We start from the raw sequence: 57,671 nt of genomic DNA on the forward strand, positions 1-57,671 counted from the left end.
AGGGCGCGGCAGTCAAAGTTGATACTGTAAGTTGCAGCAATTCGTTGCAGTTCCAGTTTCTGAATAACATCAACAAGAGAAATTGCTATTCCCGATGATCCTGCTCTTCCTGTGCGTCCTGCTCTGTGGATGTAAGATTCTTTATCTTCAGGCGGTTCATATAAAATAACATGCGATAGATCCGGAACGTCAATTCCGCGTGCCGCAATGTCAGTCGCCACCAGAAATTTAATTTTACCGGATCTTAAATCTCCAAGAATACTTTCTCTTTTGTTTTGCGAAAGGTCTGAAGTTAATTCTCCGGCGTTGAATCCAAAGTTGTTCAGTACGGCAGTTACGAAGTTTACATCAGCTTTGGTATTGCAGAAAATGATGGCTGAGGTGGGATTTTCCATTTCAAGGACTCGCATAAGCTGTCTTTCGCGGCCCATGGCTGGAACTTCGTAATATGCGTGTTCTATTTCTGCGACATGAACATGTTTACTGCTGAGGCTTAGAAGCTGGGGGTTGTACATAAACTCTTTAGAGAGCCGCAGTACGTGTTCGGGGAAGGTTGCTGAAAACATGTAGGTGCTGATCGGACGGTCCGGCAGATAGGATTTTACCTGTTGCATATCGGGGTAAAAACCGATTGAAAGCATCCGGTCAGCTTCGTCGAAAATCAGTGTTCTTATATCTCGCAGGGAGAAAGTCCTTTTCATCAGATGGTCTAGAATTCGGCCGGGAGTTCCCACAACCATGTGAGCCCCTTTTTCCAGCTGTTCTTTCTGCCTGCCGTATCCTACTCCGCCGTATACGGAGAGAACTCTGATTCCTGTATCTTTGAAAATTATTTCAGCTTCACGTTCAACCTGTCTCGCGAGTTCTCTTGTAGGAACTAGGATTAAGGCTTGTGTGCGGTTAAGTGAAGGGTCTATTTTTTCGAGCAGCGGCAGTACAAATGCACCTGTTTTTCCGCTGCCTGTTCTTGCCTGAACCATCAGATCAATTCTCTTTAATTGATATGGAAGAGATTTTGATTGAACCGGAGTCAGGTTTTCCCATCCGGTTTTTTCCAACGCATGTTTGATTGAGTTCGGCAGGTCTTCGATGGAAAGTTCTAGCAGAGCTTCTTCCGGTTCGACCACTTTGTCAGGTTCTTGATGGGCGTAGTTGTTTTTTAATTCTTCGCCTATTTGGTGGTCATCTTTCGAATTTTTCATATTCTTTTATCCTGTAATATTATGATGTAACTTTTAGTACTTAAGCCAGAATAACTCCTTTAGGCAAAGAGTATTTTGCGCAGTAAAAAATGTTATAAGCGTAAGCTATCAGATACTTGTTTTAGTATAGGTTATAACGATTTGATTTGAAACACAAAATGAGGGTAATTGTATACAGCTGTATTTTTATTCAATGGCGTTGGACTGTTAAACGGGGAAGGCGCATATGCTTGAAAAACTTATGTCTGAGCAGGTTTATTTTATTATAAGATGCCTTCTTGCTGCAGTGTTTTTTTATGCAGGTGTGACAAAACTGCTGGACACTCATGGTTTTGCTTCGGTTATAAGTGGATATGGGCTTTTGCCTGATTCTCTCGTTTATTTGACCGCTGTTTTTCTTCCGGTTGCGGAATTTTTGATTGCGATCGGTCTTGTCTGGGATCTCAAAGGTTCGCTGTCTCTTTACTTAATTTTTCTGCTTATATTTATGGGTGTTCTTGCCCACGGAATAAGTATGGGGCTTGATGTTGACTGTGGTTGCTTTGCGCCCGGGGATGCAGAAGGCAGCGCGTATCATTCTCTTTGGCAAGCTTTTTTCAGGGATCTGTTTTTGTTGTTTGGGTGTGTTTATCTTTATTGGCTTAGAGTGGTGAAGGAGTACAGACCCCGGTCTGTTTTTGCCTTTGTTTTAAAAAAATGAATTTGTTTTTTTGGAGGTTTTAATGAAATTAGTCAGAAATGTTTTATCAATTGCCGCGGTGTGCACATTGATGTTTTCACTGGTCGGTTGCCTCGGCAGTGATAAATTTGAACAGGAAGTTGTAAAAGAAACCGGCGCAATCAAACTTGTGCGCGAAGTTCAGCGCGGTAATTATGATGTAATTTCTACTGCGGAGCTTAAAGCTCTTCTGGATAGTAAAGCTGATGTGCTTGTTATTGATACCATGCCGTATGAAGCAAGCTATAAAAAAGAGCATATTCCAGGTGCAAAGCAGTTTCTCTTCCCTATCCCTGATATGAATGAATGGGATGTTAAAGAAACTGACGGTAAAACACAGGAACAGTTTGTTGAGCTGTTAGGGCCTGATAAAAATAAAGAAATCATTATTTATTGTGGATTCGTTAAATGCACTCGCAGTCACAACGGAGCCGTGTGGGCTAAAAAGCTTGGGTACACAAATGTGAAAAGATACCCCGGTGGTATTTTCGCATGGAAGGGAGCAAAAAATCCTATTGAATCAGCTAAATAGTCAATTTTAAGCAACACTTTATTTTTAGCCTCGACATTTTCAATGTCGGGGCTTTTTTATGGCATGTTGTAAACTTTTAAAAAGGATTGTTTTTCTATAAAAAATATGTATATTCGAAGTAAGACTGTGTTTTATATGTTTATATAAACAGAATTAATTGAGCTGAGTATGCTCCAGATACGGGGGGAATTATGCAAATATTAAGTCGTATAAAGATTGTTTCAAAATTAGGGCTTATTTTGATCACCAATCTTATACTTGTTGTTACGATGGGTGCGGCTGCTTATTGGAGTTCTCAATATTTGCATGATGAACTGGTCAGCGTGTTCAGCACTGAGTATGCCGGTATCAGTGTTTTGCTTGAAGCAGATAGGGATTTGCATCAAGCTTTGATCGCTGAGCGGAGCATATGCTTTATAACACCTGAATCAGATCTATTTAAAGGTCAGATGAAAGATTATACTGACAATATCGGTCAGGCTGACACAAGAGTTAAAAAGTTTTTAAAAGTTTTCAATACTCCTGAAACAAAGAAGTATGTTGATGCTTATTTTTCTGATCGCGAGAAATGGGAACCTGTATCACAACAGGTCATCAAATATGTACAGGATGGAAAGAATGCAGAAGCTCAGGTTGTTTCGCTTGGTGAAGCTAAAACTTTGTTTGATGCTATGCGGGAGAATTTAAATAAACTTACTGAGATAGTTGAAATGCAGTCACAAGCAAAACTAACAAGATCTAATGAGTCATTTCAAAATCTGATTTATGTTATTTTGGGGATAACCTTTTTCGGTTTGGTCTTAGGCTCACTAATCACGATAGTTGTTTCTCGTAATATTACTGTGCCGATTCATAAGATGGTTGCGTTTGCGCAGCAGATCAGGTCTGGAGATCTCAATGCCAGTCTGTCAGTGCAGCAAAAAGATGAAAACGGAGTCCTTGCTCAGGCATTTCAAGATATGCTGGTTCAGTTAAATCGTACCTTGGCAGAAGTTAAGGAACAAAATGCTGTGGTGGAAGAGAAGGCTAAGCAGACATCAGAAGCCCTTGAGCTGGCTAAAGAAGCTACCGGAAAAGCTGAATCTGCTAAAGCTGAAGGATTATATCAAGCAGCTGAACGGATTGATGGAATCGTCGGGAAACTATCTGAGGCTGCAGAAAGAATTTCCCTTCAGGCTGAAGAAATAAGGCATGGAACAGCAGTGCAGTCTGAAAGAATTACAGGCGCTGCAACTGCAATGGAAGAAATGAATGCATCTGTCTTTGAGGTTGCAAAAAATTCCGGCGAAGCGGCTACTGCCGGTGAAACTGCGATGTCTCAAGCTAACGAGGGCGCGAAAGTTGTCCAGAATTCAATTGATGCCATCAATGCGACGCAAAAGCAGGCGGGAGAATTAAAGGTCAATATGGACGAGCTTAGCCATCAGGCTCAGTCTATCGGACAAATTTTAGGGGTCATTACAGATATTGCAGATCAGACAAACCTGTTGGCATTAAATGCTGCAATCGAAGCCGCAAGAGCCGGAGAAGCCGGAAGAGGCTTTGCGGTTGTTGCGGATGAAGTCCGTAAGCTTGCTGAAAAAACAATGAATGCCACTAAAGAAGTCGGCGAAGCCATTTCGTCCATACAAAGTGTTGCAAACATCAATGTTAAATCTATGGAGAGAGCTACTGTTGATCTCAGCCGGGCTGTTGAGCTTTCAGGACAGTCTCGTAAAGTTTTGTCTGAAATAGTTGTAATGGTGAGCAATTCTTCTGAAAGAATTCAAGGTATTGCCGCTGCGACGGAAGAACAATCGGCCGCGTCAGAAGAAATTACCAGATCGGTTGATGAAGTCAGTCAGATTTCACAACAGACAACAGAAGGTCTTTTGGAAACAACTAATGCGCTGCAGAGTCTCTCTGCCGAAGTCGTAGAACTTTCGGAGTTGGTGCGTAGCCTAAAGGCAGAAGGCAGCAGGCGATAGTAATAGTTGTCTTTGTATAAGATTGCTCAAAAAAAGATCAGTTAAGAAGTTTTTTAACTGATCTTTTTAATTTTAATAAAGAATAGTTTAACAGGTTTAATCTTGCCCTGCTCAAATTTAAGCTTCAATGGCAATAAGTATTCCGTCCGGTTTGTTGTTGCCTTTTATCAGCATCTCCCCTGCGGCCTGGCAGGCTGTTTCAATGTCGATTCTTGATGACAGTTCGCATGCTTCTTTCAGTTCTTTTACTCCCTCTCCGGCGGATTTGAATGCAGATAGCATTTGGGTGCTATAAATGAACAGTCTGCTGCTTTTTTTCATTTCGAAAGTGGCGCAAGGGAGCATACCTTTTCCCAGGTCGCCAAGCGGTCCGCTTTGGGGTTCAATAAAAACAGTTGATCCGTTCTTTTGCAGTAATATGGGCGGGAGTGCTCCAGCATCTACTACCGTGAGTGTTTCAGTCCCCCGGTCAACTTCAGCATATATTCCCGTCACCTCTATGGCTTTGTTCATGTCACTGACAAAATATTCTTGCAGAGCAATACCGATATTTCTGAAAGTTTCAGCAGGCGTGTAAAGCGGACCTGTGTTAAGGATCAGAGCTTTTTTGAGCAAAGTTGCGATTTGTTCATTTAATCGCGGCGGAGTAAAGTTCAGTAGTAAATGGCTTTCAGAATTATTGGCCAGAATCACTGACTCGTGAAAGTATGCTTTTGATGTTTCATATTTTGCAGGAAATATTGAGATACTTGTGCGCAAAAATTGATCATCATTGTCGGCTGACAGTTGTAAGTCCGGTTTTAAAGTTTTTTCTGTTTTGCTTAGTATAAACTTATCATTTTCAGCTATTTTCAGGTGCAGCCTGATCCGGTGTAAAACTTCTCTGTATTCGAAAGGCTTTGTAATAAAATCTACGGCTCCGGCATCGAATCCTTTTCTGGTGTTTTTTGCATCATCCAGCGCGGTTAAAAAAATAATCGGTATTTCTGAAGTTTCAGGAGACATGCGCAAAATAGTTGCACATTCAAATCCGTTTTCTCCTGGCATCATTATATCCAGCAGAATAAGGTCAGGCTGTTTTTTTACCGCAAGTTCAATACCCGTTCTGCCGTTGTTTGCTGTAATAACTCTGTATCCTCGCTGGCGAAGAACTAACTCAAGAAATTCCAGGTTAAACGGTTCATCATCAATAATCAGAATTTTAGGTATATAATTTGGCTTTACGGGCATTAATGTGAATCCTTCGCGGGGGTTACTTTAGACACTCAATTTTGAGTTTTCTTCTTTGCATAGCCGGCGAATCAGTTTACACAGAAACAGTACATCAATAAAGCTTATGTCGTTAGCGATTTCAGCATTTAAACAAGTGTGCAACAAAGCTTATAATTGTGTTGCTTCGCCTATTTTTAGTTGCGTGGTTTACAGGTGCATAATGACTTATGGAGTCAGGCTGCATAAGGTTTTATCAAAACTTTTATCTTTTTCGGAGTTGATGAAATGCTTATTGGTATTCCTAAAGAAATTAAGACTATGGAAAACAGGGTCTCTATGACTCCTGGCGCAGTTGAAAGTCTTGTCCGCCGCGGACACAGCGTTGTTGTTGAAAAAGGGGCAGGTACAGGAAGCGGTCTGACCGATGACGAGTATGTTTCTGCCGGAGCGAAAATGGTAACGGTTGATGAAGCATGGTCCGCTGAAATGGTCATTAAAGTTAAAGAGCCTATCAGTTCTGAGTACAAATACCTCCGCAAGGGGCTTTTGCTTTTTACATATCTTCACCTTGCCGCAGACAAAGAGTTGACGGATGCCCTTCTTGAGAGCGGCACCACAGGCATTGCATATGAAACGGTTCAGCTGCCGGATCGATCGCTGCCTTTGCTCACTCCCATGAGTGAAGTTGCCGGACGTATGTCTGTTCAGGAAGGCGCACTTCATTTAAAAAAAACTAAGGGCGGCAGAGGAGTCCTGTTGAGCGGAGTTCCCGGTGTATCTCCTGCGAATGTAATGATTCTTGGCGGAGGCGTTGTCGGTACCAACGCTGCTAAAATTGCTGTAGGCATGGGGGCTAAGGTTACCATTTTTGACGTAAACCATTCAAGGCTTCAGTACCTTGATGATATTTTTAACGGTAGAGTTGTTACCATGACTTCTACTGAGCCTAATATCCGCGCCGCAGTTACTCAGGCTGATCTTATAATAGGTGCGGTTTTAATTCCCGGGGCCAAGGCTCCTAATCTTATCACCCGTGATATGCTTTCAACCATGAAAGAAGGAACTGTTATTGTTGACGTAGCTGTTGATCAGGGTGGATGTGTTGAAACCAGTAAGCCTACAACACACACTGACCCTACTTTTGTGGTTGACGGTATTGTGCATTACGGGGTTGCAAATATGCCAGGCGATGTCCCGAGAACTTCTACCTTCGCGTTGGTTAATCAGACTCTGCCTTATGCAATGCAGCTTGCGGACAAAGGGCTTGATGCTTTGCGGGCCAATGAATCTTTGAAACTCGGTCTTAATACTATAGACGGCAAGCTTACTTTTGCGGCTGTCGGAGAAGCTTTCGGAATGGATACAATTACTCCTGATGAAGCTCTTGCTTAAAATTTTAAAATAATTTGTTTTTAAATCGAGCCTGATTATATATGAAAAGAGGTAAAAGTTAGTACTTTTACCTCTTTTTTGAATTAATATTGAAAATGATACTGTAAATGAATAAACAAATTTTATTTGAAGTCTTTTGTTTTATTTGCATGGATGGTAACTTTAAAAACTGAGAGTTATCACTTTGGAATCGAGACGGAGGAAGGCATGGTCGCAGTCAAGAGATTTTCAGGAAGAAGTTTGATGTATGCCTTTACAGTGCTCACGGTTATATTTTGGATTGGTGAAAGTGTTCTTGAGTTTTTCTGGTTTAACCCTGAAGGCGAAACCTTTTTAACGAATTTAATGCCTATTCATGATCCTCATGAAATGTTTATGCGGATCACGAGTGGATCGGTGCTGTTAGCGTGCGGTTATGTCGTTTCACGAATGTATAGCATCCTTGCCGAGTCCGAAAATCAAGCCCGCGAAAGTGAGAATAATTTACGAATAACTTTTAATTCCATCGGTGACGCTGTTGTTGCGACAGATGCTGATGGAAATGTAACCTTTATGAATCCGGTTTCGGAAATGCTGACCGGATGGTCTTTTGTCGAAGCGAAAGGTCTTGCTTTTAAAAATGTTGTGAATGTTCTCAGCTCTAATTCCAAAGGTATTTCTGATAATCCCATAGACGAGGTCTTGCGCAGCGGAGAAGGAAAAGGGCTTTCAAATCATACAATTCTAATTTCCAAACAGGGAAATAAATATCATATAGCGGATTCCATCGCTCCTATAAGGGATGAGAATGGTAAGATTTCCGGTGCTGTTTTTGTTTTTAAAGATATAAGTGAGAAGTACAGACAGGATGCTGAATTCAGCAGCTTGCGCAACTATCTTTCCAATATCATAGATTCAATGCCGTCAATACTTCTCGGGGTTAACGGGGATGGGCAGGTAACTTTGTGGAATAGAGCTGCTGAGCAGGCAACAGGTATTTCGCCTAAGTCGGCATCTGGCAGAAATCTGTTTGAAATTTTTCCCCGGATGGAAACTGAAATTGATAGAATATTTGAAAGTATCAGATCAAAAGAGATAAGCCGGAATCAAAGAAAAATCAGATATTCTGAATCCGGAGTTTATTATGAGGATGTGACAATATTTCCGTTGATCTCTGACGGTGCAGAGGGAGCAGTGGTCCGCGTTGATGATGTGACTGAGCTTATCAAGATGGAACAGGCCATGATTCAAAATGAAAAGATGATGTCTGTCGGTGCACTCGCGTCCGGGATGGCTCACGAAGTTAATAATCCGCTGGCGGCAATTTCGGGACATGCTCAAAATATCAGTAATCGAGTTTTCGGTGATCTTAAAAAAAATGAAGATGTTGCGGTTGAATGTGATGTCTCACTTAGTAAGGTTCGAGAGTATTTAGAGAAAAGAGGGATTCCGAGAATGCTGGACGGGATTTATTCCTCATGCAGCCATGCTGCAAAAGTAGTCAGTGATATGATAATGTTCAGCCGTAAAGCTGAGAGTAATCAGGGAAGACACAGCCTTGTAAAATTACTTGATGATACACTGGGACTGGCGGCAATCGATTATGATTTGAGCCACCATTATGATTTTCGTAAGATTGAAATTGTCCGTGAATATGACAGCAGCGTTCCTGACGTTTATTGTGAAGGAAGTGAAATTCAGCAGGTTTTTTTGAATATTCTTAAGAACGGAGCACAGTCCATGATGGGAAAAGAATATCATGGCGCACATCCGCGTTTTACTCTCAGGGTCCACGCAGAAGAAGAAATGGCTGTTGTTGAAATTGAAGATAATGGACAAGGAATGGACGAAGGAGTTCTTAAGCGTATTTTTGAACCTTTTTATTCTACTAAAAAAGTTGAGCGACGCTCCGGCCTTGGGTTGTCTGTGTCATATTTTGTTATAACAGATCAACACAATGGAAGTATGGAAGCATATTCTGTGCTCGGAAGCTGGGCGCGTTTTATTATCAAACTGCCGTCAGCAGTTGATATGTAGGATTTCTATTTCTTCATCCCGTCTTGCAGGCCGGTGGTTATTAGCATATTTAAGAAATTCATTTATATTGAGATAATCGGAGAAATGTTGTGGCCAAGAAAAAAGGCGAAGATATCATATACATTATGGGGAAAGCAGAAACCGGACCTCCTCCTGAGGAGGGGCTGCCCCCTTGGATGGCGACTTTTGCGGACATGGTTACTTTGCTGCTTTGCTTTTTTGTTCTGCTTTTGTCTTTTGCTAATCAGGATATTGCGAACTTTGAAAAGATGAAAGGATCAATACAGGACGCTTTCGGTGTGCAGTTTAAGGATAAATCAGGACGGCATGTTGCATATTCTGATAGTAAATTTTCTGAAAGTTCCGTTAAAGAAACAGCTAAGAAAGATATGGCGGCACTTGAACTTGATATAAGAGCATTTATTAATGCCGGTGATATCTCAAAGCTTATGTCGGTGACTACTGATCAGAACGGCGTATTGGTTCGCGTTCCTTCCCGTGTTTTATTTAAACCGGGGACAGCAACGCTTGATCCGGGCATTCATGGAGTACTGGATAAAATTTCCGGTATAATGAAAACAAAAAATTTCAACTTAGTAGTCAGAGGGCATACCGATGATCTGCCTACACATAACAATGTTTATGATTCAAACTGGGAACTTTCGGCTGCAAGAGCTGCTACTTGTTTAAGGTATATTCTACAGAAATCTGGCGTATCTCACACCAGAGTTAAAGCAGTAGGTTATGCCGGTACAAAACCGCTTGTTCCGAATACATCCACTCAAAACCGGGCAATCAATCGACGAGTTGAATACTATTATCAGCCTCAATCAAATGATTGGTAATAAAATTTTAAAAAGTCCGAATTCCAATCTCATAAATGGAATTCGGACTTTTACTATAGCGAGCAGTTTCAAGGTAAACTATACTATGAATCAATCTTCAACTTTTTTCCGCCTTTCCCATAGCTTCATTTCCTTCATTTTCTTGCGGCGTTCGCGTTGAAGCGATTTGCAGACTAAAGGAGTCTTTTTAGCGTAACCCCATTTTTCCCGATATTCTTCAGGTGTGATATCATATTTTGCAAGATGTCTTTTAGTCAGCACTTTAAAAGACTTACCTGATTCAAGACAGATAATTGTCTTTTCTCTGATAGCCTTTTTAGGATCGACAGGAGGAATCTGCTCTGCTGCAGAAGCATTCTCTGACATTCCTTCGTCTATTCTCATGATTCCTGATGCTAATTTTTGAACCATCGAAGTTATTTCATCCTCCGTCATGGTTCTAACGCTTGCCTGTGCTTTAACAATTTCAAGAGCTGCTTTTAAATTATCTTCCATTTTTCCTCCCATTGTTTGTAGATTGATTTTATAGTTGTAAATTTATTGTTACGAAATAATATTATTTTACGTCTCTTATAAAGAGTAATGTTGCTGTGGTGCTTTCCTCACGTACTAAACATGGATAGTCGTATTTTTTAGATTATACATGTTTAACATTATATAGACATAAAGGTGAAGAAAAATATTAAAAAAGTTTTGTATGCAGAGTAAAAATGGCGGTTATTGTTAACGCCGCTAAATTATGAAAAAACAGGTGCGGTGAAAATATAAAGACAATTTTTATTACATTAATATCAGTTGTGCGCTATAACTGTTCAATAATTATATTCCAGATGCAGCGATCAAGGGTTTGCTGCACAAAGAATAAAAACTGAGAGGTTATAGTATGGCGACAAAGGACTTTAACGAAGTATTGGAAAAAACTGGCAGACTTGATTCCGAATCTTTAGTTGAAAGTATTTGCCAGCATCATCTTTCGAATCTTGGAAGGGACTATGGCAGAACTGACAAGTTTTCACTTTATCAGGCTCTGGCTTATTCTCTGCGTGATAGATTGGTCGGTAACTGGATAAAAACGCAACGCTCGTACTATAATCACAGTGCAAAAAGCGTTTACTATCTTTCGCTTGAATTCTTAGTTGGTAAATCGCTTACCAGTAATGCCATCAATTTAGGAATTGAAAAAGAAACAGAAGAGGCTCTTGATAAATTCGGGTTTACGCTGGAAGAAACCGAAGGCGCAGAAGCTGATGCCGGACTTGGTAATGGCGGGCTCGGAAGACTCGCATCATGTTTTCTCGATTCAATGGCGACGCTTAGAATTCCCGGTTACGGTTACGGTATAAGATACGAATATGGCATTTTTAAGCAGGCTATTGAGAACGGCGAGCAGGTGGAACTTCCTGATGACTGGCTTCATACCGGAAATCCTTGGGAGTTTCGCAGAAGGGGATTCGTTTTTACTATCGGATTATACGGCAGAGAGGAAAAGTATACTCATGATGACGGATCCGTGAGACTCCGCTGGACAGACAGGGCAAAAGTCATGGCCTTGCCTGTGGATATGCTCATCCCAGGATATAAAAATGATAATGTAATAAATATGAGACTTTGGGAGGCACAGCCCGCCAAGAGGTTTAACCTCGATCTTTTCAATAGCGGTGACTATATCCGTTCAATGGAAGACGCTGTTAAAACCGAAACGATTTCCAAAGTGCTTTACCCCAGTGATGAGCGCAGTGCGGGACGAGAGTTGCGTTTAGTTCAGCAGTATTTTTTTGTTTCGGCAACCATTCAAGACATGCTTCGCAGGTTTAAGAAGTTGAAGCTGGATTTTTCGGAACTCCCGAACAGAGCTGTTGTACATCTTAATGAGACTCATCCTGCTATCGCTATTCCAGAGCTGATGCGTATTTTAATTGATGAGCATTTTCTTACATGGGATTACGCATGGAGAATCTGCCGAAGGACTTTTGCGTATACGAACCATACTGTCATGCCGGAAGCTTTGGAGAAATGGCCCCTTGAATTAATGAGCAAGGTTCTGCCACGCCATATCTCCATTATTTATGAAATTAACCGCCGCTTTTTAGAAGAAGTGGAAACCAGATTTCCAGGTGACGGGGCAAGACTTACCCGTATGTCCATAATTGAGGAGGGAGAGCATCCTCAGGTTCGCATGGCATGGCTTGCTGTGGTGGGAAGCTTCACTGTTAACGGTGTTTCCACTTTGCATGGGGAGTTGATCAAGAAAAATATCTTTTATGATTTTGTTGAAATGTTCCCTGGACGATTCACTTCGGTAACAAACGGAATTACTCCGCGCAGGTGGCTTAAACAGTGCAACATCCCTCTTTCAGAACTTATAACTGAAAAGATAGGTAAAGGCTGGGTTACAGATTTATCTCAATTGGAGCAGCTTAAGGTTCTGGCCGAAGATCAGGAATTTCAGGAACGTTGGTACAATTGCAGATTGAAGGCTAAAAAGAGACTGGTACAATATGCACAGAAAGAATACGGGCTGTATATGCCGTCTGACTGGATGTATGATGTACAGGTGAAAAGAATTCACGAATATAAGCGGCAGGTTTTAAATGTTCTCCATGCGATAACATTGTATTGCAGGTTGAAAAGAGATCCTTCCAGCGTGGCTGTTCCGAGAGTTAAGATATTTGCAGGCAAGGCTGCTCCGGGATATTTTCTAGCCAAGCGTATTATCAGGCTGATTAATTCAGTCGGGGCTGTTATTAATTCCGACAGTTCCGTTAACCATAAGTTGCGGATCACTTTCTTGCCTAACTACAGGGTTTCGCAAGCTGAATATATTATTCCGGCTACGGACCTTTCCGAGCAGATATCACTTGCCGGAACAGAAGCCTCCGGTACCGGAAATATGAAATTTGCTCTTAACGGCGCGTTGACCATAGGAACTTTGGATGGTGCCAATATTGAGATAATGGAAGAAGTAGGCAAAGAGAATATTTTTATTTTCGGGATGGATGCTGATGACGTTGAACGTAGAAAGCGTGAAGGTTATGTGCCCGGAGATGTGATCGGAGGAGATCCTGAGCTTGCAGAGGTGCTGAACCTTCTCGGTGACGGCACGTTCTCTGAAGGTGATCGCGGATTCTTCGGTCCTATTTTGGATTCTTTTTTTGCAGGCGGTGATCAGTATATGACGCTTGCAGATTACAGAGCATATGTGAATGCGCAAGATTCTCTTGAAAGGATTTGGCTTGATCGGCAGAAGTGGCTTAAAATGTCCATTTTAAACACAGCCGGATCGGGGCATTTCTCCAGCGACCGCGCAATAATGGAATATGCCACAGGTATATGGGGAGTTCATCCTGTAGAAAAAGATGAATAGTTCTGAATAATTGTTTTATGAATAGAATGGCCCGGAAGTGATGATTTTTAAACTCTATCACTTTCGGGTTTTTTAATGCAGTATTTTGCGCGGCAGTAGATAAAACTGTTTTTATCCGTATGAGGCTTTGCCATCGGTAGAAAATTCTCATATATTGCATTTGCGAAATTAAATTAGATTAAAATGTAAAAGGTAAATCATGTCTGCACGCCCTCTGACTATAATTTTTCTTGTAATAATCCTTATGGGAACAGCTTCTTATGGGTTGTACCATTTCGGGGTGCTTGATTCCTTTCTTTCTGAGCCTTCAGAGGTCAGCAGCAAGAATGATAACTCAGGTCCGGTTGTCCGTAACTCCGTGAGCGATCTGGTTTTGCCGTTGTCTTCGTCTAAGGATATGGAAGAAACTTCTTCTAACGCGACGTCAGAGGCTGCAAGCGTAAACGGGTCAGCTCCGGAAACTGATTTTGAAGTCGCGACGGCTCCTGCTAATGAGTCTCAAGACGATGAAAATTCCCAGTCTGAGCATCACCCGGCTGTAAAGAAGGTCGCTTCAATAGCTGTTACAGAAACTTTGCAGGAGGAAACCAAGGAAAAACCCAAAGATATTCCCCAGACTGTTTCGCCTAAAGCTGCAATTGAAACCGTTTCTCCTAAAAAAAGCGTAGTTGAAAAAATTAAGTATGGAACTCTTCGTCACTTTGAACAGGTCTGTTCAAATAGCTCACTGACTGTGAAAATGTCTCTTTCAGAACCAAGTAAAAAAATAACATGGTTCAACATCAGTAAGCCTAGAAAATTGGTAGTAGATATCCACGGACACTGGAAAAATTTTGCTAAGTCCATTTACAGGCTGAAAGGATGCTCTGTGGATAAGATTATTCTTGGAGAGCAGCCTGATAGAATGCGTATTGTTTTTTATTTGAATAAAAAAGATTTGCCTGCCAAATTTAAACCTGAAATTAAAAAGGTTTCTAATCACTTAGAGATTAAAATTAATCTATAGGATTGTTTTCAGCCTCTTCTTTTTTTACCTCTGTTCCAATCAGCATAATCTTGCTGTGGTTAAAACTTTCCAGTGTAACTCAAATGTAACAAACGGGTCATTGCTCTGTAACTCGTTATGGCTAGGTAGTTACTGTCGCGTTGATACGGATTATTTTTATCCGGCGCACATTGTATGAAAGTCTTTTTAGAATGGAGAGTGTTCCAATGGGGCAAGCTGTTAAAATCGCTTCCAGAAACTTAGATTTTTATTATGGGGACTTCAAGGCTCTTGAAGGTATCTCTATGGATTTTATTGAGAACAGAGTTACTGCTCTTATCGGACCTTCCGGTTGTGGTAAAAGTACGTTTTTGCGCTGTTTAAATAGAATGAATGATCTTATCCCCGGTACTAAAGTAGACGGGGAACTTACTCTGGATGATGAAAATATATATGCGCAAGGTCTTGATGTAGTTACTTTGAGAAGGCGCGTGGGAATGGTTTTTCAGAAACCGAATCCTTTTCCTAAATCTATTTTTGAGAATGTGGCTTACGGTTTGCGCGTCAACGGCATTAAAGATAAAGAGTATTTGGCCAGAAAGGTTGAAGAAAGTTTGAAAGGCAGTGCCCTTTGGGATGAAGTTAAAGATAGACTTCATGCCAGTGCACTAGGTCTTTCAGGCGGACAGCAGCAGAGACTCTGTATTGCAAGAGCTTTGGCTGTAGAGCCTGAAATTCTGCTTATGGATGAACCGGCGTCTGCACTTGATCCGATTGCGACTCAAAAGATTGAGGACTTGATTCACGAACTTAAAAAGAAGTTTACAATTATTATTGTCACTCACAGCATGCAGCAGGCAGCCAGAGTCTCTGATGAGACCGCCTTTTTCTATATGGGACGTCTGATTGAAACCGGCAAGACTGAAACAATGTTTACCAAGCCTAAAAATAAGCAGACTGAAGATTATATCACCGGACGTTTCGGTTGATTATTGCTGTACGTGAATGTTTGAGGAATTGTCTGAATTTTAAGTTACTTTGAGGAGATATGGTATGGAGCAGCGTGGTCACTTCACCAAAAAAATGGATGATCTTAAGGTTCAGGTTTTGCGTATGTCGAGCATGGCTGAAACCGCGATGCATAATTCGATAAAAGCTCTTCTTGAGAATAACGCAGAGCTTGCTGAAGATGTCATTATGAATGACATTAAAATCAATGAGCTGGAATGCGATCTTGATAAATTCAACATTGAATTATTGGCATTAGATCAGCCTATGGCTAAAGATTTAAGGTTCATTGTCGGGGCGATGCGTATCAGCAGCAACCTTGAAAGAATAGGAGATGAAGCCGTAAATCTTGCGCACCGCAGTGTTTTTCTAAGTACCAGGCCGCCTCTTCCTTTTAACCAGAAACTTGAGCAGATGACTGTTGTTGCTAAAGATATGGTTGCACAGGCTGTAAAGGCTTTTGCGGATGAAGATCCGGTTCTTGCCGGAAAAGTTTGCGGAATGGATAATGATGCAGACAGTCTTAATGTCAGGATTCTGAAGAGTCTTATCGAAGATATGGTATCTGAGACAAGGATTGTTGAAAGGGGCGTACATTTGATCATGGCCTCAAGCCATCTTGAACGCATAGCAGACCAGGCGACAAATATTGCTGAATCAGTTATTTTTATAACTCAGGGCGTAAATATAAAGCATCATTGCCGAGGTTGATCTGGCTCTGCTGCTGGTTATAATCATTTTCGCATTAAAAAAGCCGGATTTATCCGGCTTTTTCAATGATCTGATAAGTACGGGAAGAATTTTTTATCCTCAGTCAGCATGTGCTCTGCGACAACTTTACCTGCTAAAAAGTCAAATAATTCTCCGGTGGATGCGTTTGCGTTTTGAAAATTAACAACTAGTTTTCTCATATCTTCAACTAAAGAGTTGTGAATCCGGCTATGCTCGTCAGCAAGCGGGAATTTAGTTTTGCGAAATATTATATCTTCGTCATGAAAATGTTTAACGGTATGTGTTATTAATTCACGGCTTATGGCGGAGACTTCCTCGTCTGGCCCCCCTGTTATGATTACAGATAGGAGGTCATTTGCAAGTATGAAGAGTTTTCTGTGCTGGTTGTCAATGGTGCTGTTGCCGCTCTCGTATTCTTTCTTCCATACAAGAGAGATAAAAGAAGTGCGACTGCTGTCTCCTGCAAAATTTTTCTCGCCATGCACCAAAGTCACGACACAATTCCGTCCTGAATTTTTAGCTCTATAAAGGGCCCTATCGACCAGTTTCAGCCGTGATTCAAGATCGTTTCCGCCCCCCTGAAAAGTGGTTAAGCCTATACTTACGGTAAAAGTTACAGGTCCTTTTGCGGTTTGAACAATAAGTTTTTCAATTCCTTTCCGTAAGCGTTCAGCAATGCTATGTGCGAGCTTAGAGTCTATATTGATCAGCAAAACTCCGAATTCTTCCCCTCCCAAACGACCTAACACATCAAATGATCTCAGCTCCTTTTTACAGCAATCAGCCAAAGCTATGAGAACCGTATCTCCTACATCATGCCCGTAAGTATCGTTTACATCTTTGAAATGATCGATATCAAGCATCAGTAGAGCTTGCGGCTCATGGAATCTATCCCCTCTGGTCATTTCGCGTGTAGCATGATCGATGAAATATCTTCTGTTTGCGATCTTGGTTAAAAAGTCTTCCTTTGCAAAACGTGTCAATTCTTCTTCAAGTTGTTTTCTTCGTGTAATATCTTGAAGTTGCGAGATGAAAAAGCGGGGAATTCCGTCCGGATTATGGACAAGTGATATATTCAGCAGTCCATTTATTAAATGGCCTTTTTTGTGAAAATATCTCTTTTCCATTTGAGCTGTCTGTATGTTACCTGCAAGCATTTGCTTAATTGCTTCAAGGCTTTCATTAAAGTCGTCCGGGTGGGTGATGTCCTGAAATTTCATGGACATAAGCTCAGTTTCTTTATATCCGAGGATTTCACATATAGCTTTATTTACTTTCAGATATGCTCCGCCCGGAGAAACGATGGCCATTCCGATTGAAGCATAGGTGAATGCATTTAGGAAAATGTCGTGGTCATGCGCCATCATCTTATCCTGCCCATGAAAAATGCGTGAATTTTAAAAAAGTCTAATGCCGACAGATTAGGGTATTTAGGTAGTTCGGTAAACGGTTTATGGCTGAAATTATATTTCATTAGTAAACTATTAAGATTCGGTTGTCCTTTATTAAATGTTATTTTTGGCATTCTTACTGCGCTGTAGAACTATTCTGCTTCACTTAATTCTGTTTACATATGTGTTTTTTTGGGATAGAAGCAATTCTCTTAATCTCAAGAGGAAAATCCACAAAGTTGGTGGCGACGAACAAAACGTTGCGACCGATGGAATGCAATCTTGAGAGACCCTTTTAGGGCATTAGGGATAAAGTACGGCGTTTGCGCCAATGGTCAAGTTGTGTGTCGGCTGCCTCGGAACGCTGCTCAGTTTGATTTCAATGTACTTTCCCCATTTTAATATATGCCGAAATTTTGTCCGAGGACATCGTTGTTGGAGGTAACTTATGGAAAATAATGAAAACTTGAACTCCGAAATGGAGATGGACTTTGAGGCTGCCCTTGAAGACTATCTAAATGCTGATTTCGGAAACTTGGATGAAGGAAGCATTGTTGTCGGTGAAGTTGTTAAAGTTGATAAGGATTTCGTTCTTATTGATGTTAACTTCAAATCCGAAGGACAGATTGCTGCATCTGAATTCCTTGATGTAGATGGACAGATGACCGTAAAGGTCGGTGACAAAGTTGACGTTTATGTTTCAAACAAAAACGAAAACGAAGGAACTATCCATCTTTCCCGTGACAAAGCTAAACGTATGCAGCTCTTCGACAAACTCGAAGAAATGCAGGAAGATGAAGGCATTGTCGAAGGTAGAATTGTTCGCCGTATTAAAGGTGGTTACACTGTCGATCTCGACGGCGTTGAAGCATTCCTGCCTGGTTCCCACGTTGATCTTCGTCCAGTTCCAGATATGGACGCTCTCGTTGATCAGACATACGAATTTAAGATTCTTAAGATCAACCGTCGTCGCAGCAACGTTATCGTTTCAAGACGTGTTCTTCTCGAAGAACAGCGTAATGAAATGCGTTCCAAGTTGCTCGAAACTCTTGAAGAAGAGCAGACTATCATCGGTAAGGTTAAGAACATCACTGAATACGGTGTGTTCATCGACCTCGGTGGTCTCGACGGACTTCTCCATATTACCGACATGTCTTGGAAGCGTATCAAGCATCCTAAAGAAATGGTCTCTCTCGGTGACGAACTTGAGCTCAGAGTTCTTAACTTTGACCAGGAAGGACAGAAAGTCTCTCTTGGACTCAAACAGCTCGTTCCAGATCCTTGGGAAGATATTTCCGGTAAATATCCTGAAGGTTCCAAGTTCTCCGGTAAGGTTACCAACCTCGCCGATTACGGTGCATTCGTTGAACTTGAAGCCGGCGTTGAAGGACTTGTTCACATTTCTGAAATGTCCTGGACCCGCAAACTCCGTCACCCTTCACAGATGGTACGTGTAGGCGACGAAGTTGACGTTATTGTTTTGGGTGTTGATCCCGACAAGAAGCGCATCTCTCTCGGTATGAAGCAAGTTAAGCCTAATCCTTGGGACGTTGTTGCAGAGAAGTTCCCTGAAGGAACTGTTCTTGAAGGCCAGATCAAAAATATCACAGAATTTGGTGTATTCATCGGTATCGAAGACGGTATTGACGGACTCATCCACGTTTCTGATATTTCCTGGACAAGAAAAGTACGTCACCCTTCAGAAGTTTACAGTGTAGGCGACTCCGTTCAGGCGAAAGTCCTAACTGTTGACAAAGAAAACGAAAAATTCACTCTTGGTGTTAAACAGCTTTCTGATGACCCATGGTCTCAGGTACCTACAAAGTACCCAGTCGGCTGCACCCTTGAAGGACTTATCACCAATATCACTGATTTCGGTCTCTTCGTTGAGGTTGAAGAAGGTATTGAAGGTTTAGTTCACGTTTCTGAAATTTCTCACAAGAAGATCAAAAATCCTTCTGAGATGTTTAAAGAAGGCGTTACTATCCAAGCTAAAGTCATTCATGTCAGTGCTGATGAACGCAGACTCGGTCTGTCCATCAAACAGCTGAAAGAAGAAGAAGACAAGCGCAAACCTAAAGAATTCCGTTCAGGACCTGCTGATGCAGGTAACTCACTGGGCGAGCTCCTTAGACAGAAGCTTGAAGATGCAACCGAAGCTAAAGCTGCTGCAGAGACTGAGGATGACGAATCCTAGGCATAGTTTCTCAGCACGGCATCCGTTTCTATTCGGTTTCAGCCTGCTTATAATGGCTGTGGTCCTCCTATGGGGGGCCACAGCCTTTTTTAATGGCAAAGCAAGAGTTTTGTTTGGAGCAGGTTCAATAGGAATTGTTAACGTTCAGGGAACTATTACAGACTCATTACCTGCGGTGAAATTTCTGCGGGAGCTTCGCAAAGACAGTTCCGTTAAAGGCGTTCTTTTACGAGTTAATTCGCCTGGGGGGACTATTGCTCCGTCACAGGAACTATATCTGGCTGTAAAGCGTTTTGCGCAGGTTAAGCCTATTGTTGCTTCATTTGGAACTGTTGCTGCTTCAGGCGGGTATTACGCCGCGGCCCCTGCTACGCAGATTGTAGCCAACTCCGGCTCAATCACCGGAAGCATCGGGGTTAAAGCCGAGTATGCGAGTTTTAAGCAGCTTATGGAGAAGGTCGGCGTTAAACCTGTTCAGATCACCAGCGGACCGCTCAAAGGTGCGGGGTCGCCGTATGCTGAACTGACTCCTGAGCAGCATGAATATCTTATGGGACTGATTATGGACCTTCATAATCAATTTGTAAGTGACGTTGCATCGGCTCGCAAACTTGACCGAAAAGTTGTAGAAAAAATTGCTGACGGAAGAGCTCTCACCGGACGAGAAGCAAAAGAGCTGGGACTCGTTGACAGATTAGGCGGATTTGAAGATGCGGTTACTCTTTTAAAGGCTCTTTGCGGTATTGAAGGGGATGTTGTCGTCAAAGAAGGTCCGGAAAAGGAGAAATCTTTAATTTCGGAAATATTCGGCATGTTGGGGCTTAAGACTTCCGGTTCTTTTTCCGCTGACGGATTGATTTTTTCTTATTAGATATTTAATTTTTAAGCAGCTGAGAGTTACAATTCGATCAATAGTCAGATCTTTTTGCAAAGGGGTGGCAGTTTATGGAATGTAAATTTATAGGTGTCGGTGATGCTTTTGATGGAAAACACACCAATACAAGTTTGTATGTTAAAATTAAAGACAGATCATTATTATTCGATTGCGGATTTAACTCAGCTCATTCTTTTTTCCAGCTTGTTCCTAGTGCCTTAGATCTGGATATCCTTTGGATTTCGCATTTTCACGGGGACCATTATTTCGGCTTACCGATGCTTTTGGGAAGTTTCTATTCTTCGGAAAGAAAGGAACCCTTAACTATTTGCGGACCTGTCGGAATAGAAGATAAAGTCAGGACCTTAACAGCTCTTGCTTATCCTAACTTATTATCAAAGCTTTCTTTTGAACTTAAATTTTATGAATTTACGCCTGAGTCTGTTAAAGATATTTCGGGTATTACGATAAGTTCTTTTGGAACAGATCATTTCGAATCCGCAGGAGCTTCACTTGCTGTCCGAATTGATTATGAAGGATTTTCCTTTTTTTATGCCGGTGACGGGGCTGTTTCCTCAGAGAATCTTGCACAGATAAGCGGAGTTGATCTTGCTGTTTTCGAAGCATACAATTTAGATGTAGCCGAAAATGGACATTCGTCAGTTAAGCAGTGTTTGGATTTTGCACTTAAAGCAAAAATAAAACAGGTTGCACTTGTGCATCTTAACAGGTTTGTGCGAACCTATCATCTGGACGAAATTTTAGAGCTTATAAAAGAGGTAGAAGATGTAAACGTATTACTGCCGGAGGAAGGGCATTTATTGCATTTCTCAGGTAATTAGCATTTGACTTCTATGCCTCGAAGTGAGGAACTCAGTGGCATCTAATTATGACCAAATTGTTCGGGATTATTTTGAAGGTCGCTCAGGGTATACAATCCTTTTAAGTGATGAGCCTTCATTTTATAAGCTTCTCAGAGGGACGCTATATAAAATTCTGGCAATTCGCAGAGATTGTTTAAGCTATTTTCAAGACCAGTCTGCAGCTATGAGCGATATTCAAAATAAGGCAGGGGAAGGTCTTCCTGTTCTTGTTTTTGTTGAACGGCTTTTAAAAGGAAAATCTACCGCAGATTTTATCCAAAACACCCGTCAGCTTTTTCCGAATGTTAAAATTATTGTCTTAACCGGAGAAACCAGTGAAGACGAATTGATTTTTCTGCATGAGATCGGTGTAAATAATATTATTACCAAACCAGTTTCTGTGGACAGTCTTGTACAGAAGCTTGCTTTTACAATTAAACCGCAGGGTAAGCTCAATCAGCTGGTTCAGGTAGGTAAGGAATTACTGCGAAAAGGTGAGCTTGAAAAAGTAATGCACGTCAGTGCTAAGATCCTTGAAATTAAGCCTGACAGTCCTGCAGCCTTGATGTTGCTCGGGGATGCTTTAAGCGGGCTTGGCAGAAGAAGCGAAGCTCTTAAAGCTTTTTTAAAAGCTCACGAACAATCTACAGTTTTTATGGAGCCGATTAAAAAATTGGCTGAATTCTATAAAGATAGTGATAGTGAACAGTATTTATTGTACTTAAAGAAACTTGATAAGATCAGTCCCCTTAATACCGAGCGAAAGTGCGAAATAGGGCGCGTCCATTTAGGGCGCGAAGAGCTTGACGCAGCGGAAGTTTTTTTTGATCAGGCCGTAAAGTGTTCGATAAGAGAGGCTCATGGTTATCTTTCGCAGGTTATGAGCGGTATTGCTGAATCGCTGATCGAAGTTTCCCCCTCAATGGCTGAAAAATATTATAGCAAGCTTCTTTCTGTAAAATCGGGCAATCTTTCCGCTGATGATCTTGAAACGTATAATCGACTCGGGATCGCTATGCGAAAACAGGGCAAGTGGGAAATGGCTGTTGCCAACTACAAGGAAGCTCTTAAGGTCGCACCGAATGAAGCTGGCCTTTATTACAATATAGGGCTGGCTTATACTGACGGCAAAGAGTATGCTAAGTGTGCTCAGTCTTTCAATAAAGCCATAAAATCAGATCAGGAGATTTATAAAAAGTCTCCGTCTGTAGCTCGGAACATAGCAGGTATTTTTTTGAAAGTAGGTATGGCCAGCGAAGCTAGACGTGTAATTGAAGAAGGTGTGGCGGCTTTTCCTGATGATTCTAAACTGAAAGATTTGCTAAAAAAAATACCTAACTAGCTATGTTTATTTGTGTATTATTAATAACTATATTAAATATTCTGACTTGAGGTAATTCATTTGAGTCGGTTTTAAGGTTAGCCGATGTATTTAATTTCTGCTCTTGTTTTAGGATTTATCATTTTTATGATTATTTATGCCCGCTACATGAATGTTAGCGGGGATATTTCCAGACGCAAAATGCAGGTCGATAATTTTCGCGATCAGGTAGAATTCAGAGTGAAGCGACTTGTTATCGGAACAAGGCAGATACACGAAGAACTGGCTCTTGAAATTGAAAGGCTTGAAGAGTTGAAGAGTGAGCTGCGTAATATCGGTGATGTAAAATGCTAGTCTTTCTCGTCCTTTCAGGCGGGTTTATGATCCTTGCTTTAATCATCAATAATATGATTACAACATGGCATACTGATAGGCTAAAAGCCTTTAAGATCGAAGAAGTTAATTTGCGAAACCGCCTTGACGGAGCTATTGACAGCCAGCGTAATGCCCTGATTGAGCTTAGGAATGTTAAGTTTGAAATTGTTAATTATGAAAATATGATAGAAAGTCAGTATATGGATGACGGCTTTGAATAGAAGACCATTATATATAGAATTTTAAATCCCTTCAAACTCTGGTTTGAAGGGATTTTTTAGTGCTAAGGAAAGTGCTGCGGACCTGCTAAACATGAATATCTGTTGCAGCCACTTCATCTCCTGAAAGGACCGTGGCTATTTTTTCAGCTCCGCCAGCTTCATCTCCATTCGAATCGTACCAAAGGGTGTGGTCGGAATCGAAAACGAAATGGGCATCATTGTTTCCGAATGATCCGTTGGAACCATCATATGCAGAATCGAGATTTGTGAGCGTTTGGTTGGTAGAAGGATCAAAATCATTTCCGCTGAAACTGAAGTAATCTTGTCCGCTTTTGAAATCTTGGATTTGGTCTCCACCGTCGGAAAGTGATGTGTACTCAAGAACTGATGTTGCTGCGTTATTGAGGTTAAAGGTATCCATTCCTGCTCCGCCTTGGAATATTTCAGATCCGGCAATGGTCAGGCCATTGAAAGTATCATTGCCTGCTGACCCTATAATGTGCTGGATATTCGTGAAAGTATCCTTGAAAGTGAGTGGCCCATCGTCATGAGCGTTTCCAGCTCCTTCGGCTGTCATAGTAATGGTCATAGGGCTGCTCATTGATGAATAACTCAGCGTGTTAGTTCCGCCGGCACCATCATATGTATCATTTCCTGCACTTCCGTTGAATATTTCATTACCAGAACTTCCGGTAATGTCGTCGGCAGAGTTGGTTCCGGTAAATCCTTCAATGTGCGAGAGGGTGTCCGTTCCGCCGCTATGGGCTACCGTAATGTCGTTACCCTCTGAAACCGTGAATGTTACTCCGGTTGTAGAATGGGCATAGGAAACAGTATCAATGCCGCCTCCACCGTCGATTGTATTGTCACCGTCCATTCCTGCGAAATATTCATTACCGCAACTGCCTGTCATATGGTCAATTTCAGCTGTTCCTATGAACCCTTCAATGTGTGATAAAGTGTCTTCTCCACCACTATGGGTGACAATAGTAGAGGTTTCACCCGCTGCGACAGTGAAAGTTATGCCGGTTGTAGAATGGGCATAGGAAACAGTATCAAATCCGTCACCGCCATCAATCGTGTTAGATCCGTCCTCACCGAACAGTAGATCATTGCCGGCCAAGCCGTAAATGTTGTCGTCTCCGCCGTTACCATGGAGAATATTATCGCTGACTGAACCTGTAATATTGTCCGCATGTGCAGAACCGATAACATTTTCAATGTTTTTTATGGACGATGAATATTGTTCAGACTCATTCTCGGTCATTATAAAGGCCATTTCGGAATCAAGATTTATATCCAAATGATAATTCGATCCAAGCATTTCATATTGAATCCAGTCTGATCCGCCCTTTCCATCAATAGTATCATTTCCAAGCAATCCTTCAAATCTGTTTTCATACTCGTCACCGAGCAGAGTATCATTGAAATTTGAACCGATAGCCCCTTCGATGCTGACCAGAGTATCATTTCCGTCAGCACCTGTTGCTATATGGTTAAGAATGTCTACAACAACACCCCCGGTTGCATCTGCGTATGAAACGAAGTCAATGTCTGTGCCGGAAGTTCCGCCGTCGAGGTAGTCATTTCCACGACCCCCGTTGAGCATATCTTCACCTGCTCCACCGTATAGAGTGTCGTTTCCGTCTTTCCCGTAAAGTTCGTCATCCCCTCCAAGGCCATAAATAATGTCAACGCCTGATGTACCTGTGAGGACGTTTGCATTATCATCTCCCGTGATAACATGAGTATCAGCACCTTCATTGGAGCTGTGAGTCTGACCTGTTTCTGTTTTTCTTTCTACTGGGTCAACAGGATCAAGCAGTGGATCCTGCACAGGCTCAGTGTATGGTTCTGGTGAATGGGGAGAAGTTGGCTCTGATGGAGGTTGTTCATGACCTGCCATTGCCATCATAGTCAGAATGACTGGAGCCCCTGTTTCCTGTCCGGGCAGCACCCCATTAGAACTGAGCAGCCCGCCTTCGCCTCCATCTGGAGTACCCTCTTGCTGGGGGCCGTCTCCATCATGATTCTGCGGGTCATCAGTCTGATCGTCCGGGGCGTCTTCGCCGTTATTGTTATGCTCGTCGTTAATTTCCTGTTCCTGCCTGATATTCTCGGGGGCTATTTCGCGGAATGTATTTAATTCCTGTAAAGACAAAGGGCGGACCGCGCTAAGTGCGCCGGATGCTGAAACGTCTACTATACCTTGCGGCTGTGCTATTTGGCGAATTGCGCCTGTGATATTACTTTGAACAATTAAAGCCTTTCCACTGTGAATTTCTTCAACTCCGTGTTTTTCACTCTGCCCGGGAATTACTTCATGAACTGTAATGGTGCCGCGAATACCTATTGTGGCAAGTGGAGATCCTACTTTAAATCTTTCCGGGTTTTGCTCGGCAATTTTTCCTGTGACTACGCGAAATGTTCCTTCGGTGATTTTTACTAACAGTTCTGAAGCAGAGCTGTCACTTGGGTCGTATGCGTAATCATCTAGAGTTATGCGGGAATTTGAACCTTGTGATAAAAGAGTGTCATCAATGAACCTTATTTCAACATTTCCAGCAGGCCCGGTGACGAGGTCCTCGCCTTCATATATATGACTTCCTGCTTCAAGCACGCGTGAACCTGCTTCAGATTCGGCATATGCTTGTCCTGTTAGTCCGGTAACTACACCTATTTCGCTTGCGGATGGTTGAAGATCTGGCATTGTTGTTCCAATTAAGCGGTTAAATTCGTTGATTTTTGGTTTAAAGATTAAACACTAGCAATATATCAGTTTTAATAAAATATGTCATTTTTAAATAAATTTTAATTATTACTGCAAGATAGTATATAAATATAATGATTTTTTTTATTACTTGAAGACGCTTATGGCTGATTTGAATTTAATTCATTCGTAATTGCTTGTGCGATGTTACTTGTCTTAGAACGTAAATATAGTGTAGTGTTCTACTACCAATTAAATGTTATTTGTGCTGCTACGCCGGAGGAAGCAATGGGATTTTTGAAAAAAAGTGCATCGCCAAATGGAAAATCTTCTGTATGGCTCAGAATTGCAATTCCCACCGTTGTTTCTCTTCTGTTGTTCAGTTTTGTTTTGTTTTTTGTGCAGATGCCTGCAGTAGAAGAAGCGATGCTTTCGCAGAAAAAGGCTTCTTTAAAGCACATGACTCAGGTTGCAATAAGTTTGCTTGATCACATCCGCACTCAGGAAAAAGATGGTTTAATTACAGCCGAAGAGGCTAGAAAAAAGGGAACAGATATACTCCAGTCTTTACGCTTCGGCCCTGATAATAAGGACTATTTTTGGGTGATGGATTACTCTCCGCGAATGATCATGCATCCATACCGTCCGGAAATGAACGGGAAAGAATTGACTGATTATGTTGATTTACAGGGAAAGCATCTTTTCAGAGAAATGGCAAATGCGACTGAAACTACTGGTGAGGGGTTCGTTAATTACTATTGGCAGTGGAAAGATAAACCCGGCACAATTGCACCGAAGCTTTCATTTGTAAAAAAGTACGATCCTTGGCAGTGGATTATAGGTACCGGACTATATTTGGATGATGTTGAAGCAGAGGTCGCAACCCAGAATAGACAACTTATTATGATGACTATTGGTATATTCGGTATACTTTTGCTGCTCTCAATATATTCGATAGTTCAAAGCAGAGAAGCAGGGAAGAAGCTTCAAGAAAGTGAAAATCTTTTTAAAGGCGTTTTCAACAACAGTTTTCAACTCATTGGCGTGCTTAGCTCAGAAGGTGTTCTATTAAAGGCAAACCGGACAGCCTTGAATGTTGTCGGATTAAGTGAAGATGACATTATAGGCAGTTATTGCTGGGATGCACCTTGGTGGAATTATTCTTCTGATGTGCAGGCGCATATGAAAGAGATGGTAAAAAAAGCCTCTCATGGCGAAGCCTGTAGAGATACAGCTATTCATTTAGATACGGATGGAAATACGCTTACTATTGATCTATCTGTTAAACCGGTTTTGGGTGTAAATGGAAAAGTCAATTTTATCATACTTGAAGGGCGTGATATTTCAGCACTGAAAGAAGCTGAGAAGCAACTTGCCATAAGCGAGGCCATGTTCAGGGGCGTTTTTGACCAGTCTTTGCATTTTATGGGAGTAATTTCTGCCGATGGAAACCTCATAGAGGTTAACAAAGCCGCTCTCAATATTATCAGTTCCTCCGGTGCAGGCGTTATAGGTAAACCGTTTTGGGAAGGGCCGTGGTGGCAGAACTCGAAGGACTTGATTCCAATGGTGAAAGATGCTGTTAAGCGTGCAGCCGAGGGCCAGACTATTCGTAGGCAGGCTATTACACATCCTTCGCCGTCTGGATTTATTTATGTGGATTTTTCATTGCATCCTGCATTCGGGCCTGACGGTAAACTGCTTTTCCTTATTGCGGAAGGAAGAGATATTACCGAGCTCAAAATGGTTCAGGATCAATTAAAATCTTTAAATGAAGAGCTTGAGGTAAAAGTTGAAGAGCGAACTAAAGAACTGAGTGATTCTGTTAACCGTCTTGAAAGTGCTCAAAATCAATTGATTCAATCAGAAAAAATGGCTGCACTCGGTGATCTTGTCGCAGGAGTCGCACATGAAATCAACACTCCTATAGGCATTAGTGTGACAAGTATCAGTTATATGGAAGAAAAGCTTAGGGAAATTGTTGAGAAAGTTAAAAATGGAGAGCTTCGTAAATCTGATCTTGATAAGTTTATAGCAATTGCTGTGGAAGCTACAAAGTCCAGTATGCTTAATCTGCACAGGGCTGCTGAACTGATAGGAAATTTTAAGCAGGTTGCTGTTGATCAAACTTCCGGCCAAAAGCGCAAAATAAATTTACATGAATATCTTGATGAAATATTACTGAGTCTTCGTTCAAAATATAAGAGAACGCAGCACAAAATAACTATTACCTGTCCCGATGATCTTTTTCTTGATACCTGGCCCGGTGCATTCATGCAGATATTTTCAAATTTAATTATTAATTCGCTGCTGCATGGTTTTGACGGCGTGGAGGCAGGAAATATTGTTATAAGGGCTGAAGTGAATGATGAAAATCTTGTGCTGCACTATAGTGACGACGGTAACGGTATGGCAGAAGAAAACGTTTCCAAAATATTTGAACCGTTTTTTACTACCCGCAGAGGAAGCGGCGGAACAGGGCTTGGTATGAACATTGTTTATAGTCTTGTTACCAGTCGCCTTGGAGGTTCAATCAGTTGTACCAGCGGTCCCGGCCAAGGGACTGCTTTTATCATCAAATTGCCGCTGAACATTATAGAAGTGTAATATTGATAGTTATCCACTCTTGACGGTTCGTTATTCGTAAATATCTTTTGCATACCGTGCTTGGTAAGCCCGGTTTTTGCTGCTTGTTATAAAACTAATCCGAAAAACCGGATAAGCGTTGTTTATTGTGATATTTATTTGCTAAAAATCAGGAGGCTTTTCCCTATATGACCAGTCAGATTAAAACTTTTTTTCTTCTCGCCGCGCTAACCTCGATTATTCTTTTTCTAGGCGGCATGATGGGCGGGCGTACCGGTTTGATTATTGCTTTCGGTTTAGCTGTTTTTATGAATGTCGGCAGTTATTGGTATTCGGATAAAATTGTACTTAAAATGTACAAGGCAAGGCAGCTTTCAAGAAATGATGCTCCGCAAGTTTTTGCAATGGTTGAAGAACTAGCTGCCAATGCAGGTATCCCGGCTCCGAGATTATTTCTAGTTGATCAGGATTCACCTAATGCGTTTGCCACCGGTAGAAATCCTGAAAATGCGGTTGTTGCTGTAACCAGCGGAATAATGCGTGTTCTTACACCTGAAGAATTGCGCGGGGTGCTTGCTCATGAAATCGGACATATTACAAATCATGATATTCTTATTCAGTCTGTTGCAGCTGTGCTTGCGGGAGCAATCATGATGGTTGCCAGTATGTTGAAATGGGGAGCTCTTTTCGGCTTCGGCGGCAGGGACGAAGACGGTCCCAGTCCGCTTGTAGTCATCGGGCTTGCTATTATAGCTCCTATTGCCGCAACTGTAATCCAGATGGCTATTTCACGCTCCAGAGAATACCTTGCCGACGCAACAGGTGCCAGAATTTCTCATTCTCCTAAATCCTTGGCTTCTGCCTTGTATAAGCTTGATGCTGCAGCTCGCAACATCCCTATGGATGCCAACCCTGCTACTGAGAATATGTTTATTATCAATCCGTTTAACGGAGCAAGCATGTCTAAATGGTTTAGTACGCATCCTTCCACTGAAGAACGTATCGCTAAGTTGATGGAAATGGACCGTAATCTTTAGTTTTACGAAAGCTATGAAGCATGTTCACAATAAATTAATTGTAACCTTTTTTGCTATAGTTGCTCTGGCCCATTTAGGTTTTATAACTGGAAATGGACATTGTGAGAACTTGCGGCTTACTCCTGTGGTCCGCGCTGTGCAGAAAACTTCCCCTGCTGTTGTAAACATAACTGTTGCACGGATTGTTGAACGTGGAGTTTCTCCATTTGCCCAGTTCTTTAAAAATGACCCTTTTGATATGTTTCTTGAAGGAGGGGTTGGCGGGCCGACTCGCAAGTTCAGGGCATTAAGTACCGGGTCAGGCGTGATCATTAACGGACCGAGAGGGCTTGTGCTTACTAACGCGCATGTTCTAGCCGGAGGAAGTGATATTACGGTCAGGCTGATTAACGGCGACGAATTTAAGGCTGAAATTATCGGTTCTGATGCAGATTTTGATCTGGCTGTGTTGAAAATAAAAGGTGCCAACGGTTTGCCTCAGGTTCAGATGGGCGATTCTTCCGACATTTACATAGGGGAAACGGTTATCGCAATCGGTAATCCCTTCGGCTATACGCACACAGTTACAACAGGAGTTGTTTCTGCTCTTAAGCGTACGGTTAAATCAGAAGACGGAGCTTTCACTGATTTTATACAAACCGATGCCGCAATTAATCCGGGTAACAGCGGCGGGCCGTTACTGAATATTCTCGGTGAACTTATCGGTATTAATACTGCGATGCAGGCCCATGCAGAAGGCATCGGATTTGCCATCCCGATTAACAGGGCTAAACGAGTGGTAGAGGAACTTCTTGCTTCCGGGAAAGTTTCTCCTGTCTGGCTTGGACTGAGCGGGCAGGACTTAGATCAGAGTTCCGCAAATTATTTCGGACTGGCTCGTGTTCACGGACTGCTTGTCAGTGAAGTTTATCGAGGTATGCCTGCCGCGCAGGCTGGGCTTGCTTCCGGTGATGTTATTTTAGCCGTGAACGGTATAGAGGTTGAAGATAAGGATGCTTATATATCATTATTGCGGGCGCAGACTCACAGTGATGATGTTGTTCTGGATGTTTTGCACAGAGGCAGGAAAGAAAAAATTAAAGTTCGCCCAACGTCTCTTGATCCGCAACAGCTTGAAAATTTCGCATGGTCAAAGTGGGGCATAAAAATAGGAAAAGACAGCCGGGGTAACGGCGTACTTGTTTCTGCCGTGCAAAAGGACAGTCCTGCCGCAAAGCTCGGCCTCCAGCCCGGGGATAAAATCCATCAGATAGGGAATAGACGTCTTAAAATACCACAGGATTTTCTTGATTCATTCTTGCGCTATCGTTTAAACCGTAAGGTTTTGATGGAAGTTCAGCGTGGCAGAAATTTTTACCACGTGAAGCTTAATTCGTAACCTGTGCGTCAATATTCTAATAAGCGTTCTGAGTATATGTCTTAAGTTTTGTGTAAATAGGTCCTGACGGTGTCAGTTCACTTTGATACAAAACTAATTCAGTTATTGTACATTCAGGAAGAGAAATCAGGCTGATTTTTCTCGCGAGCTCTATCCAATTGTCTTTTGCCTGTTTTTTTATTCTGCCTAAGGTCAGGTGAGCGTGATATGGTTTGGTGTTTTTGTCGAACCCAAGGTGTGCAAGGTTATTGTCCACTGCTGTGGCTGTATCGCATATCTCTTTGGAACCTTTAGTTAAGCCGATCCAGATAGTGCGCGGTTTTAACTGATCAGGGAAAAAACCACCCGGACCTGCGCCGACTTCAAACGACTTAAACGGAATCAGCTTTAAAACTGAATCGATTAATGGAATATCCGCTTCTGATATGTCTCCGAGAAATTTCAGAGTGAAGTGCATATTTACAGGTTTTACCCATGCTACTTTGGACTGCAAGTTGTGATTTAACATTTCCGCTTTGTCAAAAAGAGCTTTTTCCCATTCCTTAGGAACGGGATGTGCAATAAATGTTCGTATTTTTTGCATGTTATTACAACCTGTTGATAATGTTATGATCAGGGTGTGGAAAAAGTGAATAGGAATTTCAGCATTCCAAACACAATATCATCATTACCATTATTTGCCAAAGGGTTCGATACATAAGTCAAATCCGGTACGATGGAAAAGTTATTGTTTATTTTAATCTGGTAGAAACTTTCGTAATGAAATTCTATATCATTGTTTATAGTATGCTTATTTCCTTGCACTCCGCCTGCTGCAACTCCCCATACATCGCCGTCTCTGCCGGCAATCGGTCCTTTCCAGTTGGTACCTGCCGACCAACTCCAGGTAATGTTGTTAACTGCGCTGTTAGCTTTTCCCACTCTAGCGAATACTCCGAAATCTTTGGTTAGATCCTGATCCATGTTGAAAGCAATCGCCCAGTTGGCTGAGTCTCCGTTTCCATCAATACGCGGCTGTTTATAAGTGTTTGTCCAGCCGAAGAAGCGGTAGTTGCCTTGAAGGTCTCCAAACGTGGGGGAGTAGGTAAACTGCCCTCCAAAGAAAGGATCGTCAGTTAAACCGTCAAATCCCTGTTTATGTTCATCAGTAGGCAAGGCTGATTTTGTCGAGGATTGTGCGAGGGCAGTAAATCTGAGTTCTTTAACCGGGCTGTACCCGGCAGCGATAATCGGGTGGTTTTCATCAATGGAATCGAATATCGGGTCGTTGTTAAAGATAGTGTTTGTAAACTGGAGGCGTGCATTTCCGGCAAAGCGGTTGTCGTCAAGAAAAGACTCAGGATCACTCCAGCCAAGGGTTACAAAGATTTTTTTGTCAGCGAAATGCTGTGTGTAAAGAACATCTGAAATAGAAACCTGCCCACCCGCTGTTGTCCGGGTGTAAAGCGAGTTTAAAGGTGTGGCTACCATACCACGGCTTGAAGGGTTGCTGCCTGTATCCGACTGTCCTCCTTGCAACTGTATGAAAAGTTGTCCTTCTTCAATGGGCTGCCAATTTAATCTTAAGCGGGCTTTATATGCTCCGTAATTTCGCCCTTCCTTTTTGTCTCCTGCTATTCTTGAATCTGTATAACCCTGCCAGTAAGCAAGTACGTCTCCGTCTATGGTTAGCGGTCCTGTTGCATTTTGGACTTTGTCCCATGACTCTCGAAAGTCCTCCATGAAGCCTGTTTGCCGTGGCTCCGCCTGACCATGCAGGTTGAGGTGGTTATGCAGGCTGTTAGAAGTGTAAGCCAGACAGGTTCCGGGTATGAGCAGGAATAGGAGCAGTAAGGATGAGAATCTGATCATTGAAAGCCCTCAGTTTAGCTTTGCTTGAGTATTTCTAAAAGGTGTTCCAGAATTTTATGAAGGCTCTGCTGTTTAACACTCATGCGGTCACCGGAGAAAAGAAATTTCTTTGAATAAGTAGTTCCGTTAACATGCCAGCCCATCCATACTGTTCCGACAGGTTTTTCCGGACTTCCGCCGGTAGGTCCGGCAACACCTGAAAGGGATAAACCTATATCAGTTCCGATTGCTCTGCATACTCCTTCGGCCATAGCCCTGACAGTTTGTTCGCTGACAGCTCCATGTTCTTTTATGATTGCTTCGGGAACGTTTAGAAGGGACATTTTTACTTCATTTGAGTACGCGACAATTGCACCTGAAAACCATGCCGAGCTTCCTGAAAAGTCGGTAAGAGTGGCTGAAACCAGCCCTCCGGTACATGATTCGGCCGTTGCCATAGTCCATTTTTTGTCAACAAGAATATTTGCGATCTGGGGTACGATATTTTTCATGTAAGGAACTTATACTTATTTTGATGATATTTGAAGGTGTAAAGAGTACAAGCCGGTTTTTATTTCAGTGTTCAACGGGTTTATGAAATCATATTTATCTGAAATTTTTTGGAAAGTTCCGTCGTGTTTCATTTCTTGAAGAGTTTTAACTATCTGAGGTATCAAACGTGCATGCTTTTTGTGTACGTAAATGTATGAATTATTGACGGCTATAGGGGGTGACAGCGGGTACACATCGGTTATTCCCAGCTTTTTAAGACAGGCCTCACCTGGAGCCCGTCCGAAAACGCCAATATCAGCTCGTCCTCGTTCCAAAAATAAAAATAGATTCTCTTCGCTTTTAAGTCTGGTTGCGGACTTTGCGTTGCTAAGCTTTTGGTCACATATTTTCCAACCTTTAATCCAAGCGACGCGGTAAGGAAGTAAACTTTCCCATCCATCTATTTTGATCTTTTTACTGCGGGAGAAGGCTACGAATATGAGTGCGCTTAAAGGCTCCGGGACCATGATTAAATTCGGGTAGTCCTTAGAAATTCCCTCAATGCGCATAAAGTTTCCGTCCTGTATGCCTGCATTTGCATTATAGAGAGAGCGTTCAGACGGCATTGCGATAATATTTATTTCTATGCCCATGCGCGCAAAACATGTTTTAACAATTTCATTCATTGACTTATATCTATTAAAGTTTTTGTCATCCCCTGTAGTAAAAGTCATGGATCTATGTTCTGCATTTGCAACCGGAACGGCCAGAAGGCAGTTTAAAATTATCATTATAGCTATATAACGCATAAATTTATTCCTGATTTAGATCTGAGTTATGCCGATGTGCTTAAAGAATATACTTTAATCATAATTAAAATTTAATTCTGCCGACCTGTTTTCGAAAAATATTGGTAAACTTGCCAGAGAAAGTGATAGGGCATAGTTAACTTATAATGCTAAATGATACTTTGATTTATAAATTTTATCAATCTGGGTTTACTTTTTTAAGGGTCTAAAAAAAATAAATGAAATTTAAAAAATATATACATTTTGTCTGGCAAAAACATCAGCACCATTGGAACTGGATACTGGGAAATCTCGGGTTTGGCGTATTGCTGATGGCTTTGTGGAATCGTTCTATTTTTATGTTTTTAATCTCATTTTGCGGTTTAGGCGGATCGCTTATGGAACTTCCTGATCCTACGCCTCCTTTTACTAAAATAGAAAAAATTCTTGAAAGCGAAAGAGGCTGGCTTGCTAAACCATGGCGATGGAAAAAGAGATTTCAGCTCTTAGGGATGGTTGTCAGTTTGATTTTTGTATTGGTTGCCTGCTGGGCCGGAAGTCTTGTATCATTACTTCTGTTCGTCGGGCTTTGTGTTAATGTATGGTGTGTTCATGACAATAAACTTATGGGTATTGATGACTTGTAATTCAGGTTTTGTCATTGATGTTTGAAAAATCCCCTTTATTACTGCGCTGACATTGGTTACAGCAAAGGCAATGCCCGATACGGGGAGAATATGAGGAGAATTAAATGCTCGATTTAAAATTTGTTCGTAGTAATTTGGATGTTGTCCGCGAAAGTTTGAAAAATAGGAATTCCAAGCTGAACGTTGACGAGTTCAGTGAACTTGATGATCGCCGCAGAGAGCTTATTCAGGAAGTTGAAGTTCTGAAAGCCGAGCGTAATTCCACTTCCGCTGATGTAGCCAAGCTTAAACGCGAAGGCGGTAGTACTGACGAAATTATTGCCCGCATGGGTGAACTTTCCGGCAGAATCAAAGCTCTTGATGAAGATTTAAAAGATATTGAAGCCTCTGAAAATAATTGGCTTGTATCTGTTCCGAATATTCCTGATGAATCCGTTCCTGTCGGCGCTACTGAAGATGATAACCCTGTCATCAGAGTGTGGGGCGAAAAGCCTGTGTTCGATTTTGAACCGCGCGAGCATTGGGACCTTGCCGTTGAGCTCGGCGGAGTTGATTTCGAACGAGCTGCAAAGCTTACAGGAGCACGTTTTGCCGTGCTGCGTAAATGGGGCGCAAGGCTTGAAAGAGCTTTGACTTCTTTTATGGTCGATATTCAGACCATGGAACACGGCTATACTGAAATTATTCCCCCATATATAGTCAACCGTGATTCTCTTTACGGTACAGGTCAGCTTCCTAAATTTGCAGAGGATCTGTTTAAGCTTGAGAATTCAGACTACTTCTTGATTCCTACAGCGGAAGTTCCGCTGACAAATTTGCACAGGGATGAAATTTTGGACGAAGAGGATCTTTCCGTCACCTACTGTGCACCTACTCCTTGCTTCAGATCAGAAGCAGGATCTTACGGTAAAGACACAAAAGGACTTATTCGGCAGCACCAGTTCCATAAGGTCGAAATGGTTCGCTTTGCCCATCCCGATAAATCCTTTGAAGATCTTGAACTTATGACCTCTCACGCAGAAGAAATTCTTAAGCGTCTTAATCTACATTACAGAGTAATTACCCTCTGTACCGGAGATATCGGATTTGGTGCAAAGAAAACCTACGACCTTGAAGTCTGGCTTCCCGGTCAGGATAAGTTTCGTGAGATTTCTTCCTGCTCAAACTGCGGTGACTTTCAGGCTCGCAGAGCTAATATTAAATTTAAATCAAAAGATTCCAAAAAAGCACAGTTTGTTCATACCCTCAACGGGTCAGGACTTGCTGTCGGACGTACTTTTGTTGCAGTAGTTGAAAACTACCAGCAGAAAGACGGAACTATTTTGATACCTGACGCTTTGAAGCCTTACATGGGCGGTCTTGAAGTAATTAAGCCTGAATAGAAATATTTTATCAGTTTTTGATTGTAAAAAAGTCCCTCTTCTTTTTTAGAAGAGGGACTTTTTTAATGGTTTCAACTGTAACGAAATCTTGACACTTCTGTGACGAAATTAATTGTGAATTCTGTTCTAGAAGCATGAGTTTCTAAATTCTTAATTAATTCATGGAGTGAGAATGAGAATTTTTAGTCTGTTATCAATTTTATCTGTGTTGTTTATCTGTTCTGTTGCATCTGCAGGTAATAGTAAAATAGTGGTTTATACATCACAGCTTGAGCAGGATGCCCAGCAGACTGTTGAGGCTTTTAAAAAAGCAAATCCTGGGATTGATGTAGAATGGACACGCACAGGAACGAGTGCGCTGATGAATAAACTTCGCGCTGAATTTACAGCAGAAGCTCCTCGTCCTGACGTGTTGCTGATTGCTGACATGGTTACGATGGAAGGGCTTAAAAAAGAAGGCCGCCTGCTTGCTTATAAGAATGCACCTGTGAAAGGTTATGACAAAGAGTTGTATGATAAAGACGGTAATTATTTCAGTACAAAAATTATCAGTACCGGAATAGTCTATAATGAAAAAGCCCCATTCAAGCCGAAATCCATTAAAGATCTGCTTCGTTCGGAAGCAAAAAATTTAGTAATTATGCCGAGTCCTTTGTACTCCGGAGCTGCAGCAATTCACATGCATACTATAACTCAAAATCCTGATTTGGGTTGGAAGCTTTATGAGAGACTTGCCGCAAACGGAGCCGTAACCAGTAAAGGGAACGGTGGAACGTTCAAGGCCGTAGCCAGTGGTGAAAAGCTTTACGGGTTTGTTATCGATTACTTACCTATCCGCAATAAGCTGAAAGGATCACCCGTAACATTTATTATTCCTGAAGAAGGGGCCAGCGCGGTAACTGAACCTGTTGCAATTCTTTCGACTGCGAACAATCCTGAAGGAGCAAAGAAATTTGTTGATTTTCTCCTTTCTGATAAAGGGCAGAACCTTGCTTCTAAACAAGGATTCATGCCTGCCAAAAAAGGAATAACTCCTCCGGAAGGTTTTCCGGAAAAGATTAAACTCATGCCTCTTGATACAGGTAAAGCTCTTGCAAATGATAAAAACAGTAAAAAGAAATTCGCGAAAGTTTTCGGCGGTTAAGTCATGAAATTAAGTAGTATTGCCCGGTCCGGAATAATTCCGGCCCGGGGGAACGGGCTTAGTCTGTTTATTCCTGTCATTTTAGCTGTATGCATTCTTTCGCTTATGCCTACAGTCCGCCTTTTGATCGAAGGAGTTGCTCCTGACGGTGTATGGGGGCTTGGTATTCTGCGTGAAATTATAGGTGAACAAAGTACGTGGACAGCTTTAAAGCACACCATGTTTGTCGGGCTTAGCGCAACACTTCTTGCTACATTCGTAGGGTGTGCAATGGGGCTTCTTATAGGCTTAACCGATATAAGACTCAGGAAGACTCTAACTTTTTGCTTTATGGTGCCCATGATGATTCCACCGCAGATTACAGCTCTTTCGTGGATACAGCTCTTCGGTCCATCCAGTGCTTTGCTCAATATGCTTGGAATAGCTCCGGCTCCCGGCACCCCGCATCCCATGTATTCTGCGTGGGGGATAGCCCTTCTTCTTGGTATTCAGCAGGCTCCGTTGGTATTTCTTTCTCTTAAATCAGGTCTCGCCGCTATGCCGCGTGAAATGGTGGAAGCTGCCCGTACATGCGGAGCCGGAAAAACGAGAGTGCTTTTGGATATTGTTCTGCCGCTTATGACTCCGGCGTTAACCGTAGGAATGGCTCTGGCATTCGTATCATGCATCGGGAATTTCGGGATACCTGCGATGCTTGGAATTCCTGCCGGATACACTGTTTTGACAACTTTAATCTATCAAAAGCTCGCGAATTTCGGTCCTGACGTTATTGCAGAGGCGGCCTCTTTATCTATCTTAGTCAGCCTTTTGGCTTTGTTTGGAGTTCTTTTACAATCTTATGTGCTTTCCCGTAAAGATTTCAGGTTGGTCGGAGCCCCGTCTGAATCTTTAAAATATAAGCTCGGTAAAAAAAAATGGATTGCTGAAAGCGGATGTTGGATTGTTATTATTCTAATTCTGGTTGTTCCGGTTGCCGCATTATTTATTTCATCGTTAATTCCTTCGTATGGAGTGGTCCTTTCTGCAAAAACAATGACTTTTGCTAATTATATAAGCGTCCTTTTTAAACATGATGCAACGATACGAGCTTTTATCAACAGCTTTGCCCTCGCAGGTGGAGCTTCACTTATTCTATGTCTTATCGGGATTCCCGTTGGGTACTTCATGGTCTGGCAGCGCAATTCATTATTGCGTTTTTTAAGCCCGTTGATTGAACTCCCCTATGCTTTGCCGGGAGTTGTCCTTTCGATCGGGTGCATCCTATTATTTATTAAGCCGCTTCCTGTTATCGGTATCAGTATTTACGGCACAATCTGGATAATTCTTATTGCCTATTTAGCCCGATTTTTGGCTATGGGTTTACGCCCTATTGTCGGCGGATTTTTGCAGACAGATGTCGCTATGGAAGAGGCTGCACGGATGTGCGGAGCAGGTTTTGCCCGCAGGATGTACGATATTGTTTTGCCTTTAATTATGCCTGCCGCTGCAACAGGTGGTTTATTTGTTTTTTTGGCCGCTTTCAATGAGCTTACCGTTTCGGTTCTGCTTTGGAGTTCAGGTTCAGAAACTTTGGGTGTTGTAATTTATAATATGGATGACAGCGGCAATTCTGTTCTTTCTTCTTCTGTTTCTATTTTAGTCATACTTGCTGTTATTGCACTTATGCTTGTGCTTTCTGCTATAGGGCGAAAAGCTCCGAAAGGTTCTATCCCGTGGCAGTGCTGATCAATATAAAAGTAAATCCGTCTAAATTACGGAGTAAGGTCTATAGGTAATTGTTATGGCTGAAGTTGTTTTGAAGGATGTTGTGAAAACCTATGGAGAAACTGTTGCTGTAGATTCTGTCTCTCTAACAGTAAAAAACGGTGAACTTCTTGCTTTGTTAGGTGCTTCCGGTTGCGGTAAAACTACCATACTGCGTATTTTAGCAGGATTTGAGGAAATAGATTCCGGATCAGTCTGTGCCGGGGAAAAGGTTTTTTCTTCCGGTTCTGTTCACGTGAGCGCAGAAAATCGCAATGTAGGAGTAGTTTTTCAGTCGTATGCGCTTTGGCCGCATATGACAGTTGCAGAAAATGTTGAGTATCCTTTGAAAGTCGACGGAATTAAGAATGGTAATCGAAAATTAAGGGTGGACGAAGCTCTTGAAACCGTCGGGCTTTCGGGGCGTGGTGAGTGTCGTCCGGCGGAGCTGTCCGGCGGACAGAGGCAGAGAGTTGCACTCGCAAGATGTTTAGTTATGAAGCCGGACGTCGTTTTGCTTGATGAGCCTCTGGCAAATCTTGATGTCCACTTACGCGAATCAATGCTGCATGAATTTAAAGAATTTCATGCCCAAACTGAAGCTACTATGGTTTTTGTCACGCATGACCAGTCAGAAGCAATGGCTATCGCCGATAGAATTGCTGTAATGGATAGTGGCAGACTTTTGCAGGTTTCGTCACCTTGTGAATTATATGAATGTCCGGCCACAGTACAGGTTGCACGTTTCATCGGGCGTGGAAGTGTTATACCTGTGAATGTCACCGCTTGCGCAGACGGCAAATGTGAAATTGAACTTGAGGGATATCACGCTAAGGTCAGGTGTCCGGCAGATACAGCGACAGGGGAATGTTTATGCGCCTTTAAAGGAGAATGGCTGAACTTGGACAATGACGGGCTGCGGTGCTCTGTTGTGCGTAGTGTTTACAGAGGCGGGCAGACTGCGCTGGAGCTCCGTATTTGTTCTTTGCCTGATAATTGTGATGTTGTTAGATTAAATATATCCGGTTACAAAAAGATGAGCCCCGGGGAAACGGTCTGTGTTACTATTGCCGACGGATGGATTTTACCGCTACATTCTCAATAATTACAGATCCAGCCCTGCTTTCTTATAATCATTAAGTTTGTTGCGCAGCGTGCGTACTGAAATCCCGAGCAGGTCCGCAGCCTTTGTTCTGTTGCCGCTGGTCTGGTCCAAACTCCGTATTATGAGCTGTTTTTCCATTTCTGAAATTGTCAAAACTCCTGAGCGCGCGGCTGATTCAGAGCTGAGTTGTGTATTCGCAGTATGGCCGGATTCCGGTGAAGTTCCACTTAGTTCTGAAGATTCGGATATCGGCTGGAATGATTCTTCAGGCATCCATGCATCAGGGTCATTAAGAAAATGTTTTGAACCGATCGGTCCAGCGCCGGCAAGCAGTACAGCTCTTTCCATAAGGTTTTGCAGTTCACGTACATTGCCCGGCCATTCGTAGCCAAGGAGCCACTGTCTGGCTTCATCTGAGAAAGCAAGTAGGTTAAGTCCGTACTCACGGCAGTATTTTTCAACAAAAAAGTTGGCAAGCAGCATAATATCATCGCCGCGCTGAGCAAGTGCCGGAAGTTTTAACGGAATAACATTGAGCCTATAAAAAAGGTCCTGACGGAAAGTTCCCTCTTTGACTGCGCTTTCAATATTGCGGTTGGTTGTGGCGAGTACCCTTACATCTACTTTTACTGTCTCAACTCCGCCTACCCGGTCTATTTCACCTTCTTGTAAAACTCGCAGCAGTTTTGCTTGAAGTCCCAGTTCCATTTCGGTGATTTCGTCTAGAAGTATTGTTCCGCCTGAAGCCAGTTCAAATTTACCGAGTTTGCGGCTTATAGCTCCGGTAAAGGAGCCTTTTTCGTGACCGAAAAGTTCAGATTCCAAAAGATGCTCTGGGAGGGCTGCACAGTTGATTGCGACAAATGCACGGTCGCTTCGATCTGAATGGTGATGTAAAAATCTGGCAAACATTTCTTTACCGGTACCGGATTCACCTGAAATAAGAACAGTAGCTTTTGATTTAGCAACCTGCTTGGCAAGGCTGAGGACCCGCTGCATTGCCGGGTGGTTGCCGATTACCTGATAGCGGCCCTGTGTTCCGTTGGTATTCTTATTTGCAGGAGCGGCTACTTCGTCAGGCAGCTGGATCGGATGCTTTTTGTCAGGGAGCATCAGTTTGATCTTTTCCCATGAAAGCGGCTCAAGCCAATAATCACGAGCACCCAGTTCTAAAAATTTCTGGGCTTCATCCGTTGAACCGTTGCGCGAAAAGATGATTACAGGGGGAAAATTTTCAATGTTAACCGCTTCTGCCAAAAGAGCCTGTGCAGAATATCCCTGCATGATCGGTCTTGTAAAAATCAGGCACGGGCTTGATTTTTTAATAAAGTTTATTGCGCCAGAGAGGTTGTCGGCAAGTCCGGCCTGAAACCCTGCTTCTTTTAGCGGGGAGAAGACTGAAGTAACTGACTGCGGTTCGGCTATGAATAGTAAAGTATTATCAGGCATGTCTGAACTCATATCTGTAACTGGCAACCTTTTCAACTCCATAATATTATAGATGGGAATAAAATTGCGTTAAAATGTCAGTTTTGAGACTTTCAATCGAACTAATGTACCATGTTACTTAAAAAAAGTACAACTGTCCTGCTTATTATCAGGGGTAATTTTAAATAAAGCGTAAAAAAATGTAATTAAATTTCTTTTTTCGAAATAAACAAATTTGTAAAAAACTGTGATTTTATGAAAAAGTTAGGCAGTATTTGATTATTCAGTATTTTTTTCGGCAAATAATTCCTTAAAGCATTATAAAGTGGTGTTGTAACTAAAAATAGCGAGGGGTTGCCGAAAATATTACCATTTGATAATTGCTCAATCTTCTTTCAAGAACAAAAAATAAACGGGTTTGTACAAAAGTGATAAAATTTAACAACGTTAATAAATATTATGGCGAATATCATGCTCTGCGTGATCTGAATATTCATATTAAACAGGGTGAAGTTGTTGTTGTATGCGGACCTTCAGGCTCTGGAAAGAGTACTATGATCCGCTGCATTAATCGTCTCGAACCCATTCAGGAAGGTCAGATAAATGTTGAAGGTGTTGATGTTAACGGACCTAGAGTAAACCTTCCTCTGCTTCGTGCTGAGATAGGATTTGTCTTTCAGTCCTTCAACTTATATCCGCATATGACAGTTTTGGAAAATATCATTTTAGCTCCGACCATGGTTCGTAATATGAAGCGTAAGGACGCAGTGGATCTTGCTATGGAGCTACTTTCAAAGGTTAATATTCCGGATAAAGCCAGTGATTACCCTTCACAGCTTTCCGGAGGACAGCAGCAGCGTGTGGCAATTGCCCGCGGCCTTGCCATGCGTCCTAATGTAATGCTGTTTGATGAGCCGACTTCTGCACTTGATCCTGAAATGATCAATGAAGTTCTGGATGTAATGAAAGCCCTTGCCCGTGAGGGGATGACCATGGTTTGTGTTACTCATGAAATGGGTTTTGCTCGTGAAGTTGCCGACAGAGTTCTATTTATGGATGAAGGCACTCTTATTGAACAGAATACTCCGGATGAATTTTTTAATAATCCCCAGCATGAACGTTCTAAACTGTTCCTGAGCAAAATCCTCTCCCATTAGCTGAAAGCGGTTACCTCATGTCGGGGAAATCGCTCTTTTTTTATTTTATATCTGGAGGAAAAATGAAAAGATTACTGACTTTGGCTCTTGCCGCCTCTCTGGTTTTGGCTTTCGCTGCTTCTGCTTTCGCAGGAGCAACCTATGATCAGGTTATGAAAGATAAAGTTGTCCGTGCTGGTATCATGACTGACTCTATTCCAGGTGCTTTCTACAATGAAAAGAAAGAATGGGTTGGGTTTGACGTTGATATCGCAAAGGCTATTGCAGAAAAACTCGGCCTTAAGCTTGAAATGGTTCCTGTTAACAACAAGACTCGTATCGGATTCCTGCAGCAGGGCCGTATCGACATGTCTCTTTCTAACATGACCCACAAACGCTCACGTGACAATTCAATCGACTTTTCTATTACCTACTTCTTTGACGGACAGAAAATGCTTGCTCCTAAAGGAAAGTTCAAAAGCCTTAAAGATTTCGTAGGCAAAAGAATTGCTACCATGCAGGGTACAACTTCTCAGATCAACGTAGTCAATGCTCTTAAAGCACTCGGCGACCCAGCTCCGAAAGTTATTTCTTTCCAGAAAGAATCAGAGTGTTTCCAGGCTTTGCAGATGGGTCGTGTTGACGCATGGTCAACTGACTCAACCATCCTGCTCGGCTACGCAGCACAGGTTCCGGGTAAATTTGAACTCGTAGGTGATTTCTTCTCCAACGAACCTTATGGTGTAGGTCTTCCTGAAAATGATTCCAAATGGCGTGATACTATCAACTTCACCCTGCAGGATATGTGGACAGACGGAACATACCAGAAGATTTACGATAAATGGTATGGCCCTGACACCAAGTACTACTTCCCTCTGACTGAAAAAATTGAATTGTGGCCTTAGCAGATACATAAATCTCACTTAATCGCGAGATCAGGCGGGGCCGAGACCTTTTATCGGTCCCGTCATTTTTTTAAAAATTGAATCAATGAGAAAATTCAGCAATGATTAATCGTTACCTTGAAAAAACTTGGGTGCAGTATCTGTGTCTAGCCACACTGACAGCTCTGCTGGTTTATTATTTCGGCTGGGTTTTTGACTTCGGCTATAAATTTGACTGGACTGTTCTTTATAAAAAAGATCCTTCGTATGGAACCGTGCTGGGGGACATGCTCCTCGCAGGGCTTGGCAAAACCATAACGATATCTCTCCTCAGTTCCGGAATCGCTTTGGGACTCGGGATTTTGTTCGGCTTAGGACGGTTGTCGCAGTTTAAGCCGGTAAATTGGTTCTCTTCTGCATATGTTGAGTTTTTCAGAAATACACCGCTTCTGATCCAACTTTTCTTTTGGTATTTTGCACTTCCTATGGGGCTGCCGGAAGGTGTGCGTAATGCTCTTTTTGATTATAACTATGAGATGGTTGCGGCGACGCTCGCACTTGGTATCTATACCAGCGCATTTATGGCTGAAGTTATCCGCGCGGGGATTCAGTCTATTCCCAAAGGTCTTCTGGAAGCTTCATATTCATCCGGCCTTTCTCCGTTCCAGACCCTGAGCAAGATTGTTCTGCCTCTGGCTTTCAGAGCGATTATTCCGCCGCTCGGCAGTGAATTCTTAAATAATATGAAGAACTCCTCACTGGCCATGGTTGTCGGTGTTTCCGAGCTTTGCTGGGCTTCGCAGCAAATTGAATCGCTCACCTTTAAAGGTTTTGAAGCCACAACCGCTGCAACAATTATATATCTTTCACTTTCGCTTATTATTGCCGGAATTTTGAATCTGGTGAATTTAAAGCTTCAGATTATTCCTAAAAAGAACAGAACAATCGGTCACACAATTGCTGATATCTTTTTCTGGCCTGTTCTTACCCCTCTCGCGGCTATTTCTGCCCTTTTAGGTTGCTGTTTCCGCAGAAAAACAGAAGGTTTTAATCTGACAAGTGCTCAGGCTGCCAGAAAGGCTTTCCTTGAAAAGGTTACGAAAATATTCACTTTGATCTGGAAAACTGTTTTTATTGCCTTCTTATTGTCAATAATTGTCATGGCCGGAATCGGCTTATCCAGATTTAATTTTCAGGTTATCTGGGATAATATCGGAACGCTCATTTATTGGAGATTTCCGAACGGCGGTCCTAATGAAATTTTATGGGGACTCGGAGGGCTGTCATTCTCTATTCTGATGTCTGTCATAGCAATTACGGCAAGTTTCTTTATCGGACTTGTTGTAGGAGTCGGCAGAACTTCCAAGAATAAGCTGTTTCTCATTCCCAGCACCCTTTACATTGAACTTATCCGCGGTAATCCTCTGATCATGGTTATCTTCTGGATTTATTTCTTTATTCCTATTTTGACCGGAGCATTTTTGAATGTTTTCTGGAGTGCTACCATTGCTCTGACTATTTTTACCGGAGCATATCTAGCGGAAATAGTTCGAAGCGGTATTCAGAATGTTCCTGCCGGACAGTTTGAAGCGGCCATGAGTACAGGAATGACTTATCTTCAGACCATGCGTAAAATTATTCTTCCGCAAGCCTTGAAGCAGATGCTTCCTGCTATTGTCGGACAGTTTATCGCTATCTTCAAAGACTCTTCACTTGCCTTTGTTATCGGCGTTCTTGAGCTGACATTTGTCGCTCAGGGACTCAATAACAGGCTCATGATTTATCCGTTTGAAATCTACACCACCGTTGCAGCATTATATTTTATATGTTGCTACATGATGAGCATCGTGGCAAGACGCCTTGAGCGGAAGTTGTCAACGGACACCTTCCGGTTGCAGATGTAATTGACTTCCTTCCCCGTGTGCGTGTTGTATACGGGGAGGGATTCTTAATTGAAGCGCCCGGAGAGTCTCATGTTCGGTAAGAGTGTTCCTGTTTTTTGTTATCACTCCGTCTGCGAAGAAGACGGTCATTCACCTGAAATCTTTGCGGCCCATCTTGATGCCATCATCGATATGGGATTTAAAACTATCAGCGCGAATCACCTGTACGACATTTGTCTGGGCAGGCGTAAGCTTGATGCAAAATATGTAGTTCTTACCTTTGACGATTGTCATATCAGCAATTGGCTGAACGTTGTTCCTATGCTCGAAGAGCGCGGGATGACCGGAGTTTTCTTTGCTGTTCGTGATTTTATAGGGCAGGGGGAGATTCGCTCGAAAGCTGATGTTCCCGCAATGCTGCCCATGCGTGAAGCTTTTATTAAAGCCTTATCCGAAAACGACACCTCACAATTTATGAATGAAGCTGAACTGAAGTCTCTTGTCCATGACAAGGGTATGGAAGTTTATGCTCACACCTGTCGTCATCAGGGATGTTTTAAAGATTTAAGATTTAGCGGTGATTATTCTACCGAATCCCATTGGTCTACATGGGGTATATATCGCAGATTTAATTCAAAGCTTCCTGTTTTTGATAATGGGAGCAGCTTCGCCTACAATGGTTTCTGGCCGGTCTTTCGTAAAGGACGCGTCTTTTTCAAAAGGCGTACAGATGAGGAAAGAAGACAATTCTGCCGTGAAGACTTCACCCGCTGTATGGAAAAGATTAAGGAAATTAACGGGGCAGAGCGTCAATTTCTCTGCTGGCCTTGGGGACATTTCGATTCCATTTCCTTAGAAGAAGCTGTTGCTTGCGGATTTGATGGAACTTTTACCTTGGAACGGTCCGCGAATATGTTCGGAACTGATCCTATGCGTATTCATCGCATTGGTGTCGGGTCCGGCAAGGATGCTGCGTGGATTCGTAAGCGTCTTTCAATATATTCACACGAAGCTGTTGCTGTAAGCTGTTTTAAATTTTTCACCAAAAAGAACGATATCGGTAAAGTTTTATATATTACTGATACGGAAAAGCTTTCCGGCGGTAGCAGGCAGCTTATCAACAGTGCTAAGGCCATGCGCTTGGCAGGTGTTGACGTTGTGGCCATGGTCCCGCCTGATTCCGGCCTTATTCCTGAACTGGAAGAAATCGGAGTAGAAGTTGTCGTTTTAGACAGTTTTAAAAATTTGTTTAAAGCTGCAGGATTTCTAGCGGATCTGATTAATGAAAAACAGGTAGATGTGGTTCATACCTATCACAACAGATCTGTTAAAATTGCGTGCCTTGCAAAAGGTCTGTCCTTGCTAGGCGGGAAGAAGTTTAAGCTCTTTTTCAACCGCGGCGTAATTTATAAGCCGAATCCGCTGGCTCCTCTATTTGCGCGGGTAGGTGACGGATATATCTGTAATTCCATTAAATGCCGCAATGTGCTTTTGAAGCATGGAGTTCCTGCTAAAAGGGCGCATGTTGTATATAATTCTTTTGTCGGAAGCGGACGCAAACCGCGTCGCGCTGTTGCAACTTCAGTTATTTATGTAGGTAATTCAGGACATGCAAAAGGGCCTGATGTCTTTATAAAAGCTGTTGAAAGTCTGCTTGCAAATGACCCGTGTGAGGGCGTCCGTTTCATAGCTGTAGGGTTGAATGATATTTCTGCTTATAAAGATATAGCGTCCCCTTCTACCCTTGAGCGTATCGAAAGTCCCGGTTATGTCAGTCACGATGAAACCGTGCGCTTACTTGCGACTTCCCACATTTACGTCATGAGTTCCCGTCAGGAATCAATGCCCAATACTCTTATCGAAGCTTTTGATGCAGGGCTTGCCGCGGTATGTACCGATGCCGGAGGGACTTCTGAACTGATTCGTGACGGGGTGAATGGTTTCATGTGTCCTGTTGAAGATGTTTGCGCTATTTCATCAGCGATTAAAAAGTTGATAGATGATGGAGAGCTCCGCAGAAACATGGGTAGACTCAATCTTAAAATTGTCAGAAATCTTATGAGTAATCCTGCTAAATCCCGCGCGCTGCTCGGTGTTTACAGCTCCTATACGAAGGATGAGCCAAAGATTACACCGCTTGAGATTGACGCATTCATGGAAGATTAGCTTCCATTTTCAGCCGTTTGATACTTTTTTGATGCGTGCTATATGTCTTTAAGATTATCATGTGGCAGTTCTAATCAAGTAAGGAGTGGCATCAGTAATGGAAGCATCCTCTATAGGGAATTATTGGTCTGAGATAGATAATTCAGTGCGGGCTAAGTTGCTTTTGGGTTCTGTAGGCGGCAAGCATTTATTAGAAACCGGAAAACGCTGTCTTGAATCAGATCCGCAACTTGCGGTTGAATTGCTGCTGGCAGCATATGCAGCCAATCCTCTAGACGGCAACAGTGCCCGTCAGCTTTTAAATATTGAAGCCCTTGTTTCGTTTTTTCCTACTTCTGTCGCAAAGTGTATTTCATTTGTCGTTGATAATTGGGTGCGTCCTGATAATCTTTCGTATTTTTTACGAATTATCTCCAAAAGAGATAATCTGAAAATACGGGCATATATTCTTTCCTGTATAGAGAAAGAACCGGAAAATTTATTTTGGATCCAGCAGGGGCTTATCTATGCCGGGGCTAATTCAGAATTTGATTTCGGCATAGAGTTGCTCTCCGCAAAACTCCGTCCTGAACTTCTTCCGGCTGTCAGCGGGGCCAAAGCTTTTTTTTATTTTATGTCAGGTAATAAGGCAGAAGCATTTAAGTCCCTTAATATTGCTTCTGAATCTTTCGGTCTTGAAAATTTCGCAAATTTAGCGGCTTCAATTGCGTTGGAGCTTGGTGACCGTGAGTCAGCCGTAAACATTCTTGCTGCTGCAGTTCAGGCTCAGCCGTGGAGAAGTTCAGAAACTTTACGGCTCTATGATTTAGTGCGGGGATTAGACAGCAAAAGAGTTCCACTGCCTGGAAAAGTTGCAATACTATTATATTCTTATAATAAATTTGAGGAACTGGATGCTACTCTCGGATCGTTGCATAGTTCTGAATTAGGTGATGCTGAAATTTTTGTGCTTGATAACGGTTCAAGTGATTCCACTGCCGAAGTTCTTGATCGCTGGAAGCTGAAGTTCGGGGACCGCATGGTCCGTATTGATTTACCTGTTAATGTCGGAGCAGCAGCTGCGCGGAACTGGCTGATGAATGAGCCGCAAGTCAAAGCCTGTGATTTTGCAATCTATCTTGACGATGATGTTGAAGTTCTGCCGGACTGGCTGTTGCGGCTTGGAGCTGCTGCTGAGGAATATCCTGATGCCGGAGCATGGGGCTGTAAGGTGGTGGATTACGTCTCCTCTGCGGTAATGCAGTCCGTGGATCTGCACCTGATTCAACCGTCCGGGGAAGAAGGTGACGGGCCGGAAGTTGATCTGACTAAAATTGCCCCGAATCCGTTTAAAGTCTCCGATCTTCATCATCAGGTGCTTGATAGCGGATATTTTGATTACATACGCCCTTGCGTGTCCGTAACAGGGTGCTGTCACATGTTCAGAACAGAGAAGCTTCTTGACAACGGAGGGTTTTCCCTGTTCCTTTCTCCGTCTCAATATGACGATATGGAGCACGATCTGCGAAACTGCCTCAAAGGTGAATTTGCAGTGTATCAAGGGTTTCTACGGATATTGCATCGGAAGAACACCGGCGCGGCAAGCCGCATTTCAGTTACGCAGGAAGGAAACGCTCTGGGTAATAAATATAAAATGCAGGCCATGCATCCGCGTAGTGAAATATTAAAAATTATGGCTGACGAAGAAAGGCTTCTTCAGCGCGACCTTGAGAAAAAGATTAAATATCTGGCAGAGAAAGGCATCTTTGAAAGCCGCTCTCCAAAATAGGATACGGAGGAATAATGTCTGAACAAGATCAAACCGAAGAATTTTTGAATAATCTGCCGGAACTCGAAGACGGCAAAACTTTTGCTTTTTCATGTCATCCCGGAATATCCTGTTTCAACGCATGCTGCGGCGATCTGAATCTTATGCTCACTCCGTATGATGTGCTCAGATTACGTAAGGAACTTGGATACGACAGCAAAAAATTTATTCATAACCACGCAGATATTACCCGTACACCGAACATCGGTTTCCCCATGACCAAGCTCCGCATGCTTGATAACTCAAAGCGCAGCTGTCCTTTTGTGCGCGATGAGGGCTGCTCTGTTTATAAGAACAGGCCCGGAGCATGCCGCACTTATCCGCTGGGCAGAGCTTCCAGAGTCGGTGAAGACGGCGAAATGATTGAGCAGTTTTTTATAGTACAGGAACGTCACTGCCGCGGTTTTGAAGAAGAAAAAGAATGGACCAGCGGTGAATGGCTAAAAGACCAGGGGCTTGAAGAGTACAACGAAGTTAATGACCGTTACATGCGTCTTATGACTCGCGCCCGCAAGGCAGGAGTTGTTCTTGACGAAAGAAAGCTGAATATGGTTTTCCTTGCTCTGTATCAGGTGGATAACTTTACTAAATTTATTAAAGATATGAATGTCTTTGCGAGACTTGAAGTTTCTGACGAAAGACAGGCAGCTATTCTCAGCGATGAAGAAGAGTGTCTGAACTTTGCCCTCGACTGGGTGGAACTTATTGTTCTTGGATCTTCTGAGAATTTATCACCTAAAAAGTAGTCATAAAGTAGAAATTATCGGAGAGATGGATTTGCCTGAAAAATTAAATATTGATCTTAACAGCCCGAAGATACTTTCGGCTGATGAGTTTGAAAAGATAAGAGCTACCGCTGCTGACAAGAAAATTGTCTTTACCAACGGGTGCTTTGATATTCTTCATGCCGGACATGTCGACTTGCTTGCGCGTGCTAAAGAACAGGGAGATATCCTTGTATTGGGGCTGAACAGTGATAAATCCGTCCGCTCCATTAAAGGGGAAAAAAGACCTGTTGTTTCGCAGCAGCAAAGAGCGTTTGTTTTGGCAGGGCTTGCCAGCATCGATTTTGTAATTATTTTTGATGAAGACACGCCTTATGAATTGATTAAAAAAGTTCAGCCGGATGTGCTTGTTAAAGGCGGTGACTGGACCGTTGATAATATAGTAGGGCGTGATGTTGTTGAAGGGCGCGGCGGTATTGTACTCAGTCTTGCGTTGCTTCCCGGGTATTCCACTACTTCAGTCATTCGTTTTATCAGAGAGAATGAAATTGAGTAATAAGTATCTTGTTTAACTCTTTGAGTAATTGTGTTAGGTACTTATTAAAGTTTTTTCAGCTAAATGTTTTAGAGCACTTGACAAGGTTGTCTGAGTTGGGCTATTTAGCTCGCCTCGCTTGGTAAAAAGGGCCAATAGCTCAGTTGGTAGAGCCCCCGGCTCATAACCGGATGGTCCCAGGTTCAAGTCCTGGTTGGCCCACCACCAAAATATCATATGGATGCATTTCAAAAACTATCCAGAATTTTACGACTTTCTATTTAAGAAAGATTATGTGCTCCCAGGGGGTAGCCCCGCGGGAGCATCTTCTTTTCTTCGAAATTGATATTTTGTGGTATTAGCAGGTGAGAGGACTTTTTTGTTTTATAAGTGCATTTGTCAGTAACGGCGCGAGAGTGTACGGTGGTTTTTATGAAAACATCGAATGTAATCAGTCTTGTTGAAACGTTTGCACCATCAGGCTATGCTGCTTCGTGGGATAACTGCGGTGTGCAGATTGTCGGTCCTGAAAGAGAAATTAAAAAAGTGGCAGTGGCTCTTGATCCTATGCCCCATGTTATTTCCAGAGCCTTGGATTGGGGCGCAGATTTTATTCTGACCCACCATCCGCTGGCAATCGATCAAAGACTCCCTGCGAAGCTTGATTGGTTTCGGGATGTAATGAAACAGGTTCTTTGTGCAGATGTAACTCTTTGCGCCGCACACACATCGCTTGATGTTCAGTTCGGTGGAGTTGTCTCGTGGCTTGGGCGTGAGCTTGAGCTTCAGGATCTTAAGGTTCTTGATGTCGTTGCAGAAAATGATGCGGGTGAAATCCTCGGATACGGCTGCATCGGCGATCTGGAATCTGTTCTGCCTCTTGAAAATTTTGTAGAACGGGTAGCTCTTGCTACAGGGTGCGAGGTCATCGCAGTCAGCGGACCGGCTCCTGAGAAAGTCAAAAGAGTTGCCATGTGCCCGGGTTCAGGGTCATCGCTTATGGATAAGGCTTTTGCACAGGGTGCGGATGTTTTTATCACCGGCGATGTTAAATATCATTCGGCGCAAGAGAGTGTCGGAGCCGTTCTGGATGTGGGGCATTTTTCTCTTGAAGAGGAGATGATGCGCCGCTTTGCTGTTGTTTTAGAGCAGAATCTGGAAGACGGCGTTGAAGTAAGATTTTTTACCGGACACAATCCATTTGCCTATTATGTGCAAGGAAAGGGTGTCTGTAAGTCCTAAGCAGGACTTTTATAACTCTAGAGAAAGTTAGGGCTTCGTATAGGCCTTACGAAGTTTTAAATGTGTTTTTATTACGGGACAGGCGGGCATAGACTGCTCATTAGTTTCCGAACATCGATGTAGCGTAGATTTGTATGAATCATTCGCAAAAGGGGACCCATAATGTATGAAAAACAGGTAGAACAGCTTGTAGTTTTGCAAAAGGTTGATGATGACATTCTTCTTCTTGAAGCAGAAATCGACCAGGCTCCCAAGGATGTGGCAGCTCTAGAATCTCGCCATGCTGCGCTTGAAAAGCGTAAAGAACAGCTTGAAGAGAAACTTGCCCACCTGAAAGAGCAGCAGAAAAAGCTCGAATTTGAAATCGAAGATGATGGCGTAAAAGTCAAAAAGAGCAAAAGCAAGTTGATGCTGGTTGGCACAACTAAAGAATATCATGCAATGATGCGTGAAATGGATAGCCTCGAAAAGCTCAACAGACTGCGCGAAGAAGAAAAAATAACTGTTCTGGAAGAAATTACTCGCCAGAACGACATGTATGCTGAGAATAATGCGAAAATCGAAGCTCTGAATGAAGAGCTTGCAGAAAAACGTATTGGACTTAAAACTAAACTTGCCGGTGCGCAGTCTAAGCTTGATAAACTTAACAAGCAGAGATCTAAATGCGGACAGGTTGTTCCTGCTCCGATTCTCGGCAGATATGAATTTATCCGCTCACGTTTAGCTCATCCGGTAATCGTTCCTGTAATTGACTCTTTTTGTACCGGTTGTAATATTATGATTCCTCCGCAGATTTACAACAGCCTACAGGAAGGAAAGCAGATTATCAGCTGTCCTAACTGTCAGCGTCTTACTTATTGGCTGCCTGGTGAACCAGAACCGGAAGTAGTTAAGCCTAAAAAAGCAGCTAAGCCTAAAAAAGGCGCTGCCGCAGAAGACGATAGCTAGAGATTTGAAAGTTAAATAAAGTTGAGGGGAGTTTTACTCCCCTTTTTTTTGATGGAGTTGGACAGATCATCGCCGCGGGTAACACCGGGGAGGAAAGTCCGGGCTCCGCAGGGCAGGGCGCTGGGTAACTCCCAGCGGAAGTGATTCCGGGAAAGTGCCACAGAAAACAGACCGCCCCGGTGTTTTATACACCGGAGTAAGGGTGAAACGGTGGAGTAAGAGCCCACCAGCGGCCATGGTGACATGACCGGCTAGGCAAACCCCGTCCGGAGCAAGACCAAATAGAAAAGCGCTTGAGGCCGGCCCGGCTGAAGCTTTCGGGTAGGTTGCTTGAGGCGTATGGTAACATACGTCCTAGAGGAATGATGATTATCCCGTTTTTGCGGGAACAAAACCCGGCTTACAGTCCGACTCCATCTTTTTTTGACTCTTCCCTTGATCATATTTGATTTTTTCCTGCGGGCGTGGGAAGAGTGCGGATAAGGGAGAATTATATGAGTAAATCCGGTGAAGTCTGGGCTGTTATTTTAGCCGCAGGCAGTGGAACACGCCTTGCTGCATCTGTCGGCGGGGTAAAAAAACAATTTCTTTTATGGAAGGGCTTTCCGCTCTTCTGGCATTCTGCCATTACTTTTTCAAATACACCGCGTATTTCAGGACTTGTTTTTGTTTTTCCGCCTGATCAGGTTGAAGAAATGAAAACAGTTGTTTCAGGGTTTGACGGATCGGATTCACTCGGGCTGCCGTTTAAAGTTGTAGCCGGAGGAGTCAGGCGTCAGGATTCCGTTTTTAACGGACTCAGCGTTTTACCTCCCAAATGTGAATATGTTCTGGTTCATGACTCTGCCCGTCCTTTTGCTTCAGGTCCTCTCACTTCCAATATTATAGATATGCTTAAAAGCGGTCTTCCAGCTGTTATTCCGGCAGTTGAAGTGACTGATACAATTAAAGAAATTGACGGAGATACTGTCAAACAAACTTTGGTTAGATCAAACCTTCGCGCTGTTCAAACTCCGCAGGGCTTTTCTTTGCGTGTTCTTATTGCCGCACACAAAATGGCGGGTGAGAAAGAGTGGGATGTAACGGATGACGCGTCGATGGTTGAAATGCTCGGGGGCCAGTCAGAAGATAGTGAAACGGCCGGAGTTAAAGTCCATATTTGTGAGGGAGAGGAGTCGAACGTGAAGATTACAAATCCTGAAGATTTGAAAAGACTTGAAGAAAAAATTCCACCCGTTCCCTGTGTCGGCTGGGGATACGATGTGCACCGATATGGTTCCGGACGGCCGATGGTTATCGGCGGCGTGCCGATTCCCGGTGGACCGGAGGTTGTTGCCCACTCTGATGGAGATGTTCTCCTGCATGCTCTTGCGGATGCTATTCTCGGCCTTTTCGGCGGCGGTGATATCGGGCTCCATTTTCCTGATACCAGCGCGGCCTGCGATAATATGTCCAGCGGCATAATTCTTACAGAAGTTTTGGCAAAAGCTGATGAAGCCGGAGTTGAAATAGTTCATGTCGATTTGACCGTCATCGCTCAGATACCGAAGCTTTCCCCTCACCGAAATCTTATTCAAAAAAATATTGCGTCACTCATGGGGCTTGATAAGTCGCAGGTTAATGTAAAAGCAACTACCGAAGAAAAACTCGGTTTTACCGGTGAAAAAAAAGGCATTAAAGCCGTTGCTGCTGTGACAGGATTGAAGCGGATTGTTAAAGGCTGAGATCATGAGTGAAAAGAGTACAAATAAATACTTGAAAGCTTTCACTCTGACTCTGGCGATAATAATTATTGCCGGAGTTGCTGGCTATTTTAAGCTGCAAGATTACTCTGCTCAAAAAGTAAGAGAGGTTGCAGCCAGATATTCTGATATTGCAAATATTGATTTCGACCGCGCCATGATAAACCCGTTTGACCGCAGCGTAAAAGTCTGGAATGTTCGTTGCGACTTTGCAGTCGGCGGAACTTGCTCGGCAAAAGTTATTTCAGTTAAAAAGTTTGACGATTCACATAGGTTTCCTTACTTTTTCGAAGGCGAGGCTCAGGGTGTGACCGTTCCTGTTGATTTTATGAATATGGGAACTTTAACCCGTGATTTTCGTAAGATGGGTTATGATGAGCTGTCTTTTGACCTGTCGGCTGACTACATATATGAGGATAAAGCTAAACAGCTGTCAGTACATGATCTGCACTTTAAAGGTGAAAACTTTTGCGAGCTGAATATAGGATTTGACCTTGAAAATGTTAAGCTGGATAGGCCGGGAATTAGCGGTTTAATCGGAGTAAAGGTTTTAGACGCCGGAATTATCGTGCATGACGATTCTCTTATTTCCAGAATGATTGAGTCGTCCGCTTCTTCAGCTAAAGTCAGTCTGGATGACTACCGCAAAGGGGTGATTGAAGATCTTCAACTTAAAATGCAAAAATCCCGAAGCACTGGAAACGGCTACGCTGAAAATTTTTATGGGGAACTCATGAAGTTTATAGCAAAACCGGAATATTTCGTTTTACGCTTTGAGCCTGCTAAACCTGTTCCCCTTCTCTACGCTTTTATGGGCAACAGCTTTGAAAATTTACTCAGTTTATACGGAGTTACAGCCTCAAGCGATCCTGTAATACAAGGAAAATGATAAGTTTTTAATTGGTTTTGACTTAGTAATAATTGGCAATTAGGTTGAATTTTTAGGACCAGCAAAGAGAACAAGGAGTGGCTATGCGCCTTTATAATACACTTGAACGTAAGAAAGAGGAATTTGTTCCTTTAAATGGCAATAAGGTCAGTTTGTATGCTTGCGGTATCACCGCTTATGACCTTTGTCATATCGGGCATGCACGCTCCTCGGTTGTTTTCGACGTTTTAGTACGGTATCTGCGGTACAAAGGGTATGATGTTACATTTGTACGCAACTTTACTGATATTGATGATAAAATAATCAACCGCGCAAATGAATCTGGTGTCTCTGCTGCAGATCTTGCTGAAAAATTTATCGGTGAGTTTTATGTGGATATGGATAAACTGAATATTCTTCGCGCTGATATTGAACCGAAGTGTACTGAGCATATTCCTGAAATGTTGGCACTTACTCAGACTCTTATCGATAAGGGGCATGCTTACTCAACTCCTTCCGGTGATGTTTATTTTAAAGTCCGTTCTTTTGAAGGATACGGCAAGCTTTCCGGTAGGAATATTGAAGATTTGCAGTCCGGAGCACGGATTCAGCCCGGTGAAGAAAAAGAAGATCCACTTGATTTTGCTCTCTGGAAAGCAGCAAAACCGGGTGAACCTTCATGGGAAAGTCCTTGGGGACAGGGACGTCCCGGCTGGCATCTTGAATGTTCAGCCATGAGCGAAAAATATTTGTCACTTCCTTTCGATATTCATGGTGGCGGGCAGGATTTGAGTTTTCCTCATCATGAAAATGAAATTGCCCAGAGTGAAGCCGCAACCGGAAAGCAGATGGCTCGTTTTTGGGTGCATAATGGATTTGTGCAGATTAATTCAGAAAAGATGTCAAAATCTCTCGGCAACTTTTTTACTATCAGAGATATCCTTGCTAAGTTTCTGCCTGAATCGCTTCGTTACTTCCTGCTAACAATGCATTACCGCAGCCCTCTTGATTTTTCTTTTGAAGCTCTTGAAGATGCCGAAAAAGGCATTCGCCGCGTATATGTAGCCATGGAACAGATGGAAGAAGCTCTTGATAAAGATAAATGGTCCAAGGCGGCCTTACCAGCTGAAGTGTTGGCTGAGCTTGAAGATGCAGAAAATGGCTGGGATGCTGCAATGGAAGACGATGTGAATACTGCCGGCGCAATGGGGCATATCTTCACAATTATCCGTCTTGCCGGACGCATCGCAGAAGATAAAGCTTGGCGCAAAAGCGAAGGCGGACGCGACGCTTGGATTCGTATTCTTGCTGATATGAAAAAATGGGGCGGAGTTTTAGGTGTCTTCACTGAAAAGCCTCAGACGTTTTTAGCAAAGCTTAAACTTTGTATGCTTGAGCGCAAAGGAATTGAAGTTGCCAAAGTTGATGAGCTTGTTTCAGCTCGTCAGGAAGCTAGAAAAAATAAGGATTTTGCTGAATCTGACAGAATCAGAGATGCTCTCTTAGAGCTTGGAGTAGAAGTCAAAGATACTTCTCATGGTCCTGTTTGGGACGTAATCTAAATTCGCAGCACAACACCGAGCAGTTATTAAAGAAACCGGATTTTTCCGGTTTCTTTTTTTTGCATAGTCAGCACTTAAGTAGTAGTGATTCATGATCTAAGGAGCTGCCAGCAATGAGGATAGGATTAAAGACTAAGACAATAGTGAGTGTTCTGCTTATGTGTGCCATTATGCTGATAGCAACACTGAGCGGAATTAATCAATTTATGAATCAGAATTCTTATTTGATTGAAAAATCTTTGGCTAATAAGAATTTTGATCGTGCTTCATATGCAATTTCAAAATCAGCTGATGATTTAAGTCACCTTTGCCGTAACTTGGCATGGCGGGATGACTCCTATAAGTTTATGGAAGATCATAATGAAAAATTTATCAGCTCAAATTTTGTTCCGGATATGTTCAACACATTTGATTTAGATTTCATTTTGTTTATCGATAGTAATGGGAAAATATTTGAAACATATTTCCCTGTAAGAAATGATACAATTTTAGGTTGTTTTTTACTTAATGGATGCAGTGGAAATGAATTAGTGAAGTCCGTCGGTCCTGAAGGGGCATCAGGTCTTATACGAATTTCCCATTCAATCGTGCAGTTTTCAGCTCAGAAAATATTTAACAGCTTAAAAACTAAAGATCCTCGTGGAACTTTAGTTATGGGGCGTTTTTTCGGTGACAATGATATTGCTGA

The 57,671-nt window shown here is 42.6% G+C and carries 47 protein-coding genes, 1 tRNA gene and 1 other RNA gene (2 of these 49 running past the window's edge); 39 read left to right on the plus strand and 10 right to left on the minus strand.

Annotation, left to right across the window (positions count from 1 at the left end; genetic code table 11):
• Nucleotides 1-1,202, minus strand: the 5' portion of a protein-coding gene (locus B9N78_RS15710) for a DEAD/DEAH box helicase (protein ID WP_085103983.1). Its footprint begins 349 nt before the window's first position; only the first 1,202 of its 1,551 coding nucleotides appear in the window; it begins with the start codon at nt 1,200-1,202; the stop codon falls past the left edge of the window.
• Between the two features lie 226 nt (nt 1,203-1,428).
• Between B9N78_RS15710 and B9N78_RS15715 the strand changes: the two genes are divergently transcribed.
• From B9N78_RS15715 to B9N78_RS15725, 3 genes are all read left to right on the plus strand, one after another.
• The gene (locus B9N78_RS15715) at nt 1,429-1,902 is read left to right on the plus strand and encodes a MauE/DoxX family redox-associated membrane protein (protein WP_085103985.1); all 474 of its coding nucleotides are present in this window, start codon (nt 1,429-1,431) and stop codon (nt 1,900-1,902) included.
• A gap of 22 nt (nt 1,903-1,924) precedes the next feature.
• A complete protein-coding gene (locus B9N78_RS15720; protein ID WP_085103987.1) occupies nt 1,925-2,452 on the plus strand; it encodes a rhodanese-like domain-containing protein in 528 nt (175 codons plus the stop codon).
• A gap of 191 nt (nt 2,453-2,643) precedes the next feature.
• Nucleotides 2,644-4,419: a methyl-accepting chemotaxis protein gene (locus tag B9N78_RS15725; protein WP_085103989.1), complete on the plus strand. Its 1,776-nt coding sequence runs from the start codon at nt 2,644-2,646 to the stop codon at nt 4,417-4,419.
• Between the two features lie 117 nt (nt 4,420-4,536).
• Here B9N78_RS15725 and B9N78_RS15730 read toward each other — a convergent pair whose 3' ends face one another.
• Nucleotides 4,537-5,649, minus strand: a complete 1,113-nt coding sequence (locus tag B9N78_RS15730; RefSeq protein WP_085103991.1) for a response regulator — start codon at nt 5,647-5,649, stop codon at nt 4,537-4,539.
• A 267-nt stretch (nt 5,650-5,916) separates the two neighbouring features.
• Here B9N78_RS15730 and ald point away from each other — a divergent pair, with 267 nt between their 5' ends.
• The 3 genes from ald to B9N78_RS15745 all read left to right on the plus strand — a co-directional run bounded on the left by ald (nt 5,917) and on the right by B9N78_RS15745 (nt 9,884).
• Entirely contained in the window at nt 5,917-7,023 is a 1,107-nt protein-coding gene (gene ald / locus B9N78_RS15735) for an alanine dehydrogenase (RefSeq protein ID WP_085103993.1), read from the plus strand.
• A gap of 207 nt (nt 7,024-7,230) precedes the next feature.
• The gene (locus tag B9N78_RS15740) at nt 7,231-9,039 is read left to right on the plus strand and encodes a PAS domain-containing sensor histidine kinase (protein WP_170921451.1); all 1,809 of its coding nucleotides are present in this window, start codon (nt 7,231-7,233) and stop codon (nt 9,037-9,039) included.
• An 89-nt stretch (nt 9,040-9,128) separates the two neighbouring features.
• Nucleotides 9,129-9,884, plus strand: a complete 756-nt coding sequence (locus tag B9N78_RS15745; RefSeq protein WP_245805575.1) for an OmpA/MotB family protein — start codon at nt 9,129-9,131, stop codon at nt 9,882-9,884.
• 90 nt (nt 9,885-9,974) lie between these two features.
• Here the strand turns inward: B9N78_RS15745 and B9N78_RS15750 are convergent, their stop codons facing one another.
• Complete coding sequence (locus tag B9N78_RS15750; protein ID WP_085103997.1) at nt 9,975-10,379, minus strand: Ros/MucR family transcriptional regulator; 405 nt, start codon at nt 10,377-10,379, stop codon at nt 9,975-9,977.
• Nucleotides 10,380-10,767: 388 nt separating this feature from the next.
• Here B9N78_RS15750 and B9N78_RS15755 point away from each other — a divergent pair, with 388 nt between their 5' ends.
• The 4 genes from B9N78_RS15755 to phoU all read left to right on the plus strand — a co-directional run bounded on the left by B9N78_RS15755 (nt 10,768) and on the right by phoU (nt 15,952).
• The gene (locus tag B9N78_RS15755; protein ID WP_085103999.1) at nt 10,768-13,248 is read left to right on the plus strand and encodes a glycogen/starch/alpha-glucan phosphorylase; all 2,481 of its coding nucleotides are present in this window, start codon (nt 10,768-10,770) and stop codon (nt 13,246-13,248) included.
• A 199-nt stretch (nt 13,249-13,447) separates the two neighbouring features.
• Nucleotides 13,448-14,254: an AMIN domain-containing protein gene (locus B9N78_RS15760; protein WP_085104001.1), complete on the plus strand. Its 807-nt coding sequence runs from the start codon at nt 13,448-13,450 to the stop codon at nt 14,252-14,254.
• A gap of 206 nt (nt 14,255-14,460) precedes the next feature.
• The gene (gene pstB / locus B9N78_RS15765) at nt 14,461-15,222 is read left to right on the plus strand and encodes a phosphate ABC transporter ATP-binding protein PstB (protein ID WP_085104003.1); all 762 of its coding nucleotides are present in this window, start codon (nt 14,461-14,463) and stop codon (nt 15,220-15,222) included.
• Between the two features lie 64 nt (nt 15,223-15,286).
• Entirely contained in the window at nt 15,287-15,952 is a 666-nt protein-coding gene (gene phoU, locus B9N78_RS15770) for a phosphate signaling complex protein PhoU (RefSeq protein WP_085104005.1), read from the plus strand.
• Between the two features lie 62 nt (nt 15,953-16,014).
• On the opposite strand, the gene B9N78_RS15775 is transcribed toward phoU, so the two are convergent.
• Nucleotides 16,015-17,340: a diguanylate cyclase gene (locus B9N78_RS15775; RefSeq protein WP_085104007.1), complete on the minus strand. Its 1,326-nt coding sequence runs from the start codon at nt 17,338-17,340 to the stop codon at nt 16,015-16,017.
• Nucleotides 17,341-17,812: 472 nt separating this feature from the next.
• Here B9N78_RS15775 and B9N78_RS15780 point away from each other — a divergent pair, with 472 nt between their 5' ends.
• The 6 genes from B9N78_RS15780 (at nt 17,813) to B9N78_RS15805 (ending at nt 23,215) form a co-directional block, all read left to right on the plus strand.
• Nucleotides 17,813-19,561, plus strand: a complete 1,749-nt coding sequence (locus tag B9N78_RS15780) for a 30S ribosomal protein S1 (protein WP_085104009.1) — start codon at nt 17,813-17,815, stop codon at nt 19,559-19,561.
• Nucleotides 19,548-20,432, plus strand: a complete 885-nt coding sequence (sppA, locus tag B9N78_RS15785) for a signal peptide peptidase SppA (protein ID WP_085104011.1) — start codon at nt 19,548-19,550, stop codon at nt 20,430-20,432. The genes B9N78_RS15780 and sppA overlap by 14 nt, the downstream gene beginning before the upstream one ends.
• Nucleotides 20,433-20,506: 74 nt before the next feature.
• Nucleotides 20,507-21,277, plus strand: a complete 771-nt coding sequence (locus B9N78_RS15790; RefSeq protein WP_085104013.1) for an MBL fold metallo-hydrolase — start codon at nt 20,507-20,509, stop codon at nt 21,275-21,277.
• Nucleotides 21,278-21,311: 34 nt separating this feature from the next.
• Complete coding sequence (locus B9N78_RS15795) at nt 21,312-22,640, plus strand: tetratricopeptide repeat protein (RefSeq protein ID WP_085104015.1); 1,329 nt, start codon at nt 21,312-21,314, stop codon at nt 22,638-22,640.
• An 84-nt stretch (nt 22,641-22,724) separates the two neighbouring features.
• Complete coding sequence (locus B9N78_RS15800) at nt 22,725-22,973, plus strand: hypothetical protein (protein ID WP_085104017.1); 249 nt, start codon at nt 22,725-22,727, stop codon at nt 22,971-22,973.
• Nucleotides 22,967-23,215, plus strand: a complete 249-nt coding sequence (locus tag B9N78_RS15805) for a hypothetical protein (RefSeq protein ID WP_085104019.1) — start codon at nt 22,967-22,969, stop codon at nt 23,213-23,215. The genes B9N78_RS15800 and B9N78_RS15805 overlap by 7 nt, the downstream gene beginning before the upstream one ends.
• Nucleotides 23,216-23,300: 85 nt before the next feature.
• Here the strand turns inward: B9N78_RS15805 and B9N78_RS15810 are convergent, their stop codons facing one another.
• Nucleotides 23,301-25,925, minus strand: a complete 2,625-nt coding sequence (locus B9N78_RS15810; RefSeq protein ID WP_085104021.1) for a FecR domain-containing protein — start codon at nt 25,923-25,925, stop codon at nt 23,301-23,303.
• A gap of 288 nt (nt 25,926-26,213) precedes the next feature.
• Here B9N78_RS15810 and B9N78_RS15815 point away from each other — a divergent pair, with 288 nt between their 5' ends.
• From B9N78_RS15815 to B9N78_RS15825, 3 genes are all read left to right on the plus strand, one after another.
• Entirely contained in the window at nt 26,214-28,532 is a 2,319-nt protein-coding gene (locus B9N78_RS15815; RefSeq protein WP_085104023.1) for a cache domain-containing protein, read from the plus strand.
• Nucleotides 28,533-28,699: 167 nt separating this feature from the next.
• On the plus strand, nt 28,700-29,548 hold the full coding sequence (gene htpX, locus B9N78_RS15820; RefSeq protein WP_085104025.1) for a zinc metalloprotease HtpX: 849 nt from the start codon (nt 28,700-28,702) through the stop codon (nt 29,546-29,548).
• Between the two features lie 13 nt (nt 29,549-29,561).
• Nucleotides 29,562-30,926, plus strand: a complete 1,365-nt coding sequence (locus B9N78_RS15825; protein WP_085104027.1) for a trypsin-like peptidase domain-containing protein — start codon at nt 29,562-29,564, stop codon at nt 30,924-30,926.
• Between the two features lie 16 nt (nt 30,927-30,942).
• On the opposite strand, the gene thpR is transcribed toward B9N78_RS15825, so the two are convergent.
• From thpR to B9N78_RS15845, 4 genes are read right to left on the minus strand one after another with little or no spacing between them, the layout of a single operon-like run.
• Nucleotides 30,943-31,509, minus strand: coding sequence for an RNA 2',3'-cyclic phosphodiesterase (gene thpR, locus B9N78_RS15830; protein WP_085104029.1), 567 nt, complete (start codon nt 31,507-31,509; stop codon nt 30,943-30,945).
• Between the two features lie 29 nt (nt 31,510-31,538).
• Complete coding sequence (locus B9N78_RS15835) at nt 31,539-32,777, minus strand: carbohydrate porin (RefSeq protein ID WP_085104031.1); 1,239 nt, start codon at nt 32,775-32,777, stop codon at nt 31,539-31,541.
• Nucleotides 32,778-32,791: 14 nt separating this feature from the next.
• A complete protein-coding gene (locus B9N78_RS15840) occupies nt 32,792-33,268 on the minus strand; it encodes a CinA family protein (RefSeq protein WP_085104033.1) in 477 nt (158 codons plus the stop codon).
• A 15-nt stretch (nt 33,269-33,283) separates the two neighbouring features.
• A complete protein-coding gene (locus B9N78_RS15845; RefSeq protein WP_085104035.1) occupies nt 33,284-34,057 on the minus strand; it encodes a substrate-binding periplasmic protein in 774 nt (257 codons plus the stop codon).
• 218 nt (nt 34,058-34,275) lie between these two features.
• Here B9N78_RS15845 and B9N78_RS15850 point away from each other — a divergent pair, with 218 nt between their 5' ends.
• From B9N78_RS15850 to B9N78_RS15870, 5 genes are all read left to right on the plus strand, one after another.
• Nucleotides 34,276-34,683 carry a hypothetical protein gene (locus tag B9N78_RS15850; protein WP_085104037.1) on the plus strand — a complete coding sequence of 136 codons (408 nt, stop codon included), beginning with the start codon at nt 34,276-34,278 and terminating at the stop codon, nt 34,681-34,683.
• Nucleotides 34,684-34,787: 104 nt separating this feature from the next.
• Nucleotides 34,788-36,065: a serine--tRNA ligase gene (serS, locus tag B9N78_RS15855; protein ID WP_085104039.1), complete on the plus strand. Its 1,278-nt coding sequence runs from the start codon at nt 34,788-34,790 to the stop codon at nt 36,063-36,065.
• Between the two features lie 172 nt (nt 36,066-36,237).
• A complete protein-coding gene (locus tag B9N78_RS15860; protein WP_085104042.1) occupies nt 36,238-37,209 on the plus strand; it encodes an ABC transporter substrate-binding protein in 972 nt (323 codons plus the stop codon).
• A 3-nt stretch (nt 37,210-37,212) separates the two neighbouring features.
• A complete protein-coding gene (locus tag B9N78_RS15865; protein WP_085104044.1) occupies nt 37,213-38,934 on the plus strand; it encodes an ABC transporter permease in 1,722 nt (573 codons plus the stop codon).
• A 55-nt stretch (nt 38,935-38,989) separates the two neighbouring features.
• Complete coding sequence (locus B9N78_RS15870) at nt 38,990-40,057, plus strand: ABC transporter ATP-binding protein (RefSeq protein ID WP_085104046.1); 1,068 nt, start codon at nt 38,990-38,992, stop codon at nt 40,055-40,057.
• On the opposite strand, the gene B9N78_RS15875 is transcribed toward B9N78_RS15870, so the two are convergent.
• The gene (locus tag B9N78_RS15875; protein WP_085104138.1) at nt 40,058-41,506 is read right to left on the minus strand and encodes a sigma-54 dependent transcriptional regulator; all 1,449 of its coding nucleotides are present in this window, start codon (nt 41,504-41,506) and stop codon (nt 40,058-40,060) included.
• 407 nt (nt 41,507-41,913) lie between these two features.
• Here B9N78_RS15875 and B9N78_RS15880 point away from each other — a divergent pair, with 407 nt between their 5' ends.
• From B9N78_RS15880 to B9N78_RS15950, 15 genes are all read left to right on the plus strand, one after another.
• Nucleotides 41,914-42,642, plus strand: a complete 729-nt coding sequence (locus B9N78_RS15880) for an amino acid ABC transporter ATP-binding protein (RefSeq protein ID WP_085104140.1) — start codon at nt 41,914-41,916, stop codon at nt 42,640-42,642.
• A gap of 62 nt (nt 42,643-42,704) precedes the next feature.
• On the plus strand, nt 42,705-43,526 hold the full coding sequence (locus B9N78_RS15885) for an ABC transporter substrate-binding protein (RefSeq protein ID WP_085104048.1): 822 nt from the start codon (nt 42,705-42,707) through the stop codon (nt 43,524-43,526).
• 101 nt (nt 43,527-43,627) lie between these two features.
• A complete protein-coding gene (locus B9N78_RS15890) occupies nt 43,628-45,409 on the plus strand; it encodes an amino acid ABC transporter permease (RefSeq protein ID WP_085104050.1) in 1,782 nt (593 codons plus the stop codon).
• 69 nt (nt 45,410-45,478) lie between these two features.
• A complete protein-coding gene (locus tag B9N78_RS15895; RefSeq protein ID WP_085104052.1) occupies nt 45,479-47,554 on the plus strand; it encodes a glycosyltransferase in 2,076 nt (691 codons plus the stop codon).
• 97 nt (nt 47,555-47,651) lie between these two features.
• Entirely contained in the window at nt 47,652-49,322 is a 1,671-nt protein-coding gene (locus B9N78_RS15900; RefSeq protein ID WP_085104054.1) for a glycosyltransferase family 2 protein, read from the plus strand.
• Between the two features lie 14 nt (nt 49,323-49,336).
• A complete protein-coding gene (locus B9N78_RS15905) occupies nt 49,337-50,107 on the plus strand; it encodes a YkgJ family cysteine cluster protein (protein ID WP_085104056.1) in 771 nt (256 codons plus the stop codon).
• Nucleotides 50,108-50,132: 25 nt separating this feature from the next.
• A complete protein-coding gene (gene rfaE2 / locus B9N78_RS15910; protein ID WP_085104058.1) occupies nt 50,133-50,642 on the plus strand; it encodes a D-glycero-beta-D-manno-heptose 1-phosphate adenylyltransferase in 510 nt (169 codons plus the stop codon).
• A 128-nt stretch (nt 50,643-50,770) separates the two neighbouring features.
• A tRNA-Ile gene (locus B9N78_RS15915) sits at nt 50,771-50,846 on the plus strand.
• Between the two features lie 207 nt (nt 50,847-51,053).
• Entirely contained in the window at nt 51,054-51,863 is an 810-nt protein-coding gene (locus B9N78_RS15920) for a Nif3-like dinuclear metal center hexameric protein (protein WP_085104060.1), read from the plus strand.
• Nucleotides 51,864-52,025: 162 nt separating this feature from the next.
• Nucleotides 52,026-52,811, plus strand: coding sequence for a zinc ribbon domain-containing protein (locus B9N78_RS15925; RefSeq protein ID WP_085104062.1), 786 nt, complete (start codon nt 52,026-52,028; stop codon nt 52,809-52,811).
• Nucleotides 52,812-52,864: 53 nt separating this feature from the next.
• Nucleotides 52,865-53,230, plus strand: an RNA gene (gene rnpB / locus B9N78_RS15930) — RNase P RNA component class A.
• A gap of 75 nt (nt 53,231-53,305) precedes the next feature.
• Nucleotides 53,306-54,535, plus strand: a complete 1,230-nt coding sequence (gene ispD, locus B9N78_RS15935; RefSeq protein WP_085104064.1) for a 2-C-methyl-D-erythritol 4-phosphate cytidylyltransferase — start codon at nt 53,306-53,308, stop codon at nt 54,533-54,535.
• Between the two features lie 4 nt (nt 54,536-54,539).
• Nucleotides 54,540-55,442, plus strand: a complete 903-nt coding sequence (locus B9N78_RS15940) for a hypothetical protein (protein WP_085104141.1) — start codon at nt 54,540-54,542, stop codon at nt 55,440-55,442.
• A gap of 83 nt (nt 55,443-55,525) precedes the next feature.
• A complete protein-coding gene (gene cysS / locus B9N78_RS15945; protein WP_085104066.1) occupies nt 55,526-56,983 on the plus strand; it encodes a cysteine--tRNA ligase in 1,458 nt (485 codons plus the stop codon).
• Nucleotides 56,984-57,096: 113 nt separating this feature from the next.
• On the plus strand, nt 57,097-57,671 hold the start of the coding sequence (locus B9N78_RS15950; RefSeq protein WP_085104068.1) for a sensor histidine kinase. 1,144 nt of this gene lie beyond the right edge of the window; the window shows 575 of its 1,719 coding nt (coding positions 1-575); the start codon lies at nt 57,097-57,099; the stop codon falls past the right edge of the window.

Origin of the sequence: Desulfovibrio gilichinskyi (genome assembly GCF_900177375.1) — a bacterium.
GTDB lineage: Bacteria > Desulfobacterota > Desulfovibrionia > Desulfovibrionales > Desulfovibrionaceae > Maridesulfovibrio > Maridesulfovibrio gilichinskyi.

Coding starts and splice junctions, on each gene's coding strand:
- B9N78_RS15715 (WP_085103985.1), top strand. CDS start 1,429: ATGCTTGAAAAACTTATGTCTGAGCAGGTTTATTTTATTATAAGATGC.
- B9N78_RS15720 (WP_085103987.1), top strand. CDS start 1,925: ATGAAATTAGTCAGAAATGTTTTATCAATTGCCGCGGTGTGCACATTG.
- B9N78_RS15725 (WP_085103989.1), top strand. CDS start 2,644: ATGCAAATATTAAGTCGTATAAAGATTGTTTCAAAATTAGGGCTTATT.
- B9N78_RS15730 (WP_085103991.1), bottom strand. CDS start 5,649: ATGCCCGTAAAGCCAAATTATATACCTAAAATTCTGATTATTGATGAT.
- ald (WP_085103993.1), top strand. CDS start 5,917: ATGCTTATTGGTATTCCTAAAGAAATTAAGACTATGGAAAACAGGGTC.
- B9N78_RS15740 (WP_170921451.1), top strand. CDS start 7,231: ATGGTCGCAGTCAAGAGATTTTCAGGAAGAAGTTTGATGTATGCCTTT.
- B9N78_RS15750 (WP_085103997.1), bottom strand. CDS start 10,379: ATGGAAGATAATTTAAAAGCAGCTCTTGAAATTGTTAAAGCACAGGCA.
- B9N78_RS15755 (WP_085103999.1), top strand. CDS start 10,768: ATGGCGACAAAGGACTTTAACGAAGTATTGGAAAAAACTGGCAGACTT.
- B9N78_RS15760 (WP_085104001.1), top strand. CDS start 13,448: ATGTCTGCACGCCCTCTGACTATAATTTTTCTTGTAATAATCCTTATG.
- pstB (WP_085104003.1), top strand. CDS start 14,461: ATGGGGCAAGCTGTTAAAATCGCTTCCAGAAACTTAGATTTTTATTAT.
- phoU (WP_085104005.1), top strand. CDS start 15,287: ATGGAGCAGCGTGGTCACTTCACCAAAAAAATGGATGATCTTAAGGTT.
- B9N78_RS15775 (WP_085104007.1), bottom strand. CDS start 17,340: ATGATGGCGCATGACCACGACATTTTCCTAAATGCATTCACCTATGCT.
- B9N78_RS15780 (WP_085104009.1), top strand. CDS start 17,813: ATGGAAAATAATGAAAACTTGAACTCCGAAATGGAGATGGACTTTGAG.
- sppA (WP_085104011.1), top strand. CDS start 19,548: ATGACGAATCCTAGGCATAGTTTCTCAGCACGGCATCCGTTTCTATTC.
- B9N78_RS15790 (WP_085104013.1), top strand. CDS start 20,507: ATGGAATGTAAATTTATAGGTGTCGGTGATGCTTTTGATGGAAAACAC.
- B9N78_RS15800 (WP_085104017.1), top strand. CDS start 22,725: ATGTATTTAATTTCTGCTCTTGTTTTAGGATTTATCATTTTTATGATT.
- B9N78_RS15805 (WP_085104019.1), top strand. CDS start 22,967: ATGCTAGTCTTTCTCGTCCTTTCAGGCGGGTTTATGATCCTTGCTTTA.
- B9N78_RS15810 (WP_085104021.1), bottom strand. CDS start 25,925: ATGCCAGATCTTCAACCATCCGCAAGCGAAATAGGTGTAGTTACCGGA.
- B9N78_RS15815 (WP_085104023.1), top strand. CDS start 26,214: ATGGGATTTTTGAAAAAAAGTGCATCGCCAAATGGAAAATCTTCTGTA.
- htpX (WP_085104025.1), top strand. CDS start 28,700: ATGACCAGTCAGATTAAAACTTTTTTTCTTCTCGCCGCGCTAACCTCG.
- B9N78_RS15825 (WP_085104027.1), top strand. CDS start 29,562: ATGAAGCATGTTCACAATAAATTAATTGTAACCTTTTTTGCTATAGTT.
- thpR (WP_085104029.1), bottom strand. CDS start 31,509: ATGCAAAAAATACGAACATTTATTGCACATCCCGTTCCTAAGGAATGG.
- B9N78_RS15835 (WP_085104031.1), bottom strand. CDS start 32,777: ATGATCAGATTCTCATCCTTACTGCTCCTATTCCTGCTCATACCCGGA.
- B9N78_RS15840 (WP_085104033.1), bottom strand. CDS start 33,268: ATGAAAAATATCGTACCCCAGATCGCAAATATTCTTGTTGACAAAAAA.
- B9N78_RS15845 (WP_085104035.1), bottom strand. CDS start 34,057: ATGCGTTATATAGCTATAATGATAATTTTAAACTGCCTTCTGGCCGTT.
- B9N78_RS15850 (WP_085104037.1), top strand. CDS start 34,276: ATGAAATTTAAAAAATATATACATTTTGTCTGGCAAAAACATCAGCAC.
- serS (WP_085104039.1), top strand. CDS start 34,788: ATGCTCGATTTAAAATTTGTTCGTAGTAATTTGGATGTTGTCCGCGAA.
- B9N78_RS15860 (WP_085104042.1), top strand. CDS start 36,238: ATGAGAATTTTTAGTCTGTTATCAATTTTATCTGTGTTGTTTATCTGT.
- B9N78_RS15865 (WP_085104044.1), top strand. CDS start 37,213: ATGAAATTAAGTAGTATTGCCCGGTCCGGAATAATTCCGGCCCGGGGG.
- B9N78_RS15870 (WP_085104046.1), top strand. CDS start 38,990: ATGGCTGAAGTTGTTTTGAAGGATGTTGTGAAAACCTATGGAGAAACT.
- B9N78_RS15875 (WP_085104138.1), bottom strand. CDS start 41,506: ATGCCTGATAATACTTTACTATTCATAGCCGAACCGCAGTCAGTTACT.
- B9N78_RS15885 (WP_085104048.1), top strand. CDS start 42,705: ATGAAAAGATTACTGACTTTGGCTCTTGCCGCCTCTCTGGTTTTGGCT.
- B9N78_RS15890 (WP_085104050.1), top strand. CDS start 43,628: ATGATTAATCGTTACCTTGAAAAAACTTGGGTGCAGTATCTGTGTCTA.
- B9N78_RS15895 (WP_085104052.1), top strand. CDS start 45,479: ATGTTCGGTAAGAGTGTTCCTGTTTTTTGTTATCACTCCGTCTGCGAA.
- B9N78_RS15900 (WP_085104054.1), top strand. CDS start 47,652: ATGGAAGCATCCTCTATAGGGAATTATTGGTCTGAGATAGATAATTCA.
- B9N78_RS15905 (WP_085104056.1), top strand. CDS start 49,337: ATGTCTGAACAAGATCAAACCGAAGAATTTTTGAATAATCTGCCGGAA.
- rfaE2 (WP_085104058.1), top strand. CDS start 50,133: ATGGATTTGCCTGAAAAATTAAATATTGATCTTAACAGCCCGAAGATA.
- B9N78_RS15920 (WP_085104060.1), top strand. CDS start 51,054: ATGAAAACATCGAATGTAATCAGTCTTGTTGAAACGTTTGCACCATCA.
- B9N78_RS15925 (WP_085104062.1), top strand. CDS start 52,026: ATGTATGAAAAACAGGTAGAACAGCTTGTAGTTTTGCAAAAGGTTGAT.
- ispD (WP_085104064.1), top strand. CDS start 53,306: ATGAGTAAATCCGGTGAAGTCTGGGCTGTTATTTTAGCCGCAGGCAGT.
- B9N78_RS15940 (WP_085104141.1), top strand. CDS start 54,540: ATGAGTGAAAAGAGTACAAATAAATACTTGAAAGCTTTCACTCTGACT.
- cysS (WP_085104066.1), top strand. CDS start 55,526: ATGCGCCTTTATAATACACTTGAACGTAAGAAAGAGGAATTTGTTCCT.